Here is a 53,798-nt window from a genome sequence, read left to right as displayed (position 1 = left end):
CACCTGGGGGAACAGTGAAACGGGAAATGACCGGCTACTGACAGATCCCGCGCGGGGCTAGGGTCCGGCCATCAAGCAAGGGAAACAACCGATGACCAGCTCTGTCCAGACCCGTCTGACCGTCCTTTACTACAGCAGCACCGGCGGCACTCATGCCATGGCCGAGGCGGTTGCTGCGGGGGCTGCCAGCACCGGCGCCGAGGTGCGGCTGCGCCGCGCCGCCGAACTGGCCCCCGAGGCCGCGATCGACAGCATGCCCGCATGGCGCGCCCATCTGGAGGCGACCCGCGACGTGCCCGAAATCACCCATGCCGACATGGAATGGGCCGATGGCTTTGTCATCGGCACGCCCACCCGCTTTGGTCTGCCCGCCGCGCAGATCAAGCAGTTCATCGACAGCTGCGGCGGGCTGTGGATGGCGGGCCATCTGACCGACAAGGTGGCCAGCGCCTTCGGCGGCGCGGGCAATGCCCATGGCGGGCAGGAAGCCACCCTGCTGGCGCTGCAGACCGTGTTCTATCACTGGGGCGCGATCCTTGTGCCGCCGGGCTATACCGATCCTTCGATCGATGCCGCCGGGGGCAACCCCTATGGCACCAGCTTCACCGATCCGCGCGGCGCGGCGCTGCCCGAACCGGTGCTGCAGGCGGCGCGGCATCAGGGCGCGCGCACCGCCCGCTGGGCCGCGCTGGCCCGCCAGATGCGCGCCTGACCAAGCCCGCCGGGGGCAGGATCAGGCGCCGCTGACCCGCCCCCGGCAGCGCCGTCTCAGCCCTTGGCGGGAGGGGGCGCGCGCTCTTCGGGGGCGATGCCGAACTGCTGGCGGTAGGCGGCGGGAGGCAGGCCCGCCAGCTTCTGGAACAGCTTGCGAAAGGTGGCCGCGTCGGAATAGCCCACATCCCATGCGATGCGGTCCACCGGCAGCAGCGTCCGCTCCAGCGCCTCCCGTGCCTTGGCGATGCGCACCTGCTGCAGATATTCCACCGGGGTCATGCCGGTCGCGGCGCGGAACCGGCGCAGGAAGGTGCGGCTGGTCATGCCCGCGCGCCCGGCCAGATCGGCCACCCCCTCCAGCGTGGCGGCTTCGGCGTGGATCTGATGCTGCACCTGCCGGATCGGGTCGTCGCCATGGTCGAAGCGCGGGATGAACTGGGCAAAGGGCCGCTGGCTGTGGCGGGGCGGCTCGATCAGCAGGAACCGCGCGGTGGCCAGCATCGTGGCCGGCCCCAGAAGCCGCCCCACCAGCGTCAGCCCCAGATCGGCCCAGGCGAGGATCCCGCCCGCCGTCAGGATGTCACCCTCGTCCACCACCATCATGCTGTCGGCAAGCTGCACCTTGGGGAAGCGTTCGGCAAGCTGGCGGGCAAAGGCCCAGTGCGTGGTGGCGCGCCGCCCGTCGATCAGCCCGGTTTCTGCCAGCACGAACGCGCCCGCGCAGACCGAGCACAGCGTCGCACCTTCGGCATGGCGCGCGGACAGCCAGCGTGCGGCAATGGGCTGCGGCGCCATGCGGTCGGGCTGGATCAGGCTGGGCGGCGTGATGGCATGGCTCAGCCGGTGCGGGGCGCCGGGATGGCTGTCCCAGATGCAGGTGACGCTGTCACCCGTCGCCTGCCAGTGGGTGACGCGGATGTGCCGGGCGGGCGCGCCCGACCATTCGCCCGCGATGCGGAACAGGTCGGTCAGCCCGTAGATCGCCGCAAGCTGGCAGTCCGGGTAGATCAGCAGACCGATTTCGGCGGCAGGTCCGGGGTCCGAGGGTTTTGTCCGTTTTGCCACGGTATTTGTCATTTCCGCCACGTCCTTTGCTGCCCCGTCTTGGGTAGGGTGATCCAGTCGAACCGGAAAGGACCGACGCTGATCAAGGCCTGACCCGCCGCACACTGAGATCCCCCGGGGCCGCCACGGCTGCCCTTCTGCTGATGACCCGCACCACCTTTGCACAGACCACAGGAGATTTCCCCATGGCAACGTTTGAAACCCGCGACGGCACCACGCTGTTTTACAAGGACTGGGGCCCGCGCGACGCGCAGGCGCTGGTGTTCCACCACGGCTGGCCGCTGTCGGCAGATGACTGGGACGCGCAGATGCTGTATTTTCTGGACCGCGGCTACCGCGTCATCGCCCATGACCGCCGCGGCCATGGCCGGTCCGACCAGACCGACACCGGCAATGACATGGACACCTACGCGCAGGATGTCATCGATCTGGCCCGCGCGCTGGATCTGCGGGATGCGATCCATATCGGCCATTCCACCGGCGGGGGCGAGGTGGCGCGCTATGCCGCCCGTGCCGAACCGGGCCGCATCGCCAAGGCCGTGCTGATCGGCGCCGTGCCCCCGGTGATGGCCCGCACCGACAGCAACCCCGACGGCATCCCGCTGGAGGTGTTCGACGGCTTCCGCGCGGCACTGGCGGCCAACCGGGCGCAGTTCTTCCTCGATATCCCGTCGGGGCCGTTCTACGGCTTCAACCGCGAGGGGGCCACGGTGCATCAGGGCCTGATCCAGAACTGGTGGCGGCAGGGCTTGGCAGGGGGCGCCAAGGCGCATTACGACTGCATCAAGGCCTTTTCAGAGACCGATTTCACCGAGGATCTGAAGGCGCTGACCATCCCGGTGCTGGTGATCCATGGCGAAGACGACCAGATCGTGCCGATCGCCAATTCCGCGCACAAGGCCATCACGCTGCTGCGGAACGGCACGCTCAAGGTCTATCCCGGCCTGTCGCATGGTCTGTTCGCCACGCATCCCGAGGTGATCAACCCCGATCTGCTGGCCTTCGTGCAGGCCTGACGGCGGGGGCAGGGGGCAAGGCAGCCTGCCCCCCGTGCCGCGCTCAGGGCTTGCGCTTCATCGCATCCAGAAGCGCTGCCCCCAGCGCGCCCTGACCGGCGCCCGCGCCTTTGGGGGCGGCCTGCATCGGGCCGCGCGGGGTCTTGCCCAGCGGGCGGGGGCTGTCCTTGCCGCGCGGCGCGGGCTTTTCGCCGCCGCCATCCTTGCGCATGGTCAGGCCGATGCGCTTGCGCGGCACGTCCACCTCGGTCACCCGGACCTTGACCACATCGCCCGCCTTCACCACCTCGTGCGGGTCTTTCACGAACCGGTCGGCCAGCTGGCTGACATGCACCAGCCCGTCCTGATGCACGCCGATATCCACAAAGGCGCCAAAGGCCGCGACATTGGTCACCGTGCCTTCCAGCAGCATGCCGGGGCGCAGGTCGGTGATGCTGTCCACGCCCTCGGCAAAGCTTGCGGTGACAAAATCCGGGCGCGGATCGCGGCCCGGCTTTTCCAGTTCCGACAGGATGTCGCGCACCGTGGGCAGGCCGAAACGGTCATCGACAAATTCTTCGGCGCGCAGGCCCTTCAGCGCCTGCCCGTCGCCCATGATCTGCCGGATGTCGCGGCCACAGGCCTTCACGATGCGTCGCGCCACGCCATAGGCCTCGGGATGGACCGAGGAGGCATCGAGCGGCTCTTCGCCGTCGCGGATGCGCAGGAAACCCGCGCATTGCTCGAACGCCTTGGGGCCCAGCCCGGTGACCTTCAGCAGCGCCTTGCGCGCGCGGAAGGCGCCGTTCTGGTCGCGATGGCTGACGATGGCCTGCGCCAGCGACGGGCCCAGCCCCGCCACATGGGCCAGCAGCGGGGCCGAGGCGGTGTTGAGGTCGACGCCGACGCCGTTCACCGCATCCTCCACCACCGCTTCCAGCGCCTGCGCCAGACGGCGCTGGTCGACATCGTGCTGATACTGGCCAACTCCGATGCTCTGCGGGGTGATCTTCACCAGTTCCGCCAGCGGATCCTGCAACCGGCGCGCGATGGACACGGCCCCGCGCAGGCTGACATCCAGATCGGGAAATTCCTTCGCCGCCAGTTCCGAGGCGGAATAGACCGACGCCCCCGCTTCGGAGACGATGACCTTCACCGGCTTTTTCACCCCCGCAGGCAGCAGACCCAGCACATCGGTCACCAGCCGTTCGCTTTCGCGGCTGGCGGTGCCGTTGCCGATGGCGATCAGTTCGATCCCGTGGCGCCGGATCAGATCCAGCAGCGTGGCCGTGGCGCCGCGAATGTCGTTTTTCGGCTGGAAGGGATAGATGGTGGCGGTCTCCAGCACTTTGCCGGTGGCATCCACCACCGCGACCTTGCAGCCGGTGCGGATGCCTGGATCAAGCCCCAGCGTCGCCTTGGCGCCCGCTGGCGCGGCCAGCAGCAGGTCGCGCAGGTTGCGGGCAAAGACCGCGATCGCCTCGTCATGGGCGCGGCGGCGCAGGTCGGTCATCAGATCCACATACATGGTCAGGCTCAGCTTGACCCGCCAGCACCAGTCCGCCACGCCGCGCAGCCAGCGGTCGCCGGGGCCGTCGCCGCGGATGCCGATGGCGGCGGCCACCAGATCCTCGCCGCGCCGGGTGGCGGTGTCGGGATCGGGCGCGATTTCCACCGTCACGATCTCTTCCTTCGAGGCGCGCAGGATCGCCAGCGCCCGGTGCGACGGGATCGCGGACCATTTTTCGCGATGGTCGAAGTAATCCGAGAATTTGGCGCCCTCGGCTTCCTTGCCGGTCACCACGCGGGCAGAGATCACCGCCTCGGCGCGCATGAACTCGCGCAGGTTGCCCAGAAGGGCGGCGTTTTCGCTCAGTTCCTCGCCAAGGATGTCGCGCGCGCCCTCCAGCGCCTCTTTCACGCCGGGGACGTTTTCGCCCAGATAGCCCTGCGCCAGCGCCGCCGGATCGGTGCCGCGGCTGGACAGGATGGCGCGCAGCAGCGGCTCCAGCCCGTTTTCGCGGGCGATCATGGCGCGGGTGCGGCGCTTGGGCTTGTAGGGCAGGTAGATGTCTTCGAGCGTGGCCTTGGTTTCCGCCCCCTCGATGGCGCGGTCCAGTGCGTCGGTCAGCTTGCCCTGTTCGCGGATCGACTCGCGGATCGCCTTGCGCCGGGTTTCCAGTTCGCGCAGGTAGCCAAGCCGCTCCGACAGGGTGCGCAGCTGGGTGTCATCCAGCCCGCCGGTCACTTCCTTGCGGTAGCGCGCCACGAAGGGCACCGTGGCGCCGCCATCCAGAAGCTGCACCGCGGCGGCCACCTGCTGCGGGCTGGCCTGAATTTCGGTGGCGATGGTGCGGGCGATGCGGGTCTGGCTGTCCACGGCGGCGCTCTCCTCTTGGGTCCGGATCGCTGTCTTACCGATCTGCAGCCCGCCCGCCAAGGGGGCGCGCGGGATCAGGCGGCGCCCCGCGCGCGCCGCACCAGCCAGCGGTCATATTCGCGCTGCGCGCCTTCCAGCGTTTCCACGTTCAGCGTGCGGGTGCTGAAGGCGCGGGACAGCGCCCGCACCCGTTTGTTGAGCGCGGGGCCCTCGTCCTCGCCCTCGACCCCCAGCTTGTCGTAAAGCGACAGCAGCCGGTTCTGCACGGTGCGCAGCGACATGCCGCGCCGTTCCGCGATCAGCTTGTCCTGCAGCCCCAGCGCCAGATCCAGCAGCACCGCATACTCGCTGTCATCCAGCGCCTGCCGGGGCGAGCCGGTGCGGCGCTGCAGGCGGTGAATCTCGCGGTCGACCATGATCTGGCCCTCGACCAGCACGGCGCGCAGCGCCAGCTTCAGCCGTTCGCGGGTGGCGGTTTTCAGCACATAGCCATAGGCGCTGTCCTCGGGGACGATACGCGAGATGCCGCGCAGATAGGCCTCGTCGGAATAGTTGGACCAGAACAGGATGCGGGTGCGCGGACGTTCGGCCCAGATGGCGCGCGCCGCCTCGATGCCGTTGCGGCGGTCCATCTGCAGATCCATCACCACGGCTTCGATGCGGGTGGCGCGCGCCTCGGCCTCGCCTGCGGCGCCATCTGTGGCGTGCAGGGTCTCGGTGACCTCGGGCAGGGCCTCGGCCAGCACATCCTGCAGGAAGGTGGCGTGGAACGGATCATCCTCGACCAGCAGAACCCTCATGCCGTGCCCTCCGCGCCCGCAGGCAGGGTGACGGTGACGCAGGTACCGCCATCCGCCACGATTTCCAGATCCGCGCCCACCAGATGCGCGCGGGTGCGCAGATGCGCCAGCCCCGAATGTCGCCCGCCGCCATCGGCGCCAATGCCGCAGCCGTCGTCGCGGATGATGACGCGCAGCCGGGCGGCGGGATCGCGGGTGATGCTGACCACGATATGCGTGGCGCGGGCATGGCGGGCGGCGTTGTTGATCGCCTCCTGCGCGATGCGGTACAGCGCCGTGCGCGCCGTGGGGTTCAGCCGGTCGGGCGCGCCTTCGGTGGCATCCTCCACGTCGATGGTCACCGGGTCGCTGCCGACCGCGCGTTCCAGATGCACCCGCACCGCATGGGCAAAGCCGAACAGATCCAGCAGCGTCGGCACCGCCATGTCGATCAGCCGCCGCAGGTCGTCGATGGTGTCGGTGACGCGCTCGGCCAGCAGGTCGCGGTCCAGTGGCGCCTCGCTGGTCAGGTCGCGCAGGATGCGGGTCAGATCGGCCAGCGTCTGGTCATGCAGATCCATCCCGATGCGCTGGCGTTCCTGTTCCAGCGCCTGCGTCAGTTCCAGCGCGCCGCGCCGCAGCCCGTCGGCCTGTTCCTGTGCCCGCGCCCGCGCCCGCGCCGCCTGCTGCGCCTTTTCCGCCGCGTGCAGGGCGTGGAAATGCGGCGACAGCACCTGCGACAGTTCCCGCACAGCCTCCACCTGCGCCATGCCGTAAAGACCTTCGATGTTGTGCGACACGTTGAGCGTGCCGATCACCCGGCCCATCACCACCATGGGCACGTTGATGCGCGACCGCAGGCGATGGTTCAGGATCGGTTCGCAGCAGGCGCCGGGATAGGTGTAGCGCGGATCGGTCATCGCATTGGCGGTCAGCATCAGGTCGGTGCGTCCGGTCAGCAGTTCGCGCACCGGGGAATACTGCACCCGCGTGCGCTTGCGCGACCAGCGCGTTTCTATGCCCACCTCGTAGCTGACCACCCAGCCGGGGCTGTCATGCAGGCAGATGTCGGCATGGGTATAGGACACGATCTCCGCGATCTGCGGCGCCACCGCCGACAGGGCAGAGCGAATCTCCACCACGCCCGCCAGCTGTGCGCCAAGCCCCAGGATCACGTCCCCGCGCGCGGGCGGGTCGGCTGCCATCTGTGCTGCTGTCATCTCTCCTCCGGACGCGGGTTTTGCGCGTCTCCGCAAGAATGCCCTGTGTCCGTCGCAAAGAAAACACCGATTCCCGCAGCCAAGATGCGGGTTCCCGCATCCGATCTGCGGGATGCTCACTTTACAGGCGGCAGCGGGCAGGGTCACCATGATGCCAGTGCCCGTGGAGGACGGGCGATCGGACGCACCGCCGTGATGCGGGCGCAAAGGGAGGCGACATGACCATTTCCAGACTGCTGCTTGGGGCGGCGACGCTTGCTGTGACCGCAGGTGCCGCCATGGCGGAAACCAGCGACAAGCGCATCGCGCTCAGCAACAACTACGCGGGCAATTCGTGGCGGCAGGCGATGCTGCAGACCTTCGAAGAAGTCGGCGGGCAGGCCGTGTCCGACGGTGTGGTGGCGGCGGCGGATGCCTATACCACCTCGGAAAATCAGGCCACCGAACAGGCCGCGCAGATCCAGAACATGATCCTGCAGGGCTATGACGCGATCATTCTCAACGCCGCGTCGCCCACCGCGCTGAACGGCGCCGTGGAAGAGGCCTGCAATGCGGGCGTCACCGTGGTCAGCTTCGACGGCATCGTGACTGCCCCCTGCGCATGGCGCATCGCGGTGGATTTCAAGGCGATGGGCCGCGAACAGGTCGACTATCTGGCGGATCGTCTGCCTGAGGGCGGCAACCTCTTGGAAATCCGCGGTCTGGCGGGCGTGTTCGTGGATGACGAAATCCACGCAGGCATCGAAGACGGCGTGGCCGCGCATGACAAATTCACCATCGCCGGCTCGGTGAACGGCGACTGGGCGCAGGAAGTCGCGCAGAAGGCCGTGGCAGGCATCCTGCCCTCGCTGCCCGAGATCGTGGGCGTGGTGACGCAGGGCGGTGACGGCTATGGCGCCGCCGAGGCGTTCAAGGCCGCAGGCCGCGACATGCCGCTGATCGTGCTGGGCAACCGGCAGGACGAAATGGCGTGGTGGGCCGAACAGCGCGACGCGAACGGCTACGAGACCATGTCGCTGTCCATCGCGCCCGGCGTCGCCTCGCTGGCGTTCTGGGTCGCGCAGCAGATCCTCGACGGGCAGGAAGTGCCGAAGGATCTGGTGGTGCCCTTCCTGAAGGTCACGCAGGACACGCTGGACGAGGCGCTGGAAAGCACCCCCGAAGGCTCGGTCGCCAACACCGTCTACACGCTGGATGACGCGAAGGCCGTCATCGCAGAGGCGAAATAACCCTCATGCACAGCGCAGCCGCAGCGGCTGCGCCGATCGTCGCCCTGACTGACGCCGCCAAGCATTTTGGCGCGGTCAGGGCGCTCGACGGCGTGAGCCTGTCCATCTCTCCCGGGGAATGTCTGGGGCTTGTCGGCCATAACGGCGCGGGCAAGTCCACTCTGGTCAATGTGGTGAATGGCGGGCTTTCGCCGTCGGCGGGCACCGTCGCCTTTCCGGCCTCCGGCGCGGGCAGCGCGCTGGGCGCGGGCGTGCGGTCGGTGTTTCAGGAACTGTCGCTCTGCCCCAACCTGACGGTGGCGGAGAACCTGCGCATTTCCCATGCCGCGCTGAAGGGGCTGCGCTGGCGCGGTCAGGCGCGGGAGGAAATCGCGCAGGCGCTGGATCAGGTGTTTCCGGGCCATGGCATCGCGGCAGATGCGCCGGTGGACAGCCTGAGCATCGCGCAGCGCCAGATGGTCGAGATCGCCATCGGCTTTGCCCCGCGCGGCACCGAGGCGCGGCTGGTGATCCTTGACGAGCCGACATCCTCGCTCGATGCGGGGATCGCGGAGCAGCTTCTGAGCCATATCAAACGGTTCTGCGCCGCCGGGGGCGCGGTCATCTTCATCTCGCACATGCTGGGCGAGATCTTTGCCGTGGCCACGCGGATTATTGTGATGAAGGACGGGCGCGTGGTCGCCGACGAGCCTGCGGGCCGCTTCACCCGGCAGGGGCTGGTGGATGCCATGGGCCATGTCGCCCCCGATGCCGCCGCTGTCGAGGCGGCGCGCAGCTTTGGCGAGACCGTGGTGACCACCCCCGAAGGGCTGACCGCGCGGCGGGGCGAAATCGTGGGCCTGTCGGGGCTTGCGGGCCATGGTCAGGCCGAGGCGCTGGCCCGGCTCTATCTGGGCGCCACCTCGTCCTGGCGCGCGCCCAAGGCTGCGCCCATGGTGTTTGTCGCGGGTGACCGGGGCCGCGACGGCGTGCTGCCGCTGTGGTCGATCCTGCGCAACGCCACCGTGTCGATCCTGCCGCGCATCGCGCGGCGCGGGCTGGTCGACCGCGCCGAAGAATCCCGTATCGCCGCCGACTGGAAAGCCCGCATCGGCATCCGCACCGAAGACGTGACCAATCCCATCCTGTCGCTGTCGGGCGGCAACCAGCAGAAGGTGCTGTTCGCCCGCGCGCTGGCCTCTGACGCGCCGGTGGTGGTGATGGACGATCCCATGCGCGGCGTCGACGTGGGCACGAAACAGGATGTCTATGCCATGATCCGCGCCGAGGCCGCGCGTGGCCGCACCTTCCTGTGGTATTCCACCGAAACCGAGGAGGTCTGCCAGTGCGACCGCGTCTTCGTCTTCCGCGACGGGCAGATCTCTGCCGAACTGAGCGGGGCCGACATCACCGAGGAACGCATCCTGAGCGCCTCTTTCGAAATGGCGGAGGCCTGACATGACCCTGTTCGCCCGTTACCGGATCCTGCTGCCGGTGCTGTCGCTTGCCATCCTGCTGGCCGCCACCTTCTACATGCAGCCGCGCGCCATGAGCTATTTCGGCGTCAACCTGCTGTTCAACCTCGCGGTGCCCATCGCGCTCGCCACCATCGCGCAGATGTGCATCATCATGGTGAATGACATCGACCTGTCGCTGGGCGCCTTCGTGTCGCTGGTGGCCTGTGTCGTCGCGACCTTTCTCAACGACACGCCGCTGCTGGGGCTGGTGATCCTGCTGGCGCTGGTGCTGGCCTATGCCGCGCTGGGGGCGGTGATCCATGCGCTGGATCTGCCCGCCATCGTGGTGACGCTGGGCATGTCCTTCGTCTGGGGCGGGCTTGCGCTGTTCATCCTGCCCTCGCCCGGGGGCAGCAGCCCCGACTGGCTGCGCACGCTGATGACGGTCAAGCCGCCCTTCGTGCCCATGGCCGTGGTCGCCTCGGTGCTGATCGCGGGGATCACGCATCTGCTGTTCATCCGCTCCGGGCTTGGCACCGTGCTGCGCGGGGTGGGGGGCAATGCCCGGTCGGTGGCGCGGGCCGGCTGGCCGGTGATCCGGCTCAAGGCGCTGGCCTATGGCTGCGCGGGGCTTTTCGGAGTGCTGGCGGGCATGGCGCTGGTGGGGCTTACCACCTCTGCCGATGCCAATATCGCGCTGCGCTACACGCTGCTGTCCATCGCGGGGGTGATCCTTGGCGGCGGCGAATTCACCGGCGGCAAGGTCAGCCCGGTGGGGGCGGTGATCGGCGCGCTGACGCTGACGCTGGCGGCTTCGTTCCTCAGCTTCCTGCGGCTGTCGCCCGACTGGCAGATCGGCGCGCAGGGCGCGATCCTCATTCTGGTTCTCACGGCGCGGCTGCTGTTCACCCGCCGCGACGCGCAGGCCTAAGGGGGCTCTGATGAAACTTCTGCACAAACCATGGCTCTGGTCCTGGGTTGCCGCCGCCGCCGCCTTTGCGCTGACCGTCACCCTGACCGGGGGCAGCGGCGCCAGCGAACTGGCCTATGCCGCGCTCAGCTTCGGAGCCTTCGCCGCCATCGTGGGGCTGGGCCAGATGCTGGTCATCACGCTGGGGCCGGGCAATGTGGACCTGTCCATTCCGGCCACCATGACGCTGGCGGGCACGCTTGCGCTCAAGACCATGGGCAGCGATCCGGGCACCGCGTGGCTGGGGCTGGGCGTCGCCATCCTCGTGGGGCTTGGCACCGGCCTTGCCAATTTCACGCTGATCTACCTGCTGCGCCTGCCGCCGATCATCGCGACGCTCGCCGCCTCGCTGGTCTATCAGTCCATCGCCATCTGGTCGAACCGCGGCCTGCGCATCAAGCCGCCCGAGGGGCTGGCCGATTTCGCCACGGGCCGCTTTTTCGGTATCTCCAACGTGGCGCTGGTGGGGCTGGCGCTGTCCGTGGTGATCTGGGTGCTGCTGGAACGGTCGGTCTGGGGGCGCTGGCTGCTTGCCTCCGGGCAGAACCTGCGCGCCGCGCGTCTGGCAGGCATCCCGGTCGAGGCGGTGCGCGCCGCCACCTATCTGGCCGTCACCGTCTTTGCCGCCATCGCGGGCTATCTGCTGGCAAGCTTTTCGGGCGGTGCCGCGCTGAACATGGGCACCGAATATCTGCTCATGTCCATTGCGGTGGTGGTCATCGGCGGCACCTCCATCGCGGGGGGCTCCTCCAACGTGCCCGGCGTCTGGGGCGCCTCGCTGTTCATGTTTCTCGTGGTCTCGATGCTCAACTCCTACGGCGCGGGCGCCGGGGTGCGGCTGATCCTGACCGGCACCATCATCATCGGCATTGTCATTGCCGCCAGCACAAGAAGGGCCACGCGATGATCCGCCTGCCTGACCATCTGCAGATCGACGATCCCCGCTTCCGCGATCTGGTGCATCCCACCTCGCAACTGGAGCGGCTCTGCACCGGCTTCACATGGACCGAAGGTCCGGTCTGGTTCGGCGATCACGCCTGCCTGATCTTTTCCGAAATCCCGTCCCAGACGCTGTACCGGGTGTGCGAGTCGGGCGGGCTGTCGGTGTTCCGCCAGCCTTCGGGGTTCAACAACGGCAACACCCGGGACCGGCAGGGCCGTCTGGTCGGCTGCCGCCATGGCTTCCGCGACGTGGTGCGCACAGAACATGACGGCGCGCTGACGGTTCTGGCCTCCGCCCATGACGGCAAGAGCCTCAATTCGCCGAATGACGTGGTGGTCAGTTCCGACGGGGCGGTGTGGTTCACCGATCCCACCTACGGCATCATGTCGAATTTCGAGGGCAACCGCGCCGAGCCCGAACAGGGCGCGCGCCATGTGTTCCGCATCCCGCCCGAAGGCGGGGCGCCGGTGCCGGTGATTTCGGACTTCGCGCAGCCGAACGGGCTCTGCTTCTCGCCCGACGAAAGCCTGCTTTATGTCGCCGAAAGCGGGTCGAGCCATGACGAAACCGTGCCGTCGGTCATCCGCAGATACGCGGTGGACGGGGCTACGCTGACCCCCTTGGGGGATTTCGCCACGCTGGACTGCGGGCTGCCGGACGGGATGCGCTGCGACGTGCTGGGCAACCTGTGGTCCTCTGCCGGGGACGGGGTGCACTGCTTTGCCCCGGATGGCACGCGGCTTGGCAAGATCCTGATCCCCGAAACCGTGTCCAACCTCTGTTTCGGCGGCGCGGACGGGCAGCGGCTGTTCATCACTGCCACCACCTCGGTCTATCGCGTCTTTGTCGATGTGAAGGGCGCGGAGCCCTGGACGCGGAGCGCCCGCGCCTGAGGCCGGGCATCTAAGGCATGCGCGAGATGCCCGACTTGACCCGGCGCAGGGGGATCGAGCTTTCGATCTTGGCCACGCCGGGCACCCGGGTCAGCTTGTGGGTCAGGAAGGTCTCGAACTCCGCCAGACCTTCGGTGACCACCCGCATCAGGTAATCGCGGTTGCCCGTCATCAGCCAGCAGTCCACCACCTCGGGAAAGGTGGCGATGGCGGTTTCGAACTGCGCCAGCGCCTGATCCACCTGCCGGTCAAGCTGCACCGACACGAAGACCGACACCTGAAACCCCAGCGCCGCCTCGTCCAGCAGGGCGGTGTAGCCGGTGACGATGCCGCGCTGTTCCAGCCCGCGCAGCCGCCGCGCCACGGGGGTGGGGCTCAGCCCGACGCTGTCGCTGATCTGCTGCAGGCTGGCCCGCCCGTCCTGCCGCAGCAGGCGCAGGATTCGCACATCCACCTCGTCCATCGTAGCGGAATCCCCTCTGTTTGCGCGCCACACGCGCGTTTCCGCCAGCAGTGAACCCGTGTGGCGCGGAAATCGCAAGGATCCGCTCGGGCGGGGCGTGGTATCCTGCCGCGACATACGGAGGAGTTTCATGCCGCACAGCCCACTGAAAACCATCGAACAGCGCCTGCTCTGGCTGTCGCACTGGATGATCCACAACGCCAATCACATCCGCCCAAAGGTGGACGCGATCAAGCTGGGCGGGCATCAGGCCAGCTCCGCCTCCATGGTGTCGATCCTGACCGCGCTTTATTTCGGCGCGCTGCGTCCGCAGGACCGGGTGGCGGTCAAGCCCCATGCCGGGCCGGTGTTTCATGCCATGCAGTATCTGATGGGCAACCTGCCGCGCGAGAAGATGGAGAATTTCCGCGGCTTCGGCGGGGTGCAGTCCTATCCGTCGCGCACAAAGGATGTGGATGACGTGGATTTCTCCACGGGCTCGGTGGGGCTGGGCGTGGCGGTCACCTCCTTTGCGTCGCTCATTCAGGATTACATCGCCGCCAAGCCCTGGGGAGAGGGGCAGCGCATGGGCCGGATGATCGCGCTGATGGGTGATGCCGAACTGGACGAGGGCAATATCCACGAATGCCTGCAGGAAGGCTGGAAACACGACCTGCGCAACGTCTGGTGGGTGATCGACTACAACCGCCAGTCGCTGGATGGCGTGGTTCGCGAAGGGCTCTGGTCGCGGATCGAACAGATCTTCACCGCCTTTGGCTGGGATGTGGTGCGGGTGAAATATGGCGCGCTGCAGCGCGCGGCCTTTGCCGAACCGGGGGGCGAGGCGCTGCGCGACTGGATCGATGCCTGCCCGAACGAGGTCTATTCCGCGCTGACCTATCAGGGCGGCGCCGTCTGGCGCGCCCGCCTGATGGAGGCCTTGGGCGATCAGGGCGATGTCACGGCGCTGATCGACCGGCGGTCGGACCGCGAGCTGGCGGACCTTATGGAAAACCTTGGCGGCAACTGCGTGCAGACCATGGCCGACACCTTTGCCAGCATCGACCATGACCGCCCGACCTGTTTTCTGGCCTATACGGTCAAGGGCTGGGGCACGCCGATTGCCGGGCACAAGGACAACCATGGCGGGCTGATGACCAAGGCGCAGATGGCCGACTGGCAGCGGCACATGGGCGTGCCCGAAGGGCAGGAATGGGAGCCTTTTGCGGCTGTGGACGATCCCGAGGCGCTGCGGAATTTCCTGCGCGAGGTGCCGTTTTTCGCCGAAGGGCCGCGCCGGAAAACCGATGCGCGCCTGCCGGTGCCGCAGCTTCAGATCGCCACCGACCGCAGCCTGTCGACGCAGGCGGCCTTTGGCAAGATCCTCGACGATCTGGCGCGCGGCGACAGCGCGCTGGCCGAACGTATCGTCACCACCTCGCCGGACGTGACCGGCACCACGGGGCTGGGGGCATGGGTGAACCGGCGCAAGCTTTTTGCCCGCCATGCCCGCGCCGATGAATTCCGCGCGCAGAACATCCCGTCGACCGCGAAATGGGATTTTGCCCCCGAGGGCCAGCATATCGAACTGGGCATCGCCGAGATGAACCTGTTCCTGCTGCTGGCCGCCGCCGGGCTGTCGCATACGCTGTTCGGCAGGCGGCTGATCCCGGTGGGCACGGTCTATGATCCTTTCGTGGTGCGCGGGCTCGATGCGCTGAACTACGCCTGTTATCAGGATGCGCGGTTCCTGATCGCGGGCACGCCCTCCGGCGTGACGCTGGCGCCCGAAGGCGGCGCGCATCAGTCGGTCAGCACGCCGCTGATCGGCATGGCGCAGGACGGGCTTGCCGCCTTCGAGCCCGCCTTTGTCGACGAACTGGCGGTCATCATGGAATGGGCCTTTGACTACCTGCAGCGCGATGGCGAAGGGGATCCCGACGAACGCACGTGGCTGCGCGATGAAACCGGCGGCTCGGTCTATCTGCGGCTCAGCACCAATCCGCTGGAGCAGCCCGGCCAGCGCCATGACGACGCCTTCCGTCAGGGCGCCATCGACGGCGCCTACTGGCTGCGCCCGCCGGGCCCGAACTGCGAGGTGGTCATCGCCTATCAGGGCGCCGTCGCCCCCGAGGCGATCCGCGCGGCGGGCCATCTGGCCGAGGGGCGGCGCGATGTGGGGGTGCTGGCCGTCACCTCTGCCGACCGGCTGAACGCGGGCTGGACGGCGGCGCAGCGGGCGCGGGCGCGCGGCCAGCGCGACGCGCTGTCACACGTGGAACGTCTGCTGGGCGGGCTGCCCCGGCACTGCCATCTGGTCACGGTGATCGACGGGCATCCGGCCACGCTGTCATGGCTGGGGTCGGTCGCGGGGCACCGCACCATCCCGCTTGGCGTCGAACATTTTGGCCAGACCGGCACGATCGGCGATCTTTACCACCATTTCGGCATCGATGCCGCCACCATCGTCGATCGGGTGGCGGGGCTGACCGAGGGGCGGGAGATCTCTGCGCTGCACTAGCGCGCGGCGCGCGCCGTGACGTCACGTCCCAGCGTGACAGCGCGGCGCGCGCAATGGCAGGCTCCGCCCAAGGAGCCCCGCCATGACCCGTTATCCGCACCTCTTTGCCCCGCTTGATCTGGGCCATGTGACCTTGCCCAACCGGGTGCTGATGGGGTCGATGCACACCAATCTGGAAGAGCGCGGCGACTGGACCCGCGTGGCGGAATTCTACGCCGCCCGGGCGCGGGGCGGTGCGGGGCTGATCGTGACCGGGGGCATGGCGCCCAATGCCGAAGGCGCGGTGTTTCCCGGTGCCGCGGGGCTGTTCACGCCGCAGGACATCGCCAGACACCGGCTTGTGACAGAGCGGGTGCAGGACTGCGGCGGGCGCATCGCGCTGCAGATCCTGCATGCCGGGCGCTATGCCTATGGTCCCGGCTGCGTGGCGCCCTCGGCCATCAAATCCCCCATCTCTCCGCATGTCCCCGCCGCGCTCGACGAGGCTGGCATCGAAAAACAGATCCGCGACATGGCCACCACCGCCGCCCGCGCCCGCGAGGCCGGGTATGACGGGGTGGAGGTGATGGGATCCGAAGGCTATCTGCTGAACCAGTTCCTGAGCCTGCGCACCAACCGCCGGACCGATGACTGGGGCGGTAGCGCCGAGAACCGCAGACGCTTTCCGCTGGAGGTGCTGCGCCGGGTGCGCGCGGCAGTGGGGCGGGATTTCATCGTGATCTTCCGGCTGTCGATGATCGATCTGGTCCCCGGCGGCGCCCCCTTCGCCGAGGTGCTGCAGCTGGCGCAGGAGGTGGAACGGGCAGGCGCCAGCCTTATCAACACCGGCATCGGCTGGCATGAATCGCGCGTGCCCACCATCGCCACCTCGGTGCCGCGTGGCGGTTTTGCATGGGTCACGCAGAAGCTGATGGGGCAGGTGGGCCTGCCGCTTGTCACCTCCAACCGGATCAACACGCCGGATCTGGCGGAACGCCTGCTGGCGGAGGGCTGCGCCGACATGGTCAGCCTCGCGCGGCCGTTTCTGGCCGATCCCGAATTTGTGGCCAAGGCGCGGGCGGGGCGGCCCGATCTGATCGCGCCCTGCATCGCCTGCAATCAGGCCTGTCTGGACCATACTTTCGCGGGCAAGGTGTCCAGCTGTCTGGTCAATCCGCGCGCCGGGTTCGAGACGGAGCTGCCGCTGGGGCCCGCCGCCCTGCCAAAGCGGCTGGCGGTGGTGGGGGCGGGGCCTGCGGGCCTGTCCTGCGCCATCACCGCCGCGCAGCGCGGGCATCATGTCACGCTGTTCGACCGCAATGACCGGATCGGCGGGCAGCTGAACATGGCGCGCGTCATCCCCGGCAAGGAAGAGTTACACGGCCTTGTCGACTGGTTCGCCACCATGCTGCGCGAAACCGGCGTTGTGCTGCGGCTTGGGGCCAGCGCGGGCGTGGACGATCTGCGCGGCTATGACGCCGTGGTGGTGGCGACGGGCGTGCGCCCGCGCGACCCGCAGATCCCCGGGCAGGACGGGCCCAACGTGCTGGGCTATGCCGAGGTGCTGCGCGGTGCCCCGGTGGGGCCGCGCGTTGTGGTGCTGGGCGCGGGCGGCATCGGTTTCGATGTGGCGGAATTCCTTGTGCATCAGGGCGCCAGCGCCACGCTGGATCCCGTGCTCTGGCGCAGCACATGGGGGGTGACCGATCCCGCGCTTGCCCCCGCCGGGCTTGCCCCCGAAGGGCCGCAGCCCGCAGCCCCGGCGCGGCAGGTGATGCTGGTGCAGCGCCGGGCGGAACGGCCCGGGCGACGGCTGGGCAAAACCACCGGCTGGATCCACCGCGCCAGCCTTGCGGCCAAGGGCGTGCAGATGCGCGGCGGCATCAGCTACCGCCATATCGACGCGGCGGGCCTGCATGTGGAGGTGAACGGCACGCCGGATCTGATCCCCTGCGACACGGTGGTGATCTGCGCCGGGCAGGAGCCCGAGCGTGGTCTGGCCGAGGCGCTGGCCCGGGCGGGCATCGCCGCGCCGGTGATTGGCGGCGCCGATGTGGCGGCGGAACTGGATGCCAAGCGCGCCATCGATCAGGGGGTGCGGCTGGCGCTGGCGCTCTGACCGCTCAAGAACCCGTGTGCGGGCAGGGCGGAACCACAGGCGGTCCGGGCCCGTTCCTTTCCCGAGACGCAAAAGAGCGTTACAGGAAAAGGAGACACAGACATGACTGCCATTACCGCAGCAAACGTCCTCGTCATCGCCACCAACGGCTTCGAACAGTCGGAACTTGAATTTCCCCGCGACCAGCTGCGCGCCAAGGGCGCCAAGGTGCATGTCGCCACGCTGGACGGGCAAAGCATCAAGGGCTGGGAAGGCACCGACTGGGGCCGCGAGGCCGAAGCCGACCTGAAGATCGCCGATGCCAAGGCCAGCGATTATGACGCGCTGGTCATCCCCGGCGGCCAGATCAACCCCGATCTGCTGCGCGTCGAAGAGAGCGTGCTGTCGCTGGTCAAGGACTTCCACAACAGCGGCAAGGTGATCGCGGCGGTGTGCCACGGCCCGTGGGTGCTGGTTGAGGCAGGCGTGGCCAAGGGCCGCGACATGACCTCGTTCCATTCCATCAAGACCGACGTGATCAATGCCGGGGCCAACTGGCAGGATGCGGAAGTGGTGACCGACAAGGGCATCATCACCAGCCGCAAGCCTGACGACCTGAAGGCCTTCGTGTCGAAGATCGTCGAAGAGATCGAGGAAGGCGAACACAGCCGCAAGGCCGCCTGACCTCGTTGCCCCGACCGTGAACCGGGGCAGAGGGCCGCGCCGCGTATCCTCGGTGCGGTCCTTCCCGTGCGCCGGGCGGGGTTTCCCCGTCGCGCACAGTTTGACCCGAATTCCAGATATTGTCCCTCAGAGGTCCAAGTTACGCCCCATTCTGTGGGGATAGCTGGGCAGGACCAGAAGAACGAGGGATTGCCAATGGATCGCCTGACCGAAATGGAGGCCTTTGCCACTGTCGTGGACCAAGGAGGGTTCACGGATGCGGCCAAGAAGATGGGCATTTCCAAATCGGCCGTGTCCAAGCATGTCTCCTCGCTGGAGGCCCGGCTGGGGGCGCGTCTGCTGAACCGCACCACCCGCCGCGTCTCGCCCACAGAGATCGGCCTTGCCTATTACGACCGCGCCCGCCGCGTGCTGAACGATGCCGGAGAGGCGGATGCTCTGGTAACCTCGATGCAGTCCGCGCCGTCCGGCCTGCTGCGGATCAGCGTCGCCACGGATTTTGGCGTCAATCATCTGAGCCCGATGCTGGGCGAGTTTCTGGCCGAATTTCCGGACATCACCGTGAACATGGTGCTGAACAACCGCTATGTGGAGCTAATTTCCGAAGGCTTCGACATGGCCGTGCGCATCGGCGAACTGGAAGACAGCACGCTGCGCGCCCGCAAGCTGACCGACACCACCAAGCGCATGATCGCCTCCCCGGCCTATTTCGCCCGCTTTGGACGGCCCGCGCGCATCGACGATCTCAACGATCACAAGCTGCTGCACTACTCCAACCAGTCTTCGGGCAATGTGTGGAAGGTGACGGCGCCCTCGGGCGAGAAACGCCAGATCCGCACGGCGGGCTGGCTGTCGGTCAATGACGGGCAGTCGCTGCTCAACGCCTGCATCGCGGGGCTGGGGATCGCCTATCTGCCCTCCTACCTCTATTCCGACGCGATGAAACAGGGTCTGGTGGAGGATGCCATTCCCGACCTGCCGGTGGAAACCCAAGGCATTTATGCCGTTTATCCGCCGGGCCGCTTCACGCAGCCGAAGGTCCGCGCCTTCATCGATTTTCTTGTGGATGCCTTTGTCGACAAGGGCCCGCAGGACTGGTGACGAATTTCCCTGCGCCCTGCTCTGGGCCACCTGCGCCCCGGTCCGTCCGGGGCGCTTTTTCTTGTGCGCCTCCGGAAAGCGGCGATCAGCCTTCGGCCTCCAGCAGCACCGCCTCGATGCGGCGGTTCGCCTCGCGCCCGTCCTGCGTCAGGTTGCTGGCCACGGGGGCCAGATAGCCCGCGCCATCCGCCGCCATGCGCGTAGCCGGGATGCCGTGCCGGTCGCGCAGATAGGCCAGCGCCGCCGAGGCGCGGCGCTGTGACAGGGCGCGGTTCGCCTCCAGCGAGCCGGTGGCATCGGTATGGCCCACGAACAGCAGCCGCCGGGCCGGATTGTCCTTCAGGTAGCGGGCCAGCGCTTCCAGCGAGGCGACCTCGGTTTCGCCCAGATCGGCCTCGCCGCTGGCAAAGCTCAGATCGCGCAGCACCACATAACCGCGCTGTTCCAGCCGCGCCGCGATCTGCTCCGGCGTGGCCGGGGTGGCGGCGGGGGCATCCGCAGGGCCGGGGGACACGACCGGTCCGGGATCCTCTGGCGCGGGTTCGGGGCCGTTCGCCCGCACCAGCTGCACAAAACTTGCCGCGGCGCTGCGGCTGACCAGCAGCGTCAGGAAATCGCCCTCCGGCCCCTCGGCGGACAGGAAGCGGTAGGCGGTCAGATCCACATACATGTCCGGCGCGGTCATCACCTCGATCCCGAAGCGAAAATCGAAGCCGCCGCAGGTGCCGGTCACGCAGTCCAGAAGCACGCTGTAGCCCGCCTGTTCCAGCTGCGTGCGCAGCGGCGCCAGCACCTGCAGCGTCGTGAGATCAGAGGAATCGATGCGATAGGCCTGCCGCAGCACCCGCCCTTCGGCAAGCTGCACCGGCACGCCGCTGCCCTCGCGCCACGGGCCGGTGGGCACGGCATAGCTGCCCGCCTCGGTCAGCCGCTCCGCCGTCAGCCGCGCCCCCGAGGGCAGGGCCAGTTCCAGCGCCGCAAGCGGGCCCGCCGCCAGTGTCAGGACCGCTGTCAGGGCGGCAGAAAGACCGCGCGCCCTCACGCTGCGACCTTGATGCGGTAATGATACTGACCCACCAGATCCATCCCCAGCGCCGCATAAAGCCCGTTGGCCGCGTGGTTGTCGCGCAGGCAGGCCAGCGCCATCCACTCCGCCCCCTGCGACTCCGCCCAGATCCCGGCGCAGCGCATCATCCATTTGCCCAAGCCCATGCCGCGATGCGCCCGCAGCACCTCCAGCGCGTGCACCATGGCGATGCGGTCATGGACGGCGCAATATCCCGCCCCGGCGGGCCGGTCGGACATGCGGCCAAAAATGCCGGTCTTCGGTCCCGCCGCCCGGTCCATCACCGCCACCCGCGCCGGGCCGATGCCGCCCGCCGCCCAGATCTCGCGCATCACCGCCAAGGGCTCCCAGACCGCAAAGGCGGTGACGCGGGGCAGGGGGCGGTCGGTCAGCCGCGCGATCGGGCAGAGCCACAGGTTGACGGGGTCGATCAGCGCATAACCTTCGGCTTCCAGCGCCGCGTCCAGCGCCACCTCGCCCTGCCGGATCATGAACAGCGGCACCTGCCCCAGCAGATGCTGCGCCTTTTCCGCCGCGTGCAGGTCATCGGGGCCCCAGTCGCCCTCTGCCGTGGTGCAAGCCACCCGCTTGCCGCCGCCCGCCCCCTCGCGCAGACGCCACGGCCCGGCCTCCACCATCGCGGCGGCGGGCCATGTGGCATCCAGCGCGGCGTAAAGCCGCGGCAGATCGGGCGTCATGCGGGAAAGATCCCGGCCAGCCGGGTCATCGCCGCGTCGACCCGCGCGCCGTCCTGCCCGCGCACCACCACATTGGCGCCATAGGCCCCGTCCTTCTGGAACGGGTAAGAGCCGAAGGACAGATCCGGAAACTCCGCCGCCAGATCCGCCAGCGGCCCGGCGATCTCGCCCTCGCCGCGCGCGATTCGCAGGCTCTGCGACAGCAGCGGCGCGCCCCCGGTCAGCGTGGGCAGCACGCTCGCCACCATCGCCTGAAAGATCGTGGGCACACCCGCCATCACATGCACGTTCTCCAGCGTGAAGCCCGGCGCGATGGAGACAGGATTGTCGATAAGCGAGGCGCCCTCGGGGATCCGGGCCATGCGCTGGCGGGCGGCATTGAACTCCTGTCCCTGCCGCTCGTAATGCGCGGCCAGCAGCGCGCGCGCGTCATCGCGGATGCCGATGGACACGCCAAAGGCCGCCGCCACCGCATCGGCGGTGATGTCGTCATGGGTGGGCCCGATCCCGCCCGAGGTGAACACGTGGTCAAACGCCCCCCGCAGCGCGTTCAGCGCCGCAACGATGGCCGCGTGCTGGTCGGCCACCACCCGCACCTCGGCCAGCACGATGCCCTGCTTGGTCAGCTCCTGCGCCAGATGGTGCATGTTGGAATCGCGCGTTCGGCCCGACAGGATCTCGTCTCCGATCACCAGCATGGCGGCGGTGGGGTTGGACATGGCGCGATCTCCTTGCAGGGGGCTTTCCCGATGGTATAGGGCCGCCGCCATGCGCTTTCAAACCCCTCTCATGCCCGCCACGCTGATCCGCCGCTACAAGCGGTTCCTCGCGGATGCGCGGCTCGAGGATGGCACAGAGATCACCGCCCATGTCGCCAATCCCGGCAGCATGCTGGGGCTGGCCGATCCGGGCACCCGCATCTGGCTGGAACGCAATGACGACCCCAAGCGCAAGCTGCGCTACGCGTGGCGGCTGGTGGAGCATGAGACCGGCGCGTTCACCGGCGTCGACACCGCCGTGCCCAACCGCCTGCTGCGCCCGGCGCTGGCGGCGGGACAGGTCGCGGGGCTCGAAGGCTATGCCACGCTGCGCCCCGAAGTCCGCTATGGCGAAAAAAGCCGCGTCGATTTCCTGCTGACCGGGGGCGCCCGCCCCGACGCCTGGGTGGAGGTGAAATCCGTCACCCTGTCGCGCCAGCCCGGGCTTGCCGAATTTCCCGACAGCGTCACCGCGCGCGGCGCGCGCCACCTTGCCGATCTCGCCGCCATGGCGCAGGCGGGCCAGCGCGCCGTGATGCTGTACCTCGTGCAGCGCAGCGATGCCCGCGCCGTGACGCTCGCTGCCGATCTCGATCCCGGCTATGCCCGCGCTTTCGCCTCGGCGACCGCCGCCGGGGTCGAGGTGCTGGCGTTTGGCTGCAGGCTCGATCCCGAAGGCATCCGGATCGCCGCGCCCTTGCCCTTCCACGCGCCCTGATTTCCAGCGGCCCCAAATATCCCGGGGGAGTCCCCGCAGGGGACGGGGGCAGAGCCCCCTCTGCCGTCAGGTTCCGCTTCCGGCGGATCGGCCAGAGCCCGCGCGGCCTCTCTGGCGGCGCAGGCCGCACCGCCCGTCCGTCGCGGCTGCCGCCCGCGACAGCAAAGCCGGGGCGGGGGCTTGCCTTTCCCGCCCTCGCTCTGGCATTGCCCGCGCAGACGTATTACATCATTTTGTGACAGAGCTACGGAGCGGTCCGTCTTGAGACATGACACCACCGGCCGTCTCAACCGGGACGGCATTCGCATTCACGATCCTTCGGATTTCGCCGGCATGCACCGTGCGGGCGCGTTGGCCGCGCGCATCCTCGACGATGTCGCGGCACAGGTCTGGCCCGGCCAGACCACCGGCGCCGTGGATGATTTCATCCGCAACGCGGTGGAGGCGGCGGGCGCCACCTCGGCCACGATCGGCTACCGGGGCTATCAGCACGCCAGCTGCATCTCCATCAATCATGTGGTCTGCCACGGCATCCCGGGCGAGAAGAAGCTCAAGGATGGCGACATCCTCAACATCGACGTGACGGTGATCGTGGATGGCTGGTATGGCGACAGCTCGCGCATGTATGTGGCGGGCAAGCTCGCGCGCAAGGCGGAGCGGCTGATCGAGGTCACCCATGACGCGCTGATGCTGGGCATCGAGGCGGTGAAGCCCGGCAACACTTTCGGCGATATCGGCCATGCCATCCAGACCTATGTGGAGGCGCAGCGCATGTCGGTGGTGCGGGATTTCTGCGGCCACGGGCTGGGTCAGGTGTTCCACGCCGCGCCCAACGTGCTGCATTACGGGCGCCCCGGCACCGGACCCAAGCTCGAAGAGGGCATGTTCTTCACCATCGAACCCATGGTGAATCTTGGCCGCCCCGAAACCAAGGTGCTGGCCGATGACTGGACGGCGGTGACCCGCGACAAGTCGCTCTCGGCGCAGTTCGAGCATTCGGTGGGCGTGACCGCGGACGGGGTCGAGATCTTCACCCTGTCGCCCGCAGGCCGCTTTCATCCCACTTGGTCCTGATCCGGCGCGGGATCGGCGCGCGGGGCATTTCCGCCCCCCGCGCAATCGCCTAGGGTGTCCGGCATGGAATCGGGTATGGACTGGCATGCCGCCTATGCGGCACTGGCCTGGCAGGTAGAGCTGGGCGCGGATGAGGCTATCGGCGAGGCGCCGGTGGACCGTTTCGCCCATGAGGCGGCGGAGCGTGCCGCGCGGGCCGCACCTGCACCCCCGCCTGCCGCCGCCGCCCTGTCCGCCCGGCCCGTGATGGCCGAGGCCGATCCCGTTGCCGAAGCGACCGCCGCCGCCCGCGCCGCCACCACGCTGGAGGAGTTGCGCGCCGCCCTTGACGCCTATCCGCATTGCGATCTGAAGCGCGGCGCGCGCAATCTGGTCTTTGCCGATGGCACGCCGCAGGCCCGGGTGATGATCGTCGGCGAAGCGCCGGGCCGCGAGGAGGACCAGCAGGGCCTGCCTTTCGTGGGGCGGGCCGGGCAGCTTCTGGACCGGATGCTGGGCGCCATCGGGCTGTCGCGCGCGCAGTCGGTCTATATCACCAACGTCCTGCCATGGCGCCCCCCGCAGAACCGCGACCCCAGCGCCGAGGAAATTGCCATGATGCGGCCTTTCGTGTCGCGCCATATCGCGCTGGTCGATCCCGACCTGCTGGTGGTGATGGGCAACATCTCCTGCGACGCGCTGCTGGGGCGGCGCGGCATCAGCCGCCTGCGCGGCCACTGGACCGAGGCCGAGGGACGGCCCACCCTGCCGATGTTCCATCCGGCCTATCTGCTGCGCCAGCCGCAGATGAAGCGGCAGACATGGGCGGACCTTCTGGAATTGCAGATGAAACTTCGGGTGCTGAAATGAGGGCGATCGCTCTTTTGCTGCTGACGACGCTTCCCGCCGCCGGGCAGGGTTTTGATCCCGATTTTGACCGGGTCTTCGCCGACCACGCCGCAGAGGTGCAGAGCCCGGCCCCCGGCATCGAGGTGCTGGAGCTTCCGGGGCCGGTCGTGCTGACCCGGCAGGGCGGTTACGTGACCGCGCAGGATCAAAGCGCCTGGGGTCCGGCGGGCTGCGCGCTGAAACGGCTGGCGCTGATCACCGCCGCCGTGCAGCTTTGCCCCATGGTGCTGGCCGCCGAAGAACGCGACCGGCTCGCGGCACAGCTCTTGCGGGCGGCGCAGTTTGCCGCCGACAACACCGTGCCGCCGCTGGATGCCGCTGCCCGAGACGCCGCGCTGGAGGCGCTGCTGGTCCGTGGCCGTGCCGCTCAGGAAGGGCTGTGCCCCGGCGATGGCGCGGATCCCGGCTGGGTCGGGTTTGCGGGTTATCTGGCCAGCGAGCCCGCGATGCGCCGCTTTGCCCGCATCTTTGACCAGCCGCGCCTGCCCGTCGCCACCGATTGTCCCTGATCCCCGTTCCGGAAAGGCCGCACCATGAGCCGCATCGACGACAGCCGAGAGTTTATCCCCGTGCGCATCGCCGTGCTGACCGTCTCTGACACGCGGGGCCTTGGCGATGACCGCTCCGGCGACACGCTGGTGGAGCGGCTGACCACCGCAGGGCACCATCTGGCTGCCCGCGCCATCGTGCAGGACGACCGCGCAGACATCGCCGCACAGCTGCGGGCATGGATCGCCGATCCCGAGATCGACGTGATCCTCTCCACCGGCGGCACCGGCCTGACCGGGCGCGACGTGACGGTGGAGGCGCATCGCGACGTCTACGAGAAGGAAATCGAGGCGTTCGGCACCGTGTTCACCCATGTTTCCATGGCCAAGATCGGCACCTCTGCGGTGCAGTCGCGCGCCACGGGGGGCGTGGCGGGGGGCACCTATCTGTTTGCGCTGCCCGGCAGCCCCGGCGCCTGCCGCGATGCGTGGGACGAGATTCTGCTCTGGCAGCTGGATTACCGCCACCGCCCCTGCAACTTTGTCGAAATTTTTCCGCGTCTGGACGAACACAAGCGACGGAAGTGACCGATCGCCGCGTATCACCTGCGTGACTTGGAAAACTGGCGGGGCAGGGCGTAAACTGCTTCCGGCACGGGACAGCATGTTCCCAAGGTTCAGGTAGGCAGGCATGCGCTTTTTCCGACGGAGTCTTGCGGGGCTCTTCTTGCTTTCGATGACGCTGGGCCTGCTGGTCTGGGCGGGGGTTCTGGTCCGGGATGCGGTGCAGACCCGGCTTGCCGATGCGCCGCGTATGCCGCAGGCGCGCGAACGGGTCTTTGCGGTCAATGTGGTGCCGGTGCGTCTGGACAGCGTGATCCCGGTGATGACCGCCTTTGGCGAGGTGCAGAGCCGCCGCACGCTGGAACTGCGCAGCGCCGTGGGCGGCACGCTGACCGAGCTTGCACCGGAATTTGTCGAAGGCGGACGGGTGACGGCGCGCGCGCTTCTGGCCCGGATCGACCCGGCGGACATGATGGCGGAACGGGCGCGGGCGCAGAGTGCGCTGGCCGATGCCGAGGCCGAAGCGCGCGAGGCGACCCGGGCCGTGACGCTGGAAGCCGACGCGCTGGCAGCCGCCGAAGAACAGGCGGCGCTGCGGCAGCGCGCGTTCCAGCGGCAGGCCGATCTGGCCTCGCGCGGGGTGGGCACCGCGGCACTCGCCGAAGAGGCGGAACTGGCCGCGTCCTCGGCGCGGCAGGCGGTGGTGACCCGGCGGCAGGCGCAGGCTCAGGCCGAAGCGCGGGTGGATCAGGCGGCGACCGCGCTGGACCGCGCCCGCATCGCGCTGGCCGATGCCGAACGCCGTCTGGCCGAAACCGAGATCCGGGCCGGATTCACCGCGCAGCTGCAGGATGTGGCGGTGGTGGCGGGGCGGCTGGTCTCGGCCAATGAACAGCTGGCCACGCTGATCGATCCCGACGCGCTGGAGGTGGCCTTCCGCGTGTCGACACAGGACTATGCCCGGCTGCTGGATGCCGAGGGGCAGCTGCGGCCCGCGCCGGTGGTGGTGACGCTGGATCTGTTCGGCACGCCCATGGCCACGACCGGCACGCTGACCCGCGAAGGGGCGGCGGTGGGCGAAGGCCAAACTGGGCGGCTGCTGTTCGCGACGCTGGACGCGCCGCGCGGCTTCAAGCCCGGCGATTTTGTCACGGTGGAACTGGAAGAACCGGCGCTGGAGCAGGTGGCGCGGCTGCCCGCCACGGCGCTGGCGGCCAGTGGCGACGTGCTGGTGATCGGCGCCGATGACCGGCTGGAGGCGCTGCCGGTGGATCTGGTGCGCCGTCAGGGCGATGACATTCTGGTGCGGGCCGAGGCGCTGGCGGGCCGTCAGGTGGTGGCCGAACGCACGCCGCTGCTGGGGGCGGGCATCAAGGTGCGGGTGCTGGGCGCCGATCAGGCGCAGGAGGCGCCGCGTGGCGCGCCGCCCGCGCTGCCTGCGCTGCCCGCCGTGGCCGATCTGCTGGAACTGACCGCCGAACGGCGCGCAAGGCTGGTGGCCTATGTCGAGGGCAACAGCCGCCTGCCCGAAGAGGCGCGGCAGCGCATGCTGGCGCAACTGTCGCAGGACCGCGTGCCCGCGCAGGTGGTCGAACGGCTTGAACAGCGGATGGGGGGCTGAGCCCATGCGCCAGATCCCCGGACAGGCCAGCGGCATCCTGAGCTATTTCGCCCGCCACCGCACCGTCGCCAACCTGCTGCTGGTCATTCTGGTGGCGGCGGGGCTGCTGGCGGTGCCCAACATGCGCGCGCAGTATTTCCCCGACGTGATCGAGGACGAGATCGAGGTCTCCGTCAGCTGGGAGGGGGCGGGGGCCGAGGATGTGGACAGCGGCATCGTGCAGCTGCTGGAGCCGGTGCTGCTGGCGGTAGATGGCGTGGTCAGCACGCGCAGCGTGTCGCGCGAAGGCTCCGCCCGGGTGTCGCTGGAATTCGAGCCCAATCACGACATGGCCCGCGCGCTGGACGACGTGACCACGGCGGTTGATTCGGTCGACAACCTGCCCGAAGAGGCGGAGGATCCGCGCATCGCCGCCGATGCGTGGCGGGACGGGGTGACCGATGTGGTCATCACCGGGCCCGTCGGGGTCGACCAGCTTGGCCGGTTTGCCGATGAATTCGTGGCCCGGCTTTTCGCCGAGGGCGTGACCCGCACCACGCTGCGCGGGCTCGCCGCGCCGCAGATCATCGTGGAGGTGCCGACCGCCAGTCTGATCGCCCATGACGTGACCATGGAGGAAATCGCTTCCGCCATCGGGGACGAGGTGAACGCGAACCCGGCGGGGGATGTGACCGGCGCCAATGCCCGCGTCCGCACCGGAGTTGAAAAGCGCGAGGCGCGCGACATCGCCGCCGTGGTGCTGCGGTCGCTGCCTGATGGCAGCAAGCTGACCGTGGGCGATGTGGCGCTGCTGCGCGAAGAGGGCATCGACCGGGCGCGCACCTATTTCGTCGGCGACAACCCGGCCATTTCCGTGCGCGTGGACCGTACTGCCGAGGGCGACGCCATCGCCATCCAGCGCAGCGTCGAGGAGGTGGCGCAGGAATTTCAGGCGGTGCTGCCCGAAGGCACCTCCATCGACCTGATCCGCACCCGCGCCGATGCCATCTCCAACCGGCTGAACCTGCTGCTGGACAATGGCCTCACCGGACTGGCGCTGGTGGTGGTGCTGCTGTTCCTGTTCCTGAACGCGCGCACCGCGCTTTGGGTGGCGGCGGGCATTCCCACCTCGATGCTGGCGGCGCTGGCGCTGATGTATGTGTCGGGGCTGACGCTGAACATGATCTCGCTTTTTGCGCTGATCATCACGCTGGGGATCGTGGTGGATGACGCCATCGTGGTGGGCGAACATGCCGACCATCTGGCCAAACGCGGCCTGTCGCCGGTGGAGGCGGCAGAGACCGCCGCGCGCCGCATGGCGCTGCCGGTGTTTTCCGCCACGCTGACCACGGTGATCGCGTTTTTTGGCCTGACCGCCATTGGCGGGCGCTTTGGCGAGATGATTCAGGACATTCCCTTCACCGTCATCGTGGTTCTGCTGGCAAGCCTTGTGGAATGTTTCCTGATCCTGCCCAACCACATGTCGCATGCGATTGCCGGGGCGAACCGGAAGCACTGGTATGACGCGCCGTCGCGGCTGGTGAATCGCGGCTTTGTCTGGCTGCGCGAAACGCTGTTCCGCCCGTTCATGGCGGGGGTGGTGGCGGCGCGCTATGTGGTGCTGGCGGGGGTGGTGCTGCTGCTGGCCGCGCAGGCGGCGCAGCTGATCCGGGGCGATGTGGTCTGGCGGTTCTTCGATTCCCCCGAACAGCCCTCGGTCACCGGCAATTTCGCCATGGCGCCGGGGGCGGAACGCGCCGACACGCTGGAACAGATGCGCCTGATGCAGCAGGCGGCGGCGGATCTGGGCCGCGAATATGAGGCCGAGTATGGCCGCAACCCCATCGATTACATGATCGCGGAAATCGGCGGCAATGCGGGCATCGCGCTGGCCGGGGCCGACACCAAGGATGCCGACCAGTTGGGGTCTGTCTCCATCGAACTGATCGCCCCGGACGAACGCCCCTATTCCAGCGCGCAGTTCGTCACCGACCTGCAGGAGCGGGTGGAGGCGCATCCGCTGTCGGAAACCATCAGCTTCCGGGGCTGGCGCGCCGGGCCCGGCGGCGATGACATCGACGTGGAGTTTTACGGTGCCGATGCCGACACGCTGAAGGCCGCGTCAGAGGATCTGAAGACCGCGCTGCTGCGCTTTCCCGAAGTGTCGGCGGTGGAGGACAACCTTGCCTATGACAAGGACGAGCTGGTGCTGGAACTGACCCCGCAGGGGCAGGCGCTGGGATTCACCACGGGCGCGCTGGGGCAGGTGTTGCGGCAGAGGCTGGGCGGGATCGAGGCGGCGACCTTCCCCGTGGGGCCGCGCAGCGCCGAGATCCGGGTGGAACTGCCCGAGTCCGAACTGACCGCCGATTTTCTGGACCGCACCCGGCTGCGCACGCCCGAGGGCCAGTATGTGCAGCTGTCGGACATCGTGCGCGTCGAACAGCGCAGCGGCTTTTCCACGGTGCGGCGCGAGGACGGTCTGCGGCTGGTCTCGGTCTCGGGGGAGCTGTCGGGGGATGATGCCGAACGCGCCGCCGAGGTCATGCAGGCGCTGACCGACGAGATCCTGCCAGAGATCGCGGCGACGCGGCAGGTCGCCTATCACATGGCGGGCATGTCCGAGCAGGAGCGTGCCTTTCTCAGCGATGCGACCACCGGGCTGATCCTTGTGCTGCTGGGGATCTACCTGACGCTGGCTTGGGTGTTTGCCAGCTGGACGCGGCCCCTGGTGGTGATGTCGGTGATCCCCTTCGGGCTGGTGGGGGCGATCTGGGGCCATGCGCTATGGGAGGTGCCGCTGTCGATGTTCACCGTGGTGGGACTGCTGGGGATGACCGGGATCATCATCAACGATTCCATCGTGCTGGTGACGCAGATAGACGAATACGCGCCCGACCGCGGCATCTTTCAGGCGATTGTCGATGGCGCGGCGGACCGGCTGCGGCCGGTCTTCCTGACCACGGCGACCACGGTGCTGGGGCTGGCGCCGCTGCTTTACGAGCGCAGTTCGGACGCGCAGTTCCTGAAGCCCACGGTCATCACGCTGGTTTACGGGCTGGGCTTCGGCATGGTGCTGGTGCTTCTGGTCGTGCCCGCGCTGATCGCGGTGCAGCATGACATCGGGCGGCGGATCGCGGCGCTGCGCCGGGGTCTGCGGTTCCGCCTGTCACGGGTGCGGCTGGCGCTGCTTGGCCTGACCGGGCTGGTGCTGGTCTGGCTGGGGGCCACGATGGGCCATGTGGCCGTGGCGGGCGCGCTGCCTGCGGCGCTGCTGCTGCCGGGGATCGCGGCGCTGCCGCCGCTGGTGGCGGGGTTTGTCACCTTCATCGGCGGCGTGGCGGGGGGGCTGCTGGTGGTCTGGCTGGGGCTGCTGTTCTGGGGAACGCGCCGCGCGCCTCAGCGGTCGCAGCCCTGAATGTCCACCGCGTGATTGCGGCCCAGCACGGTGATGCGCAGCCGCGACCGGTCCAGCACGAAGGGCCGTCCTTCCACATGCTTGAGCTTGGCTTCGGTGACCAGCGTGCCGCCATGGCGTTCGGTGCGCGGCGGACCGGCCCAGATCGTCGGCGCGCCGCTTTCCACGACCGTATCTTCGGGGTCGCCCGCCGGGGGCATGTCGATCTCGGCGCGCAGCATCAGGCCCTTCTTGACCGGCGTCACGCTGCAGCGCACCGCGCTGACCTGCGCCTCGTCGGCGGAAAACGGCGCCGAGGCCAGCGCCGCCGCGATCACCGGATCGGCGCGGGTCAGGGCGGCGGGCAGCACGGCGGACAGATCCATCTGCGCGGGCAGGCAGATATCCTTGCAGACGCCAAGCTGCACCTGCATCTTCAGCATCGCATCACCCCCGTCCTGCGCATGGATGCGCAGCGGCAGCACCAGTTCGCGGGCATAACCCACCGACCGCATCCCGGACTGGTGAAACACATGCGGCGTGGGCCAAAGCACGCTGACCGCCTGCAGGTTATGCGACCCGCTCCAGTCGAACAGCGGCGGGATGCCCGCATCGCCCGGCGCGCGCCAGTAGGTTTTCCAGCCCGGCGCCAGCCGCAGGTGCAGCGCCGCCATATGGTCGCCATCGGGCAGGCGCCAGCCGGGGCGCAGTTCGGCCATGAACGGCGTTTCCGCCGAGGCAGGGGAGCCCAGCACAACGGCTGCGGCACAGGCAAGGGCGGTCATCATGGCGCGGATCATCCCTTGCAGATGCCGTCTGCCGCGCGGCTTGCCAAGTCACATTGCAGCGATAGGTCAGGGAGTGCGGGGGGCAGGGCGCTTGCGCCACAGGTCGCAGAAGGCCACAGTCGCAGAAACACCTCCGCCGGAAAGAGCAGATGCAGGAAAGCCAAACCGCCTCGGGCGCCACCGATCTGACAGGGTCCATGCTGATCGCCATGCCGGGCATGGGGGATCCGCGATTCGAACACGCGGTGATCTACATGTGCGCGCATTCCGATGACGGCGCGATGGGGCTGATCGTCAACAAACCCTCTGCCGACGTGTCGCTGGGCGCGCTGCTGCAGCAGCTGGAGATCGAGGGCAGCAGCGGGCTGGACCGCAAGTCGGTCTATTTCGGCGGCCCGGTCGAGATGGGGCGCGGCTTTGTGCTGCATGGCGCCGATTACCGGTCGGATCTGACAACGCTGCAGGTGGATGACGCCTTCTGCATGACCGGCACGCTGGACGTGCTGGAACATATCGCGCGCGGTGACGGCCCGTCGCAATGGCTGGCCATGCTGGGCTATGCAGGCTGGGGGCCGGGGCAGCTGGAGCAGGAACTGGCGCAGAACGCGTGGCTGGTCTGCGCGCCCGATCCGGCGCTGGTCTTTGCCACGCCCGACGAACAGAAATGGGGCGCGGCGCTGAAACGGTTGGGCATCCCGGCGCTGGCGCTGTCTGCCGAAGGGGGCCGGGCCTGACCCTGTGACCCGAGCCTAGCCGCGCGGCGCGGCGGCGCGGCTCAGCCGGTCGTTGATCGCGATGCCCGCGCCCAGATGCGGAATCGGCGCCACCGCGATCACGCCCGTGCCAAGCGCATCCAGTTGGTGCAGGTGCGCGAACAGATTGGCCGCCGCCTCGTCCAGATCGCCGCGCTCCGACAGGTTCAGATCGCAGTCCATGGCACCAAACCCAAGCCGCGCCTCGCCCTCGCGCCAGTCGGCGGCGTTAAGCCGGATGCGCGCCTCGGGGGCGTAATGCGAGGCGATCTGCCCGGGGGCAGAGATGGTTTCGGTGTCCTTGCGTTCCAGAAGCGGGCGGCCCAGCACCTGCGCCAGCGCCTCGGCGGTGATGCCGCCGGGGCGCAGCAGCGTGGGATGGCCCGCAAGGCCAAGGATGGTGCTTTCCAGCCCCACCGCGCAGGGTCCGCCATCCAGCACCGCCGCGATGCACCCGTCGAGCCCGGCCAGCACATGCTCGGCGCGGGTGGGGCTGATGCGCCCCGACCGGTTGGCCGATGGCGCGGCCACCGGCACCCCCGCCGCCTGCAGCAGCGCGCGGGCCAGCGGCGCGGCGGGCAGGCGCAGCGCCAGCGTGGGCAGGCCCGCCGTCACCCGCGAGGACAGGCCCGCATCCTCGCGCAGCGGCAGCACCATGGTCAGCGGGCCGGGCCAGAAGGCCTGCGCCAAAGCCTCGGCCTCGGGGGACCAGTGGACCAGCGCCTGTGCGGCGGCGATGTCGGGCACATGCACGATCAGCGGGTTGAAATCCGGACGGCCCTTGGCGGCGTAGATCCCCGCCACCGCCGCATCGTTGCGCGCATCGGCACCCAGCCCGTAGACGGTTTCGGTGGGAAAGGCGACCAGACCGCCCCGCTGCAGCAGATCCGCCGCGCGGGAGATGCCAGCGGCATCGGGGCCAAGGCGCAGGGTGGGGGTGTCTTGCATGGGGTGTCCGTGACGCGGCGTTCCGGTTGGACCGGGCGGGACAAAAGGCCTAGGGTCGCGCCCGGAGGAGTGGCCCTTTCGTAGCCGAGGGGCCGGGATTTGCCAACCGGGATCGGAGATTGTTTGATGGCTTACCGCGCACCTGTGCCCGAAATCGCATTCCTGCTGGAGCATGTGGTGGGGTATGACGCGGTGGCCGCCACCGACCGCTTCGCCGAGGCCACGCCCGACATGGTGCATGCGGTGCTCGCCGAAGCGGGCAAGCTTTGTGACGGGGTGATGGCGCCGCTGAACCGGGCGGGCGATCTGCGCGGCGCGGTGCTGGAAAATGGCGTGGTGCGGACCTCTCCGGGGTTTGCCGAAGGCTATCGTGCCATTGCCGAAGGCGGCTGGGTGGCCGTGGCCGCCCCGCCCGAGCATGGCGGCATGGGCCTGCCCATGGCCGTGGCCACCGCCATCAATGACATGATGTCCGGCGCCTGTCTGGCGCTGCAGCTGAATCCGCTGCTGACGCAGGGCCAGATCGACGCGCTGGATCACCATGCCAGCGACGACCTGAAGGCGCTGTATCTGCCGAAGCTGATTTCCGGCGCGTGGTCGGGGACGATGAACCTGACCGAACCGCAGGCCGGGTCGGATGTGGGCGCGCTGTCCACCCGGGCCGAGCCGCGCGGCGACGGCACCTATGCGATCACCGGGCAGAAGATCTACATCTCGTGGGGGGATGCGGATTTTGTCGAGAATGTCTGCCATCTGGTGCTGGCGCGGCTGCCCGACGGGGCACCGGGCACCAAGGGCATCAGCCTGTTTCTGGTGCCGAAATACCTGCCCGATGCGGCGGGAAATCCCGGCATTGCCAATGACCTGAAGGTGCTGAGCCTTGAGCACAAGATGGGCCTGCATGGCAGCCCCACCTGCGTCATGAGCTTCGAAGGCGCGACGGGCTGGCTGGTGGGGGCGCCGCATGACGGCATGCGCGCCATGTTCACCATGATGAACAACGCCCGGCTGGGGGTCGGGGTCGAAGGCATCGGCGTGGCCGAGGCCGCCTATCAGCACGCGCTGGCCTATGCGCAGGAGCGCAGGCAGGGCAGGACCACCGAGGGGACCATCATCGGCCATGCCGATGTGCGCCGGATGCTGGCGCGGATGCGGGCCGAGATTCATGCGGCGCGCTCCATCGCGCTGGCCTGCGGCGTGGCGCTGGACATGGCGCGGGCCACCGGGGCGGCGGACTGGGCGGCGCGCGCGGCGTTTCTGACCCCCATCGCCAAGGCCTTTGGCACCGAAACCGGCTCTGCCGTGGCCGAGACCGGGGTGCAGGTCTTTGGCGGCATGGGCTTCATCGAGGAAAGCGGCGCCGCGCAGTTCTACCGCGACGTGCGGGTGACGGCGATCTACGAGGGCACCAACGGCATTCAGGCGATGGATCTGGTGGGCCGCAAGCTGATGGATCACGGCGAGGCGGCGGGCCGCCTGCTGGACGAGATCGAGGCCTGCGCCGAAGACGCCCGGGCCAGCCTGCCCGATCTGGCCGAGGCGGTGTGGCAGGCGGCGGAAACCCTGCGCGAGACCACCGACACGCTGCTGCGCCTGCCGGTCGCGGACCGTTACGGCGTGGCGGTGCCCTATCTGCGCGCCACGGCGCGGGTGCTGGGCGCGCATTACCATCTGCGCGCGGCACTTGCCGATCCCGAGGGCGCGCATGGGCGGCTGGCCCGGTTCTACATCACGCGGATGCTGCCCGAACATGGCGCCCTGCTGGCCGAGGTGCGGGCAGGCGACGCCCCGCTGATGGCGCTCAGCGTCGCGGATCTGGCGGTCTGATGGCGGAGGGGCTGCGATACCCGTTCGACACGCCGCCCGTGCCCGGTGCGGCGCGGGAAGTGGCCGAAGGCGTGCTGTGGATGCGTCTGCCGCTGCCGATGAAGCTCGACCATGTGAACGTCTACGCGCTGGATGACGGCGACGGCTGGACGCTGGTCGACACCGGCATGAACAGCAAGCTGGCGCGTGGCCTCTGGGACCGGCTGCTGGCCGGGCCGCTGGCGGGCAGGCCGGTGCGGCGGGTCGTGGTCACCCATCACCACCCCGACCATGTCGGCCTTGCGGGCTGGTTCCAGCAGCAGGGCGCCGAGCTTGTGACCACGCGCACCGCGTGGCTGTTCGCGCGGATGCTGCAGCTTGACGCGCAGGAGACGCCGCCGCCCGAACAGATCGCCTTCTGGCAGCGCTGCGGCATGGCGCCCGAAATTCTCGCCCGGCGCAGCGGCGAGCGGCCCTTCAACTTTGCCGACTGCGTGTATCCGCTGCCGCTTGGCTTCACCCGGATCGCCGAAGGTGACGTGCTGCGCGCAGGCGGGCGCGACTGGGACATCCGCATCGGCCATGGCCACGCGCCGGAACATGCCACGCTGTGGTCACGCGACGATGCGCTGGTGCTGGCCGGGGATCAGGTGCTGTCCACCATCAGTTCCAACCTTGGCGTCTACGCCACCGAACCGCAGGCCGATCCGGTGGGCGACTGGCTGACCTCCTGCGAACGGCTGCTGCCCCATGCCCGGGCCGACCATCTGGTGCTGGGCGGGCACAAGCTGCCCTTCACCGGCCTGCCGTTCCGGCTGCGCCAGCTGATCGACAACCACCATTCGGCGCTGGACCGGCTGGAGGCGCATCTGGATCAGCCCCAGGCTGCGGGCGACTGTTTTGCGCCGCTGTTCAAGCGCCGGATCGGCGATGCGGAATACGGGCTGGCGCTGGTGGAAGCGATGGCGCATTGCCAGCACCTGCATCTGACGGGCCGTGCCACCCGCCAGCCCGGCCCCGGGGGCGCGTGGCTGTGGCAGGCGTCGCGGGCCTGCGACAGTCTGCGCCCGGATGCGGCATCTGAAGGCGTGACACCGTCTGCAAAATCCGCTAACTCCCGGGCAGGATAAACGCCCGAATGATGGACGCAACACATGGCAGAGCACAAGCACGGCAGCATGGACATTTCCGCTCAGGAAAAGACCTTTGAGGGATTCGTCAAATTCAGCATGCGCACGGTCATCGTGGTGATCGGCATTCTTCTGTTCCTTGCGGTGTTCAACACCTGATGCCGCTGCGGGCGGTGGCCTACACCGCCCGAAGACCCGGAGACTGTCGATGAAGCGTTGCGTCCTGCTGCTGGCCGCCTTGTCCGTGGCTGCGGTGGCAGGTTGCGCCACGCCCGCCATGCGGCAGCCCGATTCCTCCCCGCAAGAGGCCGCCGCGGCCCGCTATGCCCATCCCGGCCCGAGCGCGATCACGCTTTATACGATGATCAACAACCGCTCCGGTGCGGGGGCGCATTCCAGCATGATGATTTCCGCGCCGTCGCAGCGCGTGATCTTTGACCCTGCCGGATCGGTGCGGGCCAAGGGTGTGCCGGAAATTCAGGACGTGCTTTACGGCATCACCCCCGCCGTCGCCGATTTCTACGAACGGGCCCATGCGCGCGAAAGCTTCCGCGTGCGCATCCAGCGCATCGACGTGCCGCCGCAGGTGGCCGAACGCGCCATCGCTCTGGCACAGTCGCATGGCGCGGTGGGGCAGGCGCAGTGCACGCAGGCCACATCCGGGGTGCTGCGGCAGCTGCCGGGCTTCGGCGCGCTGCGCCAGACATGGTTCCCGAACACTCTGGCCGATCAGATGGCGACCCTGCCCGGCGTGACCGAGCGCGTGCTGCGCGAGGATGACGCCGATGACAAGACGCTGGCCGTCGCGCAGTTCGAAACCGGCGCCGCTCAGCCCAGACCGTAGATCGACGCCGCCAGCGTGACCGCGCCGGTCAGGATGGCAAGGATCACGTTCTTGGTCACATAGCCCACGCCCAGCGTCACCGCTGCCGCCAGAAGCCGCGCGGGATCGGTCTGCCCGTCGGTGGCATTGGGCCAGATCACCAGCGGCGTGACGATGGCGGGCATGACGGCCACGGCGGTATAGCGCAGATGCCGGCTAAGCCATGCGGGCAGGGGGCGGTCACCCACCAGCCCCAGAAACACGAAGCGCAGGCCGAAGCTGCCCAGCCCCAGCCCGATGATGACGACCCACAGATCCAGACGGTCGATCATGCGCCCATCCTCCGTTCGGTTTCCGCACCCGCCATCATGCCGCAGAGCGCCGCCAGCAGCACGCCAAGGTTATAGGGGATGAAGGCCAGCAGCAGCGCGCCAAGCGTGGCCACCAGTGCCGCCACCACATGCGCGCCGCTGCGCAGCGCCGGGGCGATCATCGCCAGAAAGGCGATGGGCAGCGCAAAATCCAGCCCGTATTCCGGCGGGATGCTTTCCCCCACCAGCGCGCCCAGCAGGCTGAACGCATACCAAGGCGGGCAGATCGGCGTCATCACCCCCATGAAGAAGGCGAATTTCTGCGACAGCGTCATCTCTGGCCGCCGTTCGAAGGCGATCGAGGCGGTGGCATAGGTCTGGTCCACCAGAAAATAGGCGGCAATGGCGCGTTTCCACAGCGGCAGCCCGCCCAGATGCGGGGTGATCGAGGCGGAATACATCGCCATCCGCAGGTTTACCGCCAGGGCCGAGGCCAGCACCACAAGGGTGGGGGCCTGATCCTGCAGCAGCTGCAGCGCGGTGAACTGCGCGGCACCCGCGATGACCACGACCGAAAAGGACAGGGTTTCGAACAGGTTCAGCCCGGCTTCGGCGGCAAGCACCCCGAACAGCAGGCCAAAGGGCCCGATCACCAGAAAGAACGGCGCGCCCGCGCGCAGCCCCTGCCAGTAAAAGGACGAAAGCGAGGGGGCGGGCATCAGCGGTTCTCCGGTCGGGTCCGGTCAGACCTACTCAAGCCGCAGGAGGGATGCAACGCCGGGCGGGCTCAGTCGAAGGTGCCCGCCACCCGGCCCAGCAGCATGAACGCGCGCGAGGACCGCGTATTGGCCAGATCCTGCAGTTCGGCATCGCTGGCATTGGGTTCAAACCGCGCCACGCCCCGGTCGAAGAGCCGCAGGAAATGGTGGGCCGCGTCGCGAAAGATCGGATCCTGCTTCATCCGGCCTGCGGTCAGCGCCAGCGAGGACCGGTCGCGCACGCCGCCCAAGGCCGCGATGGCGCGCCCGCGCGTGCCCTTGGCAAAGGCGCGCCAGATCTCGGGGCGGGCCATGTCGGGGCGCAGGTCGTCCATATAGATGCCGTCCTGACTGAGCAGGGTCAGCACGTCCTGCGCCGCCTGAATAAGCTGCGCCGCCTGCCGGTCCTTCAGCGCGCGGCGCAGGGCGGAAAAGCCGTCGCGGTCTTCGGCGTTTTCGGGGAAGTTCAGGGCGCGGATGTAATCGGCATTGGCCACGGGCGGGCGCAGCGCCTCGGCGGGGGTGCCCAGCGACAGGGTGGGCTGGTCCTCGGCCAGAGTGACGGTCACCGGCGGGTTGGACCCCTGCGCCAGCGCCGCCTCTGCCGCGCGGGAAGAGGCGAGCATGGCCAGCGTGGTTTCCGCCTTGCGCTGCGCGCCTGCGATTTCGTCAAGCTTGCGCGACAGCGCGGACAGGCCCGGATCGCCGCGTCCGCCCTGCGCCTGCGCGATATAGGCGTTGCGGATCGCGTCGATGGCGGCCTGCAGGCGGGCGCTTTCCTCGCGCAGCGTGCGGCTGGCACGGGCGGTCAGCGCCGCCACCCAGATCAGCGCCACGGGAAAGCACACCACCATGCCGCTGAGCAGCAGGCTCTGCCCGTCCAGTCCGGCGGCGCCGGTCATCAGGACAAATCCCCCCGACAGCAGCAGCCAGAGCAAGGTCAGGCCCCCGGCCACCACTTCGATCCCGGTGATGCCCGGCGATCTGTCCGGGGCAAGCGGGCCGAACGCGGTCGGGCGGCTGTCATTGCTCTCGGCCATCGGGGGTGCCCCCTGTCACGTGTAGTCGATGCGGAGGATCTCGTAGCTTTTTTCCCCACCGGGGGTGCGGACTTCGACCGTATCGCCTTCATCCTTGCCGATCAGGGCGCGGGCGATGGGCGAGCGGACGTTCAGCAGGCCCTTTTCGATATTGGCCTCGTGTTCGCCGACGATCTGCCAGGTCTTTTCCTCGTCGGTATCCTCGTCCACCACGGTGACGCGGGCGCCGAACTTGACCGAGCCGGACAGCTTGCTGGGGTCGATCACCTCGGCCAGCGAGATGACGCCCTCGATCTCCTTGATTCGGCCCTCGATGAAGCTCTGCTTTTCGCGCGCGGAATGGTATTCGGCATTTTCCGACAGGTCGCCATGCTCGCGTGCCTCGGCGATCGCCTTGATGATGGCGGGCCGCTCCTCGGACTTGAGCGTCTTCAATTCGGCTTCGAGCGCGGTGAAGCCCGCGCGGGTCATCGGTATCTTTTCCATTGGATCTTTCCGGAACTGTCGCGGGGCAAACTCCCCGGCCCCGTTGCGTCTTTGGCTTCTCAAACCATGTGTCGTGCCTTCGTGCAAGAGTGAGCATTCCGCTCTGCTTTGGCAAGTGGCGCTGCGCTGCGCGGCAGCGTGTCCCCTTGGCGATCAGGGGATTTTCCGCTTTAACGTGGACTTGCAATTGACCTTTGACGCACCGTCGCGCTACGCGGATGCGCAAGAAAATTGCGGGAAAGCCAGCGAAGGAGCCCGGCATGGCCGAGATCGAGCGCGAGTCGATGGAATATGATGTGGTGATCGTGGGGGCGGGGCCAGCGGGCCTGTCTGCGGCGATCCGCCTGAAACAGCTTGATGCCGATCTGGCCGTGGTCGTGCTGGAAAAAGGATCGGAGGTCGGCGCGCATATCCTGTCGGGCGCGGTGCTGGATCCCTGCGGGCTGGACGCGCTGATCCCCGACTGGAAGGAAAAGGGCGCCCCCCTCACCGTGCCGGTGACCGAGGACAAGTTCTATCTGCTGGGCGAGGGGGGCAAGGTCTCCATCCCGCACTGGCCGATGCCGCCCTTCATGTCCAACGAGGGCAATTACATCGTCTCCATGGGCAATGTCTGCCGCTGGATGGCCGAGCAGGCCGAGGCGCTGGGGGTCGAGATTTTCCCCGGCATGTCCTGTTCGCAGCTTGTCTATGGTGAGACTGGCGAGGTGCGGGGCGTGGTCGCGGGCGAATTCGGCCGCGAGGCCGACGGCACGCCGGGCCCGAATTACGAGCCGGGCATGGAACTGCTGGGCAAGTATGTCTTCCTGTCCGAAGGCGTGCGCGGCTCGCTCGCCAAGGAAGTGATGGCGAAATACAACCTCTCCGAAGGCAAGTGCCCGCAGAAATTCGGCCTTGGCATGAAGGAGATCTGGGAGATCCCGGCCGAAAAGCACCATCCCGGCCGCGTCGAGCATACGATGGGCTGGCCCTTGGGCGGCAATGCCGGGGGCGGGGCCTTCATCTACCATCTGGACAACAATCAGGTCTATGTGGGCTTCGTGGTGCATCTGAACTACCGCAACCCGCATCTGTATCCCTACATGGAATTCCAGCGCTTCAAGCATCATCCCTATGTGGCCGAGCTGCTGGAGGGCGGAAAGCGCGTGGCCTATGGGGCGCGCGCCATCGCCGAAGGTGGTTACCAGTCCATGCCGAAGATGGTGGCGCCGGGTGTGGCCCTGCTGGGCTGTTCGGTGGGCATGGTCAACGTGCCGCGCATCAAGGGCAACCACAACGCCATGCTGTCGGGCAAGGCGGCGGCGGAGGCGGCCTTTGCCGCGATCACCGCGGGCCGCGCCTCGGACGAGCTGACCGACTACGAGACCGAGGTGCGCGAGGGCGCCATCGGCAAGGATCTGTGGAAGGTCCGCAACGTCAAGCCGATCTGGACGCGCTACGGGCTTCTGGGGTCGCTGACGCTGGGCGGGCTCGACATGTGGACCAACCGTTTCGGCTTTTCGCTGTTCGGCACGCTGGGACATGGCAAATCCGATGCCGCCTCGACCGAGCTTGCGGCGCAGCACCAGCCCATCGACTACCCCAAGCCTGACGGCAAGCTCAGCTTTGACCGGCTGACCAATGTGGCGTTTTCCTTTACCAACCACGAGGAAAGCCAGCCCGCCCACCTGAAGCTGAAGGATCCGAAGGTGCCGGTGCTGGACAACCTGCCGAAATACGCAGGCCCTTCGGCCCGCTACTGCCCGGCGGGGGTCTATGAATTCGTGGAAAAGGACGGGCGGCAGCAGTTCGTCATCAACTTCCAGAACTGCGTGCACTGCAAGACCTGCGACATCAAGGATCCGGCCCAGAACATCAACTGGACCGTGCCACAGGGCGGGGACGGCCCGAACTACCCCAATATGTGATCCAGCAAAGCCCCGGGAGACCGGGGCTTTTTTTCTGCGTTTCCCCACTTGAACCCGGTTGTGACTTTCCGGTAAAGCGGTCGGCGGAGAGGTGGCCGAGTGGTCGAAGGCGCACGCCTGGAAAGTGTGTAGGCGGGGAACCGTCTCGAGGGTTCGAATCCCTTCCTCTCCGCCATATTCACTTTGGGAATATGGCCAAGGGCCCCGCGAGGGGTATTTTTGCTTTTAGCCTCATAGGTTTGGCTCTGGCGCTTGCCGTGATCCGGCGACGCGGGGCGCAGCCGGTCCGCGCCGCCTTCGGGGCAGGGCGGCGGGGCTTTGCGGGCCAAGGATAATCGGCTTGACCTGAGAGGGCACTGCCCTTATCCAGCGGCATCCGCAGAAGCCCCGGATTCGTCCGGGGCTCTGCTTTTGTTCGGGGCCGATGGTTCCGGATATCGAACCGGGCACCTTCGGGGGCCTAGACGACCGGCCACCTGCGGACGCAAGTCGAGGGGGCTCACACATAGGGCGGAGCAATCCGCCCCTCTGCAAAACGGAAGACAGAAGCATGGCACTTAAGTCGTACAAGCCGACGACGCCGGGCCAGCGCGGGCTGGTGCTGATCGACCGTTCGGAGCTGTATAAAGGACGCCCCGTCAAAGCCCTCACCGAGGGTCTGACGAAATCGGGCGGCCGGAACAACACCGGACGAATCACGGCACGCCGCCGCGGCGGTGGCGCAAAGCGTCTCTACCGGATCGTCGATTTCCGACGCTCCAAGTTCGATGTCACGGCCACCGTGGCCCGGATCGAATATGACCCGAACAGAACTGCCTTCATCGCACTGGTCCAGTATGATGACGGCGAGCAGGCCTATATCCTTGCGCCCCAGCGTCTCGCCATCGGCGACCGCGTCGTGGCCTCGGCCAAGGCCGACATCAAGCCCGGCAACGCGATGCCCTTCTCCGGCATGCCGATCGGGACGATCGTCCACAACATCGAGCTGAAGCCCGGCAAAGGCGGCCAGATCGCCCGCGCGGCAGGCACCTATGCCCAGTTCGTTGGCCGTGACGGTGGTTACGCGCAGATCCGCCTGTCCTCGGGCGAACTGCGGATGGTGCGTCAGGAATGCATGGCCACCGTTGGTGCCGTGTCGAACCCCGACAACAGCAACCAGAACCTCGGCAAGGCCGGGCGCAACCGCCATTACGGCAAGCGTCCTTCCGTCCGTGGCGTCGTCATGAACCCGATCGACCACCCGCACGGCGGTGGTGAAGGCCGCACCTCCGGTGGCCGTCACCCGGTGACCCCGTGGGGCAAGCCGACCAAGGGCAAGAAGACCCGCAACCCCAACAAGGCGTCCAGCAAGCTGATCATCCGCTCGCGTCACGCCAAGAAGAAAGGGCGGTAATCCATGTCGCGCTCTGTCTGGAAGGGTCCGTTCGTCGATTCCTACGTCCTGAAAAAGGCCGAAAAGGTTCGCGAGTCGGGCAAGAACGAAGTCATCAAGATCTGGTCGCGCCGGTCGACGATCCTGCCCCAGTTCGTGGGTCTGACGTTTGCGGTCTACAATGGCCAGAAGCACGTCCCCGTGAACGTCACGGAAGACATGATCGGTCAGAAGTTCGGGGAATATTCCCCGACGCGGACCTATTACGGTCACGCTGCGGACAAGAAAGCCAAGAGGAAGTAAGCCATGAGCAAGGATAAGAATCCGCGCCGCGTGGCGGACAACGAAGCAATGGCGAAGCTGCGCATGCTGCGCACCTCTCCCCAGAAGCTGAACCTGGTGGCCGCGCTGATCCGGGGCAAGAAGGTGGAACGGGCCCTCACGGACCTGACCTTCTCCAAGAAGCGGATCGCGGAAGACGTGAAGAAGTGCCTTCAGTCCGCCATCGCGAACGCCGAGAACAACCACGGGCTGGACGTGGACGAGCTGGTCGTCGCCGAAGCCTATGTGGGCAAGAACCTTGTGATGAAGCGTGGCCGTCCGCGGGCACGTGGCCGCTTCGGCCGCATCAACAAGCCGTTCTCGGAACTCACCATCAAGGTGCGTCAGGTCGAGGAGCAAGCCTAATGGGTAACAAGACCAATCCGATCGGCATGCGTCTTCAGGTCAACCGCACCTGGGACAGCCGCTGGTATGCCGACACCAAGGACTACGGCAACCTGCTTCTGGAAGATCTCGCCATCCGCGATTTCATCCATGAAGAGTGCAAGCAGGCCGGGATTGCCCGTGTGATCATCGAGCGTCCGCACAAGAAGTGCCGCGTCACGATCCACTCGGCCCGTCCCGGTGTCATCATCGGCAAGAAGGGCGCGGACATCGAGGTGCTTCGCAAGAAGCTGGCCAAGATGACCGACAGCGAGCTGCACCTCAACATCGTTGAAGTGCGCAAGCCCGAACTGGACGCCCGTCTGGTCGGTGAAAGCATCGCACAGCAGCTGGAACGCCGGGTTTCTTTCCGTCGCGCCATGAAGCGTGCCGTGCAGAACGCCATGCGCATCGGGGCCCTCGGGATCCGGGTGAACGTCGCAGGCCGTCTGGGCGGTGCAGAAATTGCACGGACCGAGTGGTATCGCGAAGGCCGCGTGCCGCTTCACACCCTGCGCGCCGACATTGATTACGCCACAATCGAAGCCACGACCCCCTATGGCATCATCGGGATCAAGGTCTGGATCTTCAAAGGTGAAATCATGGAGCATGACCCGCAAGCCCGCGACCGCAAGTCGCAGGAACTGCAGGACGGTCCGGCTCCGCGCGGCGCCATGGGCGGCCGGCGCTGAGGAGGTTTGACAGATGCTGCAACCGAAACGCACAAAATTCCGCAAGATGTTCAAGGGCCGGATTTCCGGCGAGGCAAAAGGCGGTTCTGATCTCAACTTCGGCCATTACGGCCTGAAGGCCCTCCAGCCCGAGCGTGTCACGGCGCGTCAGATCGAAGCGGCCCGCCGCGCGATGACCCGTCACATGAAGCGTCAGGGCCGGGTCTGGATCCGGATCTTCCCGGATACGCCCGTGTCCTCCAAGCCCACCGAAGTCCGGATGGGTAAGGGTAAGGGTTCGGTCGATTACTGGGCCTGCAAGGTCAAGCCGGGCCGGGTGATGTTCGAGATCGACGGCGTGTCCGAAGAGATCGCGCGCGAAGCCATGCGCCTTGCCGCGATGAAGCTGCCGATCAAGACCCGCTTCATCGTTCGCGAAGACTGGTAAGCCCTTCGGAGCTACGGCTCCGGGACTGATAGGAAAGCCCCCGCCGGGTGACTGGCGGGGGCTTTTGCCTGCGCGCAAGCCGGGCTGCGCGAGACCCCTCGCCAGAGCGGGCGACTCGCAGTATGAGGCGGGCATGACCCAGATCCGTTCGCTGTTTGCGACCCGCCTTTACCGCGCCGGGCTTGACGCCTTCGGCGATGCCATCGACCCGGCCGAACTGGCCGCGTCCTGCTATTCCATCGCCGAGGATGACGAGGCGGGGCAGACGTGGTGCGAGGAGAATGGCTATCCCGGCTATACCTCCTATGCCTCGCTGACCGACCTGCCGTGGCGCTTCCCGATCTTTGCGCAGGTGGTGGCCGCGCTCGACAAGCATGTGGCGGCCTTTGCCGAGGATCTGGAGTTTGATCTGGGCGACACGCCGCTGCGGCTTGAGGACATCTGGATCAACGTCCTGCCCGAGGGTGGCAGCCATGCCAGCCACATCCACCCGCATTCGGTGATTTCCGGCACCACCTATGTGGCGATGCCCGACGGCACCTCGGCGCTGAAGCTCGAGGATCCGCGCCTGCCGATGATGATGGCCGCCCCGCCGCGCCGCAAGGGCTGCCGGGACGAACTGCGCAGCTTCGTCTATGAGGCGCCGAAGGTTGGGGACGTGCTGCTGTGGGAATCGTGGCTGCGCCACGAGGTGCCCATGAACATGGCCGAAGACGAGCGGATTTCGGTCAGCTTCAACTACGCCTGGCGCTAGGGCGGCGGGGCAGGGCGATCTGCCGCAAAACCCCTTGCCAGACAGGGCCGCGCGGCGTATACGCGGCGCTCATGCACGAAAGATCGGAATCGGTGCGCCCGGTATGGGCTCCTCTCCGGTTTTGTCTGAAGGTCACCAGATGCAGGGTGACCCGGGAGCAATTGCCCGGGGCCCTCTGGTGAAAGCCAAAAGGAACAAGGCGATGGACGCCAAGGAACTTGCGAACAAGACCCCGGACCAGCTCCGGGACGAGCTCGTCGCGCTGAAGAAGGAGGCGTTCAACCTGCGCTTCCAGAAAGCGACCGGCGCGCTGGAGAACACCTCGCGCATCCGTCAGGTGCGCCGTGACGTGGCCCGCGTGAAAACCGTTCTGAACAAGAAAGCCGCTGGCGCGGCTGTGGCCGAATAAGGAGCCTTAGACATGCCCAAGCGTATCCTCCAAGGCACCGTGACCTCGACTGCCAACGCCCAGACCGTCACCGTTTCGGTCGAGCGCCGCTTCAAGCACCCGGTCCTGCAAAAGACCGTGCGGAAGTCCAAGAAATACCGCGCTCATGACGAGGCGGAGAAGTTCGCAGTCGGCGACAGCGTCCGCATCATCGAATGCGCGCCGAAGTCGAAGACGAAACGCTGGGAAGTGATCGCCGAGTAATCGGCCAGTTTCCAGTCTGATCGAAACCCTGGGGGGTAGACCTAGAACAACCCCCAAAGGTCGGGAGAAACCAAATGATCCAGATGCAGACCAATCTGGATGTGGCTGACAACTCCGGAGCCCGGAGAGTTCAGTGCATCAAGGTCCTCGGCGGCTCGCATCGCCGCTACGCATCGGTCGGCGACATCATCGTCGTCTCGGTGAAAGAGGCCATTCCGCGTGGTCGCGTGAAGAAAGGTGACGTCCGCAAGGCCGTCGTCGTGCGCACCGCCAAGGAAGTCCGTCGTGAAGATGGCACCGCCATCCGCTTCGACCGCAACGCAGCCGTCATCCTGAACAACGCGGGCGAGCCTGTCGGCACCCGTATTTTCGGGCCGGTGGTTCGCGAACTGCGTGCGAAGAACTTCATGAAGATCATCTCGCTTGCTCCGGAGGTGCTGTAATGGCTGCCAAACTCCGCAAGGGTGACAAGGTCATCGTGCTGACCGGCAAGGACAAGGGCAAGACCGGGACCATCGAGTCCGTCGACCCCAAATCCGGCAAGGCCGTGGTCGGTGGTGTCAACATGGCCATCCGTCACCGTCGCCAGTCGCAGACCGCGCAGGGTGGCCGTACGCCGATCGCCGTGCCGCTCGACCTGTCGAACCTCGCCATCGTCGATGCCAACGGCAAAGCGACCCGCGTCGGCTTCCGCATGGAAGGGGTCAAGAAAGTCCGCTTCGCCAAGACCACGGGGGACGTGATCGATGCTTGATGCTGCTGCCTACACCCCGCGTCTCAAGACGGAATTCCGCTCGTCGATCAAAGCCAAGCTCAAGGAAGAGTTCGGCTACAAGAACGACATGCAGATCCCGCGTCTGGACAAGATCGTTCTGAACATCGGCTGCGGTGCAGAAGCTGTTCGCGATTCCAAGAAGGCAAAGTCCGCAGTCGAAGATCTGGGGACGATCGCCGGTCAGAAGGCCGTGACCACCATGGCAAAGAAGTCGATCGCCGGCTTCCGCGTCCGGGAGGACATGCCGCTTGGTGCCAAGGTGACCCTGCGTGGTGACCGGATGTACGAATTCCTTGACCGCCTCATCACCATCGCGATGCCCCGCATCCGCGACTTCCGTGGCGTGAAGCCGTCCTTTGACGGGCGCGGCAACTTCGCCATGGGCCTCAAGGAACACATCGTCTTCCCCGAGATCGAATTCGACAAGGTCGATGAAGTCTGGGGCATGGACATCGTCATCACCACCACCGCCAAGACCGACGCGGAAGCCAAGGCGCTGTTGAAGCATTTCAACATGCCCTTCACCGCCTGAGGAGCGAGACACATGGCCAAGAAATCCATGATCGAACGCGAAAAGAAGCGTCAGAAGCTGGTGGATCAATATGCCGCCAAGCGTGCTGCGCTCAAAGTGATCGCGAACGACGAAAGCAAACCGATGGAAGAGCGGTTCAAGGCGCGCCTGAAGCTGGCGAAGCTGCCCCGCAATTCCTCACCGAGCCGGCTGCACAACCGCTGCCAGCTGACGGGTCGTCCCCACGCCTATTACCGCAAGCTCAAGATCTCCCGGATCATGCTGCGCGAACTGGGCTCGTCGGGTCAGCTGCCCGGCATGGTCAAATCGAGCTGGTAAGGAGAGACGTGAGATGAACGATCCTATCGGCGATATGCTCACCCGCATCCGCAACTCCCAGATGCGCGGCAAGTCGGTCGTGTCCACGCCCGCCTCCAAGCTGCGTGCATGGGTGCTCGATGTGCTGGTCGAGGAAGGCTACATCCGGGGCTACGAATCGGGGACCGACGTGAACGGCCACCCGACGCTGGAAATCAGCCTGAAATACTATGATGGCGCGCCTGTCATTCGCGAACTGAAGCGGGTCTCCAAGCCCGGTCGTCGCGTCTACATGAGCGTCAAGGACATCCCCTCGGTCCGTCAGGGTCTGGGTGTGTCGATTGTCAGCACGCCGAAGGGCGTGATGTCGGACGCAAACGCCCGCGCTGCCAATGTTGGTGGCGAGGTGCTCTGCACGGTATTCTGAGGAGGGACTGATGTCTCGTATTGGGAAAAAACCGGTCGAGCTGCCGTCGGGTGTCTCCGCATCCGTCTCCGGTCAGACCGTCGAAGTGACGGGTCCGAAAGGCACCCAGACCTTCCGCGCCACCGACGACGTGACGATCACCGTCGCGGACAACGTCATTTCTGTCACGCCGCGCGGCACGTCCAAGCGGGCGCTGCAGCAGTGGGGCATGTCGCGCACGATCGTCGCGAACATGGTCTTCGGCGTTCAGCAGACGTTCAAGAAAGAGCTGGAAATTCAGGGCGTGGGTTACCGCGCTGCAGTTCAGGGCGAAACCCTGAAGCTGAACCTGGGCTACAGCCACGATGTGATCTTCGACATTCCGAAAGGCATCACGGTCACCACGCCGAAGCCCACGGAAATCATCGTCGAAGGGCATGACCTGCAGCAGGTTGGTCAGGTTGCGGCAAACATCCGCGACTGGCGCCGCCCCGAGCCCTACAAAGGCAAGGGTATTCGCTATAAGGGCGAATACATCTTCGCCAAGGAAGGCAAGAAGAAGTAAGGACGCAGACAATGGCACTCAGCAAACGGGAACTGTTCCTAAAGCGCCGCCTGCGCGTCCGGAACAAGCTTCGCAAGGTGAACGCAGGCCGCGTGCGGCTTTCGGTGCACCGCTCCAACAAGAACATCAGCGTCCAGCTGATCGACGATGTGCGTGGCGTCACGCTCGCCGCAGCCTCCTCGCTCGAGAAGGATCTGGGCGTTGTGGGCAAGGGCAACCTTGAAGCCGCGCAGAAGGTCGGTGCGGCCCTCGCCGAGCGGGCCAAGGCGGCTGGCGTCGAGGAAGCCTATTTCGACCGTGGCGGTTTTCTGTTCCACGGCCGCGTCAAGGCACTGGCCGAAGCCGCCCGCGAAGGCGGTCTGAAAATCTGATCCTGCGGGCGGGCTCCGGTCCGCCTCTGGATGGGTTCCGCAGGGCGGGCGTTTGTCCCGCCCTGCGCTTTTGAAGGCGGCAACGCCTCGATGATCCGGGATCCCGGCCTCTGGCTGGATCACCTGGATTGGAGAAAACCGGATCCCGGGCTCTGCCCGGACCGACGTCATTATAAAGGGATGCCTGATGGCAGAACGTGAAAACCGTCGTGGTGGCAACCGTCGCGAACGTGACGAGACCCCCGAATTCGCTGATCGCCTTGTCGCGATCAACCGCGTCTCCAAGACCGTGAAGGGCGGCAAGCGCTTCGGCTTTGCAGCTCTCGTGGTTGTGGGTGACCAGAAGGGCCGCGTCGGCTTCGGCAAGGGCAAGGCCAAGGAAGTCCCCGAGGCGATCCGCAAGGCCACCGAGCAGGCCAAGCGCAAGATGATCCGCGTGCCGCTGCGCGAAGGCCGCACGCTGCACCACGACATCGAAGGCCGTCATGGTGCGGGCCGCGTCGTGATGCGCACCGCCCCGCAGGGCACCGGGATCATCGCCGGTGGTCCGATGCGCGCCGTGTTCGAGATGCTGGGCGTTCACGACGTGGTCGCCAAGTCGCTGGGCTCGCAGAACCCCTACAACATGATCCGCGCCACGCTGAACGGTCTTGGTCTGGAACAGTCGCCCCGCAACGTCGCTCAGCGTCGTGGCAAGAAAGTGGCCGACATCCTGCCCAAGCGCGACGAAGCTCCGGCGGAATCGTCCCAAGTGGCTGAGGAGGCCTGAGACCCATGGCTAAGACCATCGTTGTCAAGCAGATCGGCTCTCCGATCCGCCGCCCGGAAGTTCAGCGCAAGACGCTGATCGGCCTCGGGCTGAACAAGATGCACAAAACCCGGGAACTGGAAGACACGCCGTCCGTGCGCGGCATGGTCAACAAGATCCCGCATCTGGTGCAGATCATCGAAGAGCGCGACTGACCCGCGTTCCGATGAGGTGAACAGGCGCCCCGCAGAGCGATCTGCGGGGCGTTTTCCGTGGGGCAGGGGGGCAGGATGACCATGAACAGGACAGGAGCGGCGCTGCTGCTGGTCGCGGGCGCGGGTGTGATCGCTGTCACGCTGGCGCTGTGGGGGCAGCCGCTGGTCAGTGCCTCGGGCGGGATCCGGCTTTGGGTCAATTCGATCTGGTCGCCGGAAACCTCCCAGCAGGTGGCGGACTGGTATTCGGTTTCGCATCTGGTGCAGGGCATGCTGTTGGCCCTGCTGCTGCGCGCGCTGCCGCTGCGCCGTCCCGACACCGTGCTGCTGTGGTCGGCTTTCGCGATCGGGGTCGGCTGGGAACTGGCGGAGCATACGGATTTTGTGCTGGACCGCTTCCGCGCCACGACGCTGTATCAGGGTTATCTGGGCGATACCGTTCTCAACGCCGTGATGGATTACGTCTTCATGCTGGCCGGGGTGGCGCTGGCCCGCGCGCTGCCGGTGGGGGCCTCGCTGGCGCTTGTGGCGGTGCTGGAGCTTGCCAGCAGTCTGATCGCGCGGGACAGCCTGACGCTGAGCACGCTGCAGGTGGTGGCGCCGCAGCAGGCGGTGGCCGACTGGCAGGACGCCATCCGGCCCGCCCGGCCCTGACGGTGCGGGACTTGCAGAGCGAAGCCCTGCCCGCTATACGCCCCCGGTGGCCCGGCGCCACACGATTCCAAACCAGTTGAGCCGCGTTTGCCCCATCCGTCGCTGGGGGGCACATCCGGCAAGGAGAAGCGACAATGAAACTGCACGAACTGCGCGACAATCCTGGCGCAACCCGCACCAAAAAGCGCCTCGCGCGTGGCCCCGGCTCCGGCAAGGGCAAGACCGCCGGTCGCGGCATCAAGGGTCAGAAGTCCCGGTCGGGTGTGGCCATCAATGGCTACGAAGGCGGCCAGATGCCGCTCTACCAGCGCCTGCCGAAGCGTGGCTTCACCAAGCCGAACCGGAAATCCTATGCCGTGGTCAACCTTGGCCTGATCCAGAAGTTCGTGGACGCGGGCAAGCTGGAAGCGGGCTCGATCACCGAAGAGACGCTGGTGTCTTCGGGTCTGGTGCGCCGCAAGCTGGACGGTATCCGCGTTCTGGCCAAGGGCGAGATCACTGCGGCCCTGACCATTGCCGTCACCGGCGCCTCCCAATCCGCCATCGAGGCGGTGGAGAAGGCAGGTGGTGCGCTGACGGTCGCTGCTGCGTCCGAATAAGCGGCTTGTGAGCGGCGCCTGCGCCGCTTACATAAGGCCCCATGTTTTCCACGAACGCCGCCGGAGCCGGAAAGCGCCCCGGCGGCGTTTCGTCTGAGAGAGGACCCTCATGGCTTCCGCTGTGGAACAAATGGCCGCCAACACCAGCTGGGCGGCGCTCGGCAAGGCGACGGACCTTCGCAATCGCATCCTGTTCACGCTCGGGCTGCTGATCGTCTACCGGCTGGGCACGTTCATTCCCGTGCCGGGAATCGACGGCGCCGCCCTTCGTGATTTCATGGAGCAGGCCGGACAGGGCATCGGCGGCATGGTGTCCATGTTCACCGGCGGCGCGCTGGGGCGCATGGGCATCTTTGCCCTTGGCATCATGCCCTACATCTCGGCCTCGATCATCGTGCAGCTTCTGACGGCCATGGTGCCGGCGCTGGAGCAGCTGAAGAAAGAGGGCGAACAGGGCCGCAAGAAGATCAACCAGTACACGCGCTACGGCACCGTGGCGCTGGCGCTGTTTCAGGCCTACGGTCTGGCGGTCTCGCTGGAGGCGGGCGATCTTGCCCATGATCCGGGCTGGTATTTCCGCTCTGCCGTGGTCATCACGCTGGTCGGCGGCACCATGTTCCTCATGTGGCTGGGCGAACAGATCACCGCGCGCGGCGTCGGCAACGGCATCTCGCTGATCATCTTTGTCGGCATCATCGCCGAAATCCCCGCCGCTCTGGCGCAGTTCTTTGCCTCTGGCCGGTCGGGCGCCATCAGCCCTGCGGTGATCCTTGGGGTGATCGTCATGGTCATCGCGGTGATCATGTTCGTGGTCTTCATGGAACGGGCGCTGCGCAAGATCACCATCCAGTATCCGCGCCGTCAGGTCGGCATGCGCATGACCGAAGCGCAGCAGAGCCATCTGCCGGTGAAGGTGAACCCCGCAGGCGTGATCCCGGCGATCTTTGCCTCGTCGCTGCTGCTGCTGCCGACGACCATCGCCACCTTCAGCCAGGCCGGGTCCACCGGGCCGATCATGTCGACCATCCTTGCCTATTTCGGGCCGGGCCAGCCGCTGTATCTGCTGTTCTTCGCGGCGATGATCGTGTTCTTCGCCTATTTCTACACGTTCAACGTGTCGTTCAAACCCGATGACGTGGCCGAGAACCTGAAGAACCAGAACGGCTTCATTCCCGGCATCCGTCCGGGCAAGAAAACCGCAGATCATCTGGAATACGTGGTCAACCGCGTGCTGGTTCTGGGGGCGGCCTATCTGACCGCGGTCTGTCTGCTGCCCGAAGTGCTGCGCGCCCAGTTCGCGATCCCGTTCTACTTCGGCGGCACCTCGGTGCTGATCGTGGTGTCGGTGACGATGGACACCATCCAGCAGGTCCAGAGCCATCTGCTCGCGCATCAATACGAAGGTCTTATTCAGAAATCCCAGCTTCGCGGCAAGGGTAAGACCCGGAAACGGAGGGGACCGGTACGCCGATGAACATCATTCTTCTAGGGCCGCCGGGCGCGGGCAAAGGCACACAGGCGCGCATTCTGGTGGAGGAGCGGGGCATGACCCAGCTCTCCACCGGCGACATGCTCCGCGAGGCGAAAGACAGCGGAACGGAGATGGGCAAGCGCGTGGCGGAGGTCATGGCGCGCGGGGAACTGGTCACCGACGAGATCGTGATCGGCCTGATCCGCGAGAAGCTCGAGGCGGCTCCTGATGCGGGCTACATCTTCGACGGCTTCCCGCGCACGCTGAAACAGGCGGATGCGCTGGCCGATCTGCTGTCCGAGCAGGGGCAGGTGCTGGATCGTGTGGTGGAACTGCGGGTGGACGACACCGCGCTGGTCAGCCGAATCACGGCCCGCTCGACCTGCGCGAGCTGCGGTGAAGTCTATAACGACATCACCAAGCCCATTCCGGCGGATGGCGTCTGCACCCATTGTGGCGGCACCGAATTCAAGCGCCGGGCCGACGATACCGAGGCTGCGCTGCAGAAGCGGCTGATGGAATATTACAAGCAGACCTCGCCGCTGATCGGCTATTACTATGCCAAGGGCCAGCATTGCCGTGTGGACGGTCTGGGCGAGATCGACGAGGTCAAGGCCGCGATCGCGGAGAAGCTGCAGACCAGCGCCTGAGGCGCGTTCTGCCCCGGTTCAGGCCGGGGCAGGGGAGCGGGGGCGCTCAGGCGGGCGCCCATCCCGCAGCGCGGGGGCGGAAGGCGATGACCACGCCGCCGCTGCGCGCGACCTTCCTGCGGGACAGGAAGGCGCGGTCCTCCACCGACAGCGCGCCATAGGCCATGGACCAGCCGGGAAACATCCGGGTCGGCACATCACGCTGGACATGCTGTGTGACGCAGAAATTCCGCGGATCGCTTTCGATCAGCGCGAACAGCGCCCGGACCGCCACTTCCGTGCCCTCGATCACCTGACAGAATCCGGTGCTTTCGCGCAGCAGGAAGCCGGTGATGCCGATCTGGCGGTTGCGAGTCATCGCAGCGCTCAGGATGTCGATATCGCTTCCATGGCCGCGCGGATGCCGCGACAGGCTGGTGAAAAGCATCTGATGGATCATCTCGGGTCTCCGGCGCCGGGGCTGT

General features: G+C 67.2%; 60 protein-coding genes and 1 tRNA gene. 46 read left to right on the top strand and 15 right to left on the bottom strand.

What is annotated here, in order from left to right; translation table 11 throughout:
- Nucleotides 1-91 precede the first annotated feature (91 nt).
- Complete coding sequence (wrbA, locus tag BLR51_RS03315) at nt 92-712, top strand: NAD(P)H:quinone oxidoreductase (RefSeq protein ID WP_089843824.1); 621 nt, start codon at nt 92-94, stop codon at nt 710-712.
- Nucleotides 713-768: 56 nt separating this feature from the next.
- Here wrbA and BLR51_RS03310 read toward each other — a convergent pair whose 3' ends face one another.
- Nucleotides 769-1,791: a GlxA family transcriptional regulator gene (locus tag BLR51_RS03310; RefSeq protein ID WP_089843820.1), complete on the bottom strand. Its 1,023-nt coding sequence runs from the start codon at nt 1,789-1,791 to the stop codon at nt 769-771.
- A gap of 173 nt (nt 1,792-1,964) precedes the next feature.
- Here BLR51_RS03310 and BLR51_RS03305 point away from each other — a divergent pair, with 173 nt between their 5' ends.
- A complete protein-coding gene (locus tag BLR51_RS03305; protein ID WP_165616722.1) occupies nt 1,965-2,795 on the top strand; it encodes an alpha/beta fold hydrolase in 831 nt (276 codons plus the stop codon).
- Between the two features lie 43 nt (nt 2,796-2,838).
- Here BLR51_RS03305 and BLR51_RS03300 read toward each other — a convergent pair whose 3' ends face one another.
- The 3 genes from BLR51_RS03300 to BLR51_RS03290 all read right to left on the bottom strand — a co-directional run bounded on the left by BLR51_RS03300 (nt 2,839) and on the right by BLR51_RS03290 (nt 7,153).
- Nucleotides 2,839-5,154: a Tex family protein gene (locus BLR51_RS03300; RefSeq protein WP_089843813.1), complete on the bottom strand. Its 2,316-nt coding sequence runs from the start codon at nt 5,152-5,154 to the stop codon at nt 2,839-2,841.
- 74 nt (nt 5,155-5,228) lie between these two features.
- Complete coding sequence (locus BLR51_RS03295) at nt 5,229-5,954, bottom strand: response regulator transcription factor (RefSeq protein WP_089843811.1); 726 nt, start codon at nt 5,952-5,954, stop codon at nt 5,229-5,231.
- Nucleotides 5,951-7,153, bottom strand: a complete 1,203-nt coding sequence (locus tag BLR51_RS03290; RefSeq protein ID WP_242656627.1) for a sensor histidine kinase — start codon at nt 7,151-7,153, stop codon at nt 5,951-5,953. The genes BLR51_RS03295 and BLR51_RS03290 overlap by 4 nt, the downstream gene beginning before the upstream one ends.
- A 218-nt stretch (nt 7,154-7,371) precedes the next feature.
- Here BLR51_RS03290 and BLR51_RS03285 point away from each other — a divergent pair, with 218 nt between their 5' ends.
- Genes BLR51_RS03285 through BLR51_RS03265 form a run of 5 tightly spaced genes read left to right on the top strand, consistent with a single transcriptional unit; the run spans nt 7,372 to nt 12,624 of the window.
- Complete coding sequence (locus BLR51_RS03285; RefSeq protein WP_089843805.1) at nt 7,372-8,382, top strand: ABC transporter substrate-binding protein; 1,011 nt, start codon at nt 7,372-7,374, stop codon at nt 8,380-8,382.
- 5 nt (nt 8,383-8,387) lie between these two features.
- Nucleotides 8,388-9,818: a sugar ABC transporter ATP-binding protein gene (locus BLR51_RS03280; RefSeq protein WP_089843802.1), complete on the top strand. Its 1,431-nt coding sequence runs from the start codon at nt 8,388-8,390 to the stop codon at nt 9,816-9,818.
- 1 nt (nt 9,819) lies between these two features.
- Nucleotides 9,820-10,749, top strand: a complete 930-nt coding sequence (locus BLR51_RS03275) for an ABC transporter permease (protein ID WP_089843799.1) — start codon at nt 9,820-9,822, stop codon at nt 10,747-10,749.
- Between the two features lie 10 nt (nt 10,750-10,759).
- A complete protein-coding gene (locus tag BLR51_RS03270) occupies nt 10,760-11,695 on the top strand; it encodes an ABC transporter permease (protein ID WP_089843798.1) in 936 nt (311 codons plus the stop codon).
- Nucleotides 11,692-12,624 carry an SMP-30/gluconolactonase/LRE family protein gene (locus tag BLR51_RS03265; protein ID WP_089843795.1) on the top strand — a complete coding sequence of 311 codons (933 nt, stop codon included), beginning with the start codon at nt 11,692-11,694 and terminating at the stop codon, nt 12,622-12,624. Before BLR51_RS03270 ends, BLR51_RS03265 begins: the two co-directional genes overlap by 4 nt.
- 10 nt (nt 12,625-12,634) lie before the next feature.
- Here the strand turns inward: BLR51_RS03265 and BLR51_RS03260 are convergent, their stop codons facing one another.
- Nucleotides 12,635-13,087: an Lrp/AsnC family transcriptional regulator gene (locus tag BLR51_RS03260; RefSeq protein WP_089843792.1), complete on the bottom strand. Its 453-nt coding sequence runs from the start codon at nt 13,085-13,087 to the stop codon at nt 12,635-12,637.
- A gap of 130 nt (nt 13,088-13,217) precedes the next feature.
- Between BLR51_RS03260 and BLR51_RS03255 the strand changes: the two genes are divergently transcribed.
- The 4 genes from BLR51_RS03255 (at nt 13,218) to BLR51_RS03240 (ending at nt 19,449) form a co-directional block, all read left to right on the top strand.
- On the top strand, nt 13,218-15,587 hold the full coding sequence (locus BLR51_RS03255; RefSeq protein WP_089843787.1) for a thiamine pyrophosphate-binding protein: 2,370 nt from the start codon (nt 13,218-13,220) through the stop codon (nt 15,585-15,587).
- An 82-nt stretch (nt 15,588-15,669) separates the two neighbouring features.
- Entirely contained in the window at nt 15,670-17,685 is a 2,016-nt protein-coding gene (locus BLR51_RS03250; RefSeq protein WP_089843784.1) for an NADPH-dependent 2,4-dienoyl-CoA reductase, read from the top strand.
- A 102-nt stretch (nt 17,686-17,787) separates the two neighbouring features.
- Nucleotides 17,788-18,348 carry a type 1 glutamine amidotransferase domain-containing protein gene (locus BLR51_RS03245; protein WP_089843780.1) on the top strand — a complete coding sequence of 187 codons (561 nt, stop codon included), beginning with the start codon at nt 17,788-17,790 and terminating at the stop codon, nt 18,346-18,348.
- Nucleotides 18,349-18,543: 195 nt separating this feature from the next.
- Entirely contained in the window at nt 18,544-19,449 is a 906-nt protein-coding gene (locus BLR51_RS03240; RefSeq protein ID WP_089843776.1) for a LysR family transcriptional regulator, read from the top strand.
- A gap of 85 nt (nt 19,450-19,534) precedes the next feature.
- Here BLR51_RS03240 and BLR51_RS03235 read toward each other — a convergent pair whose 3' ends face one another.
- Genes BLR51_RS03235 through BLR51_RS03225 form a run of 3 tightly spaced genes read right to left on the bottom strand, consistent with a single transcriptional unit; the run spans nt 19,535 to nt 21,932 of the window.
- Nucleotides 19,535-20,491, bottom strand: a complete 957-nt coding sequence (locus BLR51_RS03235) for an OmpA family protein (protein ID WP_242656626.1) — start codon at nt 20,489-20,491, stop codon at nt 19,535-19,537.
- Nucleotides 20,488-21,213 (bottom strand): GNAT family N-acetyltransferase, encoded by a 726-nt coding sequence (locus BLR51_RS03230; RefSeq protein WP_089843772.1) that lies wholly within the window; start codon nt 21,211-21,213, stop codon nt 20,488-20,490. Before BLR51_RS03230 ends, BLR51_RS03235 begins: the two co-directional genes overlap by 4 nt.
- On the bottom strand, nt 21,210-21,932 hold the full coding sequence (locus tag BLR51_RS03225) for a competence/damage-inducible protein A (RefSeq protein ID WP_089843769.1): 723 nt from the start codon (nt 21,930-21,932) through the stop codon (nt 21,210-21,212). The genes BLR51_RS03230 and BLR51_RS03225 overlap by 4 nt, the downstream gene beginning before the upstream one ends.
- Before the next feature lie 49 nt (nt 21,933-21,981).
- Here BLR51_RS03225 and sfsA point away from each other — a divergent pair, with 49 nt between their 5' ends.
- The 7 genes from sfsA to BLR51_RS03190 all read left to right on the top strand — a co-directional run bounded on the left by sfsA (nt 21,982) and on the right by BLR51_RS03190 (nt 30,721).
- The gene (gene sfsA / locus BLR51_RS03220; protein WP_089843765.1) at nt 21,982-22,689 is read left to right on the top strand and encodes a DNA/RNA nuclease SfsA; all 708 of its coding nucleotides are present in this window, start codon (nt 21,982-21,984) and stop codon (nt 22,687-22,689) included.
- Between the two features lie 261 nt (nt 22,690-22,950).
- The gene (gene map / locus BLR51_RS03215) at nt 22,951-23,763 is read left to right on the top strand and encodes a type I methionyl aminopeptidase (protein WP_089843762.1); all 813 of its coding nucleotides are present in this window, start codon (nt 22,951-22,953) and stop codon (nt 23,761-23,763) included.
- 63 nt (nt 23,764-23,826) lie between these two features.
- A complete protein-coding gene (locus tag BLR51_RS03210) occupies nt 23,827-24,612 on the top strand; it encodes a uracil-DNA glycosylase (RefSeq protein ID WP_089843759.1) in 786 nt (261 codons plus the stop codon).
- On the top strand, nt 24,609-25,160 hold the full coding sequence (locus BLR51_RS03205) for a hypothetical protein (protein ID WP_089843756.1): 552 nt from the start codon (nt 24,609-24,611) through the stop codon (nt 25,158-25,160). Before BLR51_RS03210 ends, BLR51_RS03205 begins: the two co-directional genes overlap by 4 nt.
- 24 nt (nt 25,161-25,184) lie before the next feature.
- Complete coding sequence (gene moaB / locus BLR51_RS03200) at nt 25,185-25,727, top strand: molybdenum cofactor biosynthesis protein B (protein ID WP_089843753.1); 543 nt, start codon at nt 25,185-25,187, stop codon at nt 25,725-25,727.
- Between the two features lie 103 nt (nt 25,728-25,830).
- A complete protein-coding gene (locus BLR51_RS03195) occupies nt 25,831-27,324 on the top strand; it encodes an efflux RND transporter periplasmic adaptor subunit (protein WP_089843748.1) in 1,494 nt (497 codons plus the stop codon).
- Between the two features lie 4 nt (nt 27,325-27,328).
- The gene (locus BLR51_RS03190; protein WP_089843744.1) at nt 27,329-30,721 is read left to right on the top strand and encodes an efflux RND transporter permease subunit; all 3,393 of its coding nucleotides are present in this window, start codon (nt 27,329-27,331) and stop codon (nt 30,719-30,721) included.
- On the opposite strand, the gene BLR51_RS03185 is transcribed toward BLR51_RS03190, so the two are convergent.
- On the bottom strand, nt 30,703-31,488 hold the full coding sequence (locus BLR51_RS03185) for a protein-disulfide reductase DsbD domain-containing protein (RefSeq protein ID WP_242656625.1): 786 nt from the start codon (nt 31,486-31,488) through the stop codon (nt 30,703-30,705). The two genes, BLR51_RS03190 and BLR51_RS03185, sit on opposite strands and share 19 nt — an antisense overlap.
- A 149-nt stretch (nt 31,489-31,637) precedes the next feature.
- On the opposite strand from BLR51_RS03185, the gene BLR51_RS03180 reads away from it, so the two are divergent.
- Nucleotides 31,638-32,222: a YqgE/AlgH family protein gene (locus BLR51_RS03180; RefSeq protein WP_089843738.1), complete on the top strand. Its 585-nt coding sequence runs from the start codon at nt 31,638-31,640 to the stop codon at nt 32,220-32,222.
- Between the two features lie 15 nt (nt 32,223-32,237).
- On the opposite strand, the gene BLR51_RS03175 is transcribed toward BLR51_RS03180, so the two are convergent.
- The gene (locus BLR51_RS03175; protein ID WP_089843735.1) at nt 32,238-33,188 is read right to left on the bottom strand and encodes an L-threonylcarbamoyladenylate synthase; all 951 of its coding nucleotides are present in this window, start codon (nt 33,186-33,188) and stop codon (nt 32,238-32,240) included.
- A gap of 126 nt (nt 33,189-33,314) precedes the next feature.
- Here BLR51_RS03175 and BLR51_RS03170 point away from each other — a divergent pair, with 126 nt between their 5' ends.
- Genes BLR51_RS03170 through BLR51_RS03155 form a run of 4 tightly spaced genes read left to right on the top strand, consistent with a single transcriptional unit; the run spans nt 33,315 to nt 36,968 of the window.
- A complete protein-coding gene (locus BLR51_RS03170) occupies nt 33,315-35,015 on the top strand; it encodes an acyl-CoA dehydrogenase (RefSeq protein WP_089843732.1) in 1,701 nt (566 codons plus the stop codon).
- The gene (locus BLR51_RS03165; RefSeq protein ID WP_089843728.1) at nt 35,015-36,124 is read left to right on the top strand and encodes an MBL fold metallo-hydrolase; all 1,110 of its coding nucleotides are present in this window, start codon (nt 35,015-35,017) and stop codon (nt 36,122-36,124) included. Before BLR51_RS03170 ends, BLR51_RS03165 begins: the two co-directional genes overlap by 1 nt.
- Before the next feature lie 24 nt (nt 36,125-36,148).
- Complete coding sequence (locus BLR51_RS03160) at nt 36,149-36,283, top strand: aa3-type cytochrome c oxidase subunit IV (RefSeq protein WP_089843725.1); 135 nt, start codon at nt 36,149-36,151, stop codon at nt 36,281-36,283.
- 49 nt (nt 36,284-36,332) lie between these two features.
- Nucleotides 36,333-36,968, top strand: coding sequence for a hypothetical protein (locus BLR51_RS03155; RefSeq protein WP_207543539.1), 636 nt, complete (start codon nt 36,333-36,335; stop codon nt 36,966-36,968).
- On the opposite strand, the gene BLR51_RS03150 is transcribed toward BLR51_RS03155, so the two are convergent.
- From BLR51_RS03150 to greA, 4 genes are all read right to left on the bottom strand, one after another.
- Complete coding sequence (locus tag BLR51_RS03150; protein WP_089843722.1) at nt 36,953-37,279, bottom strand: branched-chain amino acid transport AzlD family protein; 327 nt, start codon at nt 37,277-37,279, stop codon at nt 36,953-36,955. The genes BLR51_RS03155 and BLR51_RS03150 overlap by 16 nt on opposite strands.
- Complete coding sequence (locus tag BLR51_RS03145) at nt 37,276-37,977, bottom strand: AzlC family ABC transporter permease (protein WP_089843719.1); 702 nt, start codon at nt 37,975-37,977, stop codon at nt 37,276-37,278. The genes BLR51_RS03150 and BLR51_RS03145 overlap by 4 nt, the downstream gene beginning before the upstream one ends.
- 68 nt (nt 37,978-38,045) lie before the next feature.
- Entirely contained in the window at nt 38,046-39,056 is a 1,011-nt protein-coding gene (locus BLR51_RS03140; protein ID WP_089843716.1) for a hypothetical protein, read from the bottom strand.
- 15 nt (nt 39,057-39,071) lie between these two features.
- On the bottom strand, nt 39,072-39,542 hold the full coding sequence (gene greA, locus BLR51_RS03135) for a transcription elongation factor GreA (RefSeq protein ID WP_089843712.1): 471 nt from the start codon (nt 39,540-39,542) through the stop codon (nt 39,072-39,074).
- A gap of 260 nt (nt 39,543-39,802) precedes the next feature.
- Between greA and BLR51_RS03130 the strand changes: the two genes are divergently transcribed.
- The 23 genes from BLR51_RS03130 (at nt 39,803) to BLR51_RS03020 (ending at nt 53,334) form a co-directional block, all read left to right on the top strand.
- Nucleotides 39,803-41,449 carry an electron transfer flavoprotein-ubiquinone oxidoreductase gene (locus BLR51_RS03130; protein WP_089843708.1) on the top strand — a complete coding sequence of 549 codons (1,647 nt, stop codon included), beginning with the start codon at nt 39,803-39,805 and terminating at the stop codon, nt 41,447-41,449.
- An 85-nt stretch (nt 41,450-41,534) separates the two neighbouring features.
- Nucleotides 41,535-41,624, top strand: a tRNA-Ser gene (locus tag BLR51_RS03125).
- A 375-nt stretch (nt 41,625-41,999) separates the two neighbouring features.
- Nucleotides 42,000-42,842 carry a 50S ribosomal protein L2 gene (gene rplB, locus BLR51_RS03120; protein ID WP_089843703.1) on the top strand — a complete coding sequence of 281 codons (843 nt, stop codon included), beginning with the start codon at nt 42,000-42,002 and terminating at the stop codon, nt 42,840-42,842.
- A gap of 3 nt (nt 42,843-42,845) precedes the next feature.
- Entirely contained in the window at nt 42,846-43,124 is a 279-nt protein-coding gene (gene rpsS / locus BLR51_RS03115; protein ID WP_089843698.1) for a 30S ribosomal protein S19, read from the top strand.
- A gap of 3 nt (nt 43,125-43,127) precedes the next feature.
- Entirely contained in the window at nt 43,128-43,508 is a 381-nt protein-coding gene (rplV, locus tag BLR51_RS03110) for a 50S ribosomal protein L22 (protein WP_089843695.1), read from the top strand.
- Nucleotides 43,508-44,218 (top strand): 30S ribosomal protein S3, encoded by a 711-nt coding sequence (gene rpsC, locus BLR51_RS03105; RefSeq protein ID WP_089843691.1) that lies wholly within the window; start codon nt 43,508-43,510, stop codon nt 44,216-44,218. Before rplV ends, rpsC begins: the two co-directional genes overlap by 1 nt.
- A gap of 13 nt (nt 44,219-44,231) precedes the next feature.
- Nucleotides 44,232-44,645 carry a 50S ribosomal protein L16 gene (gene rplP, locus BLR51_RS03100; RefSeq protein ID WP_089843687.1) on the top strand — a complete coding sequence of 138 codons (414 nt, stop codon included), beginning with the start codon at nt 44,232-44,234 and terminating at the stop codon, nt 44,643-44,645.
- 133 nt (nt 44,646-44,778) lie between these two features.
- On the top strand, nt 44,779-45,399 hold the full coding sequence (locus BLR51_RS03095; protein WP_089843684.1) for a TIGR02466 family protein: 621 nt from the start codon (nt 44,779-44,781) through the stop codon (nt 45,397-45,399).
- Between the two features lie 202 nt (nt 45,400-45,601).
- Nucleotides 45,602-45,808 carry a 50S ribosomal protein L29 gene (gene rpmC, locus BLR51_RS03090; protein WP_089843680.1) on the top strand — a complete coding sequence of 69 codons (207 nt, stop codon included), beginning with the start codon at nt 45,602-45,604 and terminating at the stop codon, nt 45,806-45,808.
- A gap of 12 nt (nt 45,809-45,820) precedes the next feature.
- Nucleotides 45,821-46,051: a 30S ribosomal protein S17 gene (rpsQ, locus tag BLR51_RS03085; RefSeq protein ID WP_089843676.1), complete on the top strand. Its 231-nt coding sequence runs from the start codon at nt 45,821-45,823 to the stop codon at nt 46,049-46,051.
- 74 nt (nt 46,052-46,125) lie between these two features.
- Nucleotides 46,126-46,494 carry a 50S ribosomal protein L14 gene (gene rplN, locus BLR51_RS03080; protein WP_038073566.1) on the top strand — a complete coding sequence of 123 codons (369 nt, stop codon included), beginning with the start codon at nt 46,126-46,128 and terminating at the stop codon, nt 46,492-46,494.
- Nucleotides 46,494-46,805 carry a 50S ribosomal protein L24 gene (rplX, locus tag BLR51_RS03075; RefSeq protein WP_089843674.1) on the top strand — a complete coding sequence of 104 codons (312 nt, stop codon included), beginning with the start codon at nt 46,494-46,496 and terminating at the stop codon, nt 46,803-46,805. Before rplN ends, rplX begins: the two co-directional genes overlap by 1 nt.
- On the top strand, nt 46,798-47,358 hold the full coding sequence (rplE, locus tag BLR51_RS03070) for a 50S ribosomal protein L5 (protein ID WP_089843670.1): 561 nt from the start codon (nt 46,798-46,800) through the stop codon (nt 47,356-47,358). The genes rplX and rplE overlap by 8 nt, the downstream gene beginning before the upstream one ends.
- A 12-nt stretch (nt 47,359-47,370) precedes the next feature.
- Nucleotides 47,371-47,676, top strand: coding sequence for a 30S ribosomal protein S14 (gene rpsN, locus BLR51_RS03065; RefSeq protein WP_089843663.1), 306 nt, complete (start codon nt 47,371-47,373; stop codon nt 47,674-47,676).
- 13 nt (nt 47,677-47,689) lie between these two features.
- Nucleotides 47,690-48,082, top strand: coding sequence for a 30S ribosomal protein S8 (rpsH, locus tag BLR51_RS03060; RefSeq protein WP_089843660.1), 393 nt, complete (start codon nt 47,690-47,692; stop codon nt 48,080-48,082).
- 10 nt (nt 48,083-48,092) lie between these two features.
- On the top strand, nt 48,093-48,626 hold the full coding sequence (gene rplF, locus BLR51_RS03055; protein WP_089843655.1) for a 50S ribosomal protein L6: 534 nt from the start codon (nt 48,093-48,095) through the stop codon (nt 48,624-48,626).
- Between the two features lie 11 nt (nt 48,627-48,637).
- Nucleotides 48,638-48,997, top strand: a complete 360-nt coding sequence (gene rplR / locus BLR51_RS03050) for a 50S ribosomal protein L18 (RefSeq protein ID WP_089843651.1) — start codon at nt 48,638-48,640, stop codon at nt 48,995-48,997.
- Between the two features lie 187 nt (nt 48,998-49,184).
- Nucleotides 49,185-49,766 (top strand): 30S ribosomal protein S5, encoded by a 582-nt coding sequence (rpsE, locus tag BLR51_RS03045; protein ID WP_089843646.1) that lies wholly within the window; start codon nt 49,185-49,187, stop codon nt 49,764-49,766.
- Between the two features lie 5 nt (nt 49,767-49,771).
- Complete coding sequence (rpmD, locus tag BLR51_RS03040) at nt 49,772-49,960, top strand: 50S ribosomal protein L30 (RefSeq protein ID WP_089843642.1); 189 nt, start codon at nt 49,772-49,774, stop codon at nt 49,958-49,960.
- A gap of 81 nt (nt 49,961-50,041) precedes the next feature.
- Nucleotides 50,042-50,614 carry a DUF2585 family protein gene (locus BLR51_RS03035; RefSeq protein WP_165616721.1) on the top strand — a complete coding sequence of 191 codons (573 nt, stop codon included), beginning with the start codon at nt 50,042-50,044 and terminating at the stop codon, nt 50,612-50,614.
- 134 nt (nt 50,615-50,748) lie between these two features.
- Nucleotides 50,749-51,213 (top strand): 50S ribosomal protein L15, encoded by a 465-nt coding sequence (gene rplO / locus BLR51_RS03030; RefSeq protein WP_089843635.1) that lies wholly within the window; start codon nt 50,749-50,751, stop codon nt 51,211-51,213.
- Between the two features lie 109 nt (nt 51,214-51,322).
- Nucleotides 51,323-52,687, top strand: a complete 1,365-nt coding sequence (gene secY / locus BLR51_RS03025; RefSeq protein WP_089843632.1) for a preprotein translocase subunit SecY — start codon at nt 51,323-51,325, stop codon at nt 52,685-52,687.
- Entirely contained in the window at nt 52,684-53,334 is a 651-nt protein-coding gene (locus BLR51_RS03020; protein ID WP_089843628.1) for an adenylate kinase, read from the top strand. Before secY ends, BLR51_RS03020 begins: the two co-directional genes overlap by 4 nt.
- Before the next feature lie 46 nt (nt 53,335-53,380).
- Here the strand turns inward: BLR51_RS03020 and BLR51_RS03015 are convergent, their stop codons facing one another.
- Nucleotides 53,381-53,773 carry a BLUF domain-containing protein gene (locus BLR51_RS03015; RefSeq protein WP_089843625.1) on the bottom strand — a complete coding sequence of 131 codons (393 nt, stop codon included), beginning with the start codon at nt 53,771-53,773 and terminating at the stop codon, nt 53,381-53,383.
- Nucleotides 53,774-53,798 lie beyond the last annotated feature (25 nt).

The sequence above is a fragment of the Salipiger marinus genome (assembly GCF_900100085.1).
Classification (GTDB): Bacteria; Pseudomonadota; Alphaproteobacteria; order Rhodobacterales; family Rhodobacteraceae; genus Salipiger; species Salipiger marinus.
Note: the sequence above shows the minus strand (reverse complement) of the source record. Positions and strands in the feature narration are given on the sequence as shown.

Bases quoted from the DNA above. Each gene is read 5' to 3' on its own strand.
- wrbA (WP_089843824.1), top strand. From the start codon at position 92: ATGACCAGCTCTGTCCAGACCCGTCTGACCGTCCTTTACTACAGCAGC.
- BLR51_RS03310 (WP_089843820.1), bottom strand. From the start codon at position 1,791: ATGACAAATACCGTGGCAAAACGGACAAAACCCTCGGACCCCGGACCT.
- BLR51_RS03305 (WP_165616722.1), top strand. From the start codon at position 1,965: ATGGCAACGTTTGAAACCCGCGACGGCACCACGCTGTTTTACAAGGAC.
- BLR51_RS03295 (WP_089843811.1), bottom strand. From the start codon at position 5,954: ATGAGGGTTCTGCTGGTCGAGGATGATCCGTTCCACGCCACCTTCCTG.
- BLR51_RS03290 (WP_242656627.1), bottom strand. From the start codon at position 7,153: ATGACAGCAGCACAGATGGCAGCCGACCCGCCCGCGCGCGGGGACGTG.
- BLR51_RS03285 (WP_089843805.1), top strand. From the start codon at position 7,372: ATGACCATTTCCAGACTGCTGCTTGGGGCGGCGACGCTTGCTGTGACC.
- BLR51_RS03280 (WP_089843802.1), top strand. From the start codon at position 8,388: ATGCACAGCGCAGCCGCAGCGGCTGCGCCGATCGTCGCCCTGACTGAC.
- BLR51_RS03275 (WP_089843799.1), top strand. From the start codon at position 9,820: ATGACCCTGTTCGCCCGTTACCGGATCCTGCTGCCGGTGCTGTCGCTT.
- BLR51_RS03270 (WP_089843798.1), top strand. From the start codon at position 10,760: ATGAAACTTCTGCACAAACCATGGCTCTGGTCCTGGGTTGCCGCCGCC.
- BLR51_RS03265 (WP_089843795.1), top strand. From the start codon at position 11,692: ATGATCCGCCTGCCTGACCATCTGCAGATCGACGATCCCCGCTTCCGC.
- BLR51_RS03260 (WP_089843792.1), bottom strand. From the start codon at position 13,087: ATGGACGAGGTGGATGTGCGAATCCTGCGCCTGCTGCGGCAGGACGGG.
- BLR51_RS03255 (WP_089843787.1), top strand. From the start codon at position 13,218: ATGCCGCACAGCCCACTGAAAACCATCGAACAGCGCCTGCTCTGGCTG.
- BLR51_RS03250 (WP_089843784.1), top strand. From the start codon at position 15,670: ATGACCCGTTATCCGCACCTCTTTGCCCCGCTTGATCTGGGCCATGTG.
- BLR51_RS03245 (WP_089843780.1), top strand. From the start codon at position 17,788: ATGACTGCCATTACCGCAGCAAACGTCCTCGTCATCGCCACCAACGGC.
- BLR51_RS03240 (WP_089843776.1), top strand. From the start codon at position 18,544: ATGGATCGCCTGACCGAAATGGAGGCCTTTGCCACTGTCGTGGACCAA.
- BLR51_RS03230 (WP_089843772.1), bottom strand. From the start codon at position 21,213: ATGACGCCCGATCTGCCGCGGCTTTACGCCGCGCTGGATGCCACATGG.
- BLR51_RS03225 (WP_089843769.1), bottom strand. From the start codon at position 21,932: ATGTCCAACCCCACCGCCGCCATGCTGGTGATCGGAGACGAGATCCTG.
- sfsA (WP_089843765.1), top strand. From the start codon at position 21,982: ATGCGCTTTCAAACCCCTCTCATGCCCGCCACGCTGATCCGCCGCTAC.
- BLR51_RS03210 (WP_089843759.1), top strand. From the start codon at position 23,827: ATGGAATCGGGTATGGACTGGCATGCCGCCTATGCGGCACTGGCCTGG.
- BLR51_RS03205 (WP_089843756.1), top strand. From the start codon at position 24,609: ATGAGGGCGATCGCTCTTTTGCTGCTGACGACGCTTCCCGCCGCCGGG.
- moaB (WP_089843753.1), top strand. From the start codon at position 25,185: ATGAGCCGCATCGACGACAGCCGAGAGTTTATCCCCGTGCGCATCGCC.
- BLR51_RS03195 (WP_089843748.1), top strand. From the start codon at position 25,831: ATGCGCTTTTTCCGACGGAGTCTTGCGGGGCTCTTCTTGCTTTCGATG.
- BLR51_RS03190 (WP_089843744.1), top strand. From the start codon at position 27,329: ATGCGCCAGATCCCCGGACAGGCCAGCGGCATCCTGAGCTATTTCGCC.
- BLR51_RS03185 (WP_242656625.1), bottom strand. From the start codon at position 31,488: ATGATGACCGCCCTTGCCTGTGCCGCAGCCGTTGTGCTGGGCTCCCCT.
- BLR51_RS03180 (WP_089843738.1), top strand. From the start codon at position 31,638: ATGCAGGAAAGCCAAACCGCCTCGGGCGCCACCGATCTGACAGGGTCC.
- BLR51_RS03175 (WP_089843735.1), bottom strand. From the start codon at position 33,188: ATGCAAGACACCCCCACCCTGCGCCTTGGCCCCGATGCCGCTGGCATC.
- BLR51_RS03170 (WP_089843732.1), top strand. From the start codon at position 33,315: ATGGCTTACCGCGCACCTGTGCCCGAAATCGCATTCCTGCTGGAGCAT.
- BLR51_RS03165 (WP_089843728.1), top strand. From the start codon at position 35,015: ATGGCGGAGGGGCTGCGATACCCGTTCGACACGCCGCCCGTGCCCGGT.
- BLR51_RS03160 (WP_089843725.1), top strand. From the start codon at position 36,149: ATGGCAGAGCACAAGCACGGCAGCATGGACATTTCCGCTCAGGAAAAG.
- BLR51_RS03155 (WP_207543539.1), top strand. From the start codon at position 36,333: ATGAAGCGTTGCGTCCTGCTGCTGGCCGCCTTGTCCGTGGCTGCGGTG.
- BLR51_RS03150 (WP_089843722.1), bottom strand. From the start codon at position 37,279: ATGATCGACCGTCTGGATCTGTGGGTCGTCATCATCGGGCTGGGGCTG.
- BLR51_RS03145 (WP_089843719.1), bottom strand. From the start codon at position 37,977: ATGCCCGCCCCCTCGCTTTCGTCCTTTTACTGGCAGGGGCTGCGCGCG.
- BLR51_RS03140 (WP_089843716.1), bottom strand. From the start codon at position 39,056: ATGGCCGAGAGCAATGACAGCCGCCCGACCGCGTTCGGCCCGCTTGCC.
- greA (WP_089843712.1), bottom strand. From the start codon at position 39,542: ATGGAAAAGATACCGATGACCCGCGCGGGCTTCACCGCGCTCGAAGCC.
- BLR51_RS03130 (WP_089843708.1), top strand. From the start codon at position 39,803: ATGGCCGAGATCGAGCGCGAGTCGATGGAATATGATGTGGTGATCGTG.
- rplB (WP_089843703.1), top strand. From the start codon at position 42,000: ATGGCACTTAAGTCGTACAAGCCGACGACGCCGGGCCAGCGCGGGCTG.
- rpsS (WP_089843698.1), top strand. From the start codon at position 42,846: ATGTCGCGCTCTGTCTGGAAGGGTCCGTTCGTCGATTCCTACGTCCTG.
- rplV (WP_089843695.1), top strand. From the start codon at position 43,128: ATGAGCAAGGATAAGAATCCGCGCCGCGTGGCGGACAACGAAGCAATG.
- rpsC (WP_089843691.1), top strand. From the start codon at position 43,508: ATGGGTAACAAGACCAATCCGATCGGCATGCGTCTTCAGGTCAACCGC.
- rplP (WP_089843687.1), top strand. From the start codon at position 44,232: ATGCTGCAACCGAAACGCACAAAATTCCGCAAGATGTTCAAGGGCCGG.
- BLR51_RS03095 (WP_089843684.1), top strand. From the start codon at position 44,779: ATGACCCAGATCCGTTCGCTGTTTGCGACCCGCCTTTACCGCGCCGGG.
- rpmC (WP_089843680.1), top strand. From the start codon at position 45,602: ATGGACGCCAAGGAACTTGCGAACAAGACCCCGGACCAGCTCCGGGAC.
- rpsQ (WP_089843676.1), top strand. From the start codon at position 45,821: ATGCCCAAGCGTATCCTCCAAGGCACCGTGACCTCGACTGCCAACGCC.
- rplN (WP_038073566.1), top strand. From the start codon at position 46,126: ATGATCCAGATGCAGACCAATCTGGATGTGGCTGACAACTCCGGAGCC.
- rplX (WP_089843674.1), top strand. From the start codon at position 46,494: ATGGCTGCCAAACTCCGCAAGGGTGACAAGGTCATCGTGCTGACCGGC.
- rplE (WP_089843670.1), top strand. From the start codon at position 46,798: ATGCTTGATGCTGCTGCCTACACCCCGCGTCTCAAGACGGAATTCCGC.
- rpsN (WP_089843663.1), top strand. From the start codon at position 47,371: ATGGCCAAGAAATCCATGATCGAACGCGAAAAGAAGCGTCAGAAGCTG.
- rpsH (WP_089843660.1), top strand. From the start codon at position 47,690: ATGAACGATCCTATCGGCGATATGCTCACCCGCATCCGCAACTCCCAG.
- rplF (WP_089843655.1), top strand. From the start codon at position 48,093: ATGTCTCGTATTGGGAAAAAACCGGTCGAGCTGCCGTCGGGTGTCTCC.
- rplR (WP_089843651.1), top strand. From the start codon at position 48,638: ATGGCACTCAGCAAACGGGAACTGTTCCTAAAGCGCCGCCTGCGCGTC.
- rpsE (WP_089843646.1), top strand. From the start codon at position 49,185: ATGGCAGAACGTGAAAACCGTCGTGGTGGCAACCGTCGCGAACGTGAC.
- rpmD (WP_089843642.1), top strand. From the start codon at position 49,772: ATGGCTAAGACCATCGTTGTCAAGCAGATCGGCTCTCCGATCCGCCGC.
- BLR51_RS03035 (WP_165616721.1), top strand. From the start codon at position 50,042: ATGAACAGGACAGGAGCGGCGCTGCTGCTGGTCGCGGGCGCGGGTGTG.
- rplO (WP_089843635.1), top strand. From the start codon at position 50,749: ATGAAACTGCACGAACTGCGCGACAATCCTGGCGCAACCCGCACCAAA.
- secY (WP_089843632.1), top strand. From the start codon at position 51,323: ATGGCTTCCGCTGTGGAACAAATGGCCGCCAACACCAGCTGGGCGGCG.
- BLR51_RS03020 (WP_089843628.1), top strand. From the start codon at position 52,684: ATGAACATCATTCTTCTAGGGCCGCCGGGCGCGGGCAAAGGCACACAG.
- BLR51_RS03015 (WP_089843625.1), bottom strand. From the start codon at position 53,773: ATGATCCATCAGATGCTTTTCACCAGCCTGTCGCGGCATCCGCGCGGC.